The 57671-nt window shown below is 70.5% G+C and carries 49 protein-coding genes and 2 tRNA genes; 28 read left to right on the forward strand and 23 right to left on the reverse strand.

Annotation, left to right across the window (positions count from 1 at the left end; genetic code table 11):
* Window positions 1-79: 79 nt before the first annotated feature.
* The gene (locus ACWGKQ_RS17230; protein WP_453292751.1) at window positions 80-2419 is read left to right on the forward strand and encodes a glycoside hydrolase family 3 C-terminal domain-containing protein; all 2340 of its coding nucleotides are present in this window, start codon (window positions 80-82) and stop codon (window positions 2417-2419) included.
* A 28-nt stretch (window positions 2420-2447) separates the two neighbouring features.
* Entirely contained in the window at window positions 2448-2864 is a 417-nt protein-coding gene (locus ACWGKQ_RS17235; protein WP_453292752.1) for a hypothetical protein, read from the forward strand.
* Window positions 2865-2886: 22 nt separating this feature from the next.
* Here ACWGKQ_RS17235 and ACWGKQ_RS17240 read toward each other — a convergent pair whose 3' ends face one another.
* Together ACWGKQ_RS17240 and ACWGKQ_RS17245 are read right to left on the reverse strand one after the other, a co-directional pair.
* Complete coding sequence (locus ACWGKQ_RS17240; protein WP_453292753.1) at window positions 2887-3768, reverse strand: GNAT family N-acetyltransferase; 882 nt, start codon at window positions 3766-3768, stop codon at window positions 2887-2889.
* Between the two features lie 172 nt (window positions 3769-3940).
* Window positions 3941-4336, reverse strand: a complete 396-nt coding sequence (locus ACWGKQ_RS17245) for a hypothetical protein (RefSeq protein ID WP_453292754.1) — start codon at window positions 4334-4336, stop codon at window positions 3941-3943.
* 312 nt (window positions 4337-4648) lie between these two features.
* On the opposite strand from ACWGKQ_RS17245, the gene ACWGKQ_RS17250 reads away from it, so the two are divergent.
* Window positions 4649-5446: an ArsR family transcriptional regulator gene (locus ACWGKQ_RS17250; RefSeq protein WP_453292755.1), complete on the forward strand. Its 798-nt coding sequence runs from the start codon at window positions 4649-4651 to the stop codon at window positions 5444-5446.
* Between the two features lie 273 nt (window positions 5447-5719).
* Here ACWGKQ_RS17250 and ACWGKQ_RS17255 read toward each other — a convergent pair.
* Window positions 5720-5804, reverse strand: a tRNA-Ser gene (locus ACWGKQ_RS17255).
* Window positions 5805-5864: 60 nt separating this feature from the next.
* Window positions 5865-7340 (reverse strand): trypsin-like peptidase domain-containing protein, encoded by a 1476-nt coding sequence (locus ACWGKQ_RS17260; protein ID WP_453292756.1) that lies wholly within the window; start codon window positions 7338-7340, stop codon window positions 5865-5867.
* 257 nt (window positions 7341-7597) lie between these two features.
* On the opposite strand from ACWGKQ_RS17260, the gene ACWGKQ_RS17265 reads away from it, so the two are divergent.
* From ACWGKQ_RS17265 to ACWGKQ_RS17275, 3 genes are all read left to right on the forward strand, one after another.
* Window positions 7598-8425, forward strand: a complete 828-nt coding sequence (locus ACWGKQ_RS17265; protein ID WP_453292757.1) for a glycerophosphodiester phosphodiesterase — start codon at window positions 7598-7600, stop codon at window positions 8423-8425.
* A 234-nt stretch (window positions 8426-8659) separates the two neighbouring features.
* Window positions 8660-9298, forward strand: coding sequence for an ATP-binding protein (locus ACWGKQ_RS17270; RefSeq protein WP_453292758.1), 639 nt, complete (start codon window positions 8660-8662; stop codon window positions 9296-9298).
* Between the two features lie 223 nt (window positions 9299-9521).
* Window positions 9522-10487 (forward strand): DUF5926 family protein, encoded by a 966-nt coding sequence (locus tag ACWGKQ_RS17275; RefSeq protein WP_453292759.1) that lies wholly within the window; start codon window positions 9522-9524, stop codon window positions 10485-10487.
* Between the two features lie 245 nt (window positions 10488-10732).
* Here ACWGKQ_RS17275 and ACWGKQ_RS17280 read toward each other — a convergent pair whose 3' ends face one another.
* Complete coding sequence (locus ACWGKQ_RS17280) at window positions 10733-11365, reverse strand: hypothetical protein (protein ID WP_453292760.1); 633 nt, start codon at window positions 11363-11365, stop codon at window positions 10733-10735.
* A 54-nt stretch (window positions 11366-11419) separates the two neighbouring features.
* A complete protein-coding gene (locus ACWGKQ_RS17285; protein WP_453292761.1) occupies window positions 11420-12094 on the reverse strand; it encodes a bifunctional DNA primase/polymerase in 675 nt (224 codons plus the stop codon).
* Window positions 12095-12636: 542 nt separating this feature from the next.
* Between ACWGKQ_RS17285 and ACWGKQ_RS17290 the strand changes: the two genes are divergently transcribed.
* Together ACWGKQ_RS17290 and ACWGKQ_RS17295 are read left to right on the forward strand one after the other, a co-directional pair.
* The gene (locus tag ACWGKQ_RS17290) at window positions 12637-14133 is read left to right on the forward strand and encodes a PP2C family protein-serine/threonine phosphatase (protein ID WP_453292762.1); all 1497 of its coding nucleotides are present in this window, start codon (window positions 12637-12639) and stop codon (window positions 14131-14133) included.
* A gap of 133 nt (window positions 14134-14266) precedes the next feature.
* Entirely contained in the window at window positions 14267-15736 is a 1470-nt protein-coding gene (locus ACWGKQ_RS17295) for an aminopeptidase P family protein (protein ID WP_453292763.1), read from the forward strand.
* Window positions 15737-15853: 117 nt separating this feature from the next.
* Here the strand turns inward: ACWGKQ_RS17295 and ACWGKQ_RS17300 are convergent, their stop codons facing one another.
* The 4 genes from ACWGKQ_RS17300 to ACWGKQ_RS17315 form a co-directional block, all read right to left on the reverse strand.
* Window positions 15854-16675, reverse strand: a complete 822-nt coding sequence (locus ACWGKQ_RS17300; RefSeq protein ID WP_453292764.1) for a triphosphoribosyl-dephospho-CoA synthase — start codon at window positions 16673-16675, stop codon at window positions 15854-15856.
* Window positions 16676-16685: 10 nt separating this feature from the next.
* Complete coding sequence (locus ACWGKQ_RS17305; RefSeq protein WP_453292765.1) at window positions 16686-17630, reverse strand: intradiol ring-cleavage dioxygenase; 945 nt, start codon at window positions 17628-17630, stop codon at window positions 16686-16688.
* 99 nt (window positions 17631-17729) lie between these two features.
* The gene (locus ACWGKQ_RS17310; protein WP_453292766.1) at window positions 17730-18305 is read right to left on the reverse strand and encodes a GNAT family N-acetyltransferase; all 576 of its coding nucleotides are present in this window, start codon (window positions 18303-18305) and stop codon (window positions 17730-17732) included.
* A 38-nt stretch (window positions 18306-18343) separates the two neighbouring features.
* The gene (locus ACWGKQ_RS17315) at window positions 18344-18793 is read right to left on the reverse strand and encodes an ATP-binding protein (protein WP_453292767.1); all 450 of its coding nucleotides are present in this window, start codon (window positions 18791-18793) and stop codon (window positions 18344-18346) included.
* A gap of 248 nt (window positions 18794-19041) precedes the next feature.
* On the opposite strand from ACWGKQ_RS17315, the gene ACWGKQ_RS17320 reads away from it, so the two are divergent.
* The 9 genes from ACWGKQ_RS17320 to ACWGKQ_RS17360 all read left to right on the forward strand — a co-directional run bounded on the left by ACWGKQ_RS17320 (window position 19042) and on the right by ACWGKQ_RS17360 (window position 29203).
* Window positions 19042-19947: a hypothetical protein gene (locus tag ACWGKQ_RS17320; RefSeq protein WP_453292768.1), complete on the forward strand. Its 906-nt coding sequence runs from the start codon at window positions 19042-19044 to the stop codon at window positions 19945-19947.
* A gap of 237 nt (window positions 19948-20184) precedes the next feature.
* A complete protein-coding gene (locus ACWGKQ_RS17325; protein ID WP_453292769.1) occupies window positions 20185-20931 on the forward strand; it encodes a YcnI family copper-binding membrane protein in 747 nt (248 codons plus the stop codon).
* 109 nt (window positions 20932-21040) lie between these two features.
* Window positions 21041-21694 (forward strand): SCO family protein, encoded by a 654-nt coding sequence (locus tag ACWGKQ_RS17330; RefSeq protein ID WP_453292770.1) that lies wholly within the window; start codon window positions 21041-21043, stop codon window positions 21692-21694.
* Window positions 21691-22182: a copper chaperone PCu(A)C gene (locus tag ACWGKQ_RS17335; RefSeq protein ID WP_453292771.1), complete on the forward strand. Its 492-nt coding sequence runs from the start codon at window positions 21691-21693 to the stop codon at window positions 22180-22182. The genes ACWGKQ_RS17330 and ACWGKQ_RS17335 overlap by 4 nt, the downstream gene beginning before the upstream one ends.
* Window positions 22183-22196: 14 nt before the next feature.
* Window positions 22197-24242, forward strand: coding sequence for a copper resistance protein CopC (locus ACWGKQ_RS17340; RefSeq protein ID WP_453292772.1), 2046 nt, complete (start codon window positions 22197-22199; stop codon window positions 24240-24242).
* Between the two features lie 8 nt (window positions 24243-24250).
* Window positions 24251-25531 carry an iron uptake transporter deferrochelatase/peroxidase subunit gene (gene efeB, locus ACWGKQ_RS17345; protein WP_453292773.1) on the forward strand — a complete coding sequence of 427 codons (1281 nt, stop codon included), beginning with the start codon at window positions 24251-24253 and terminating at the stop codon, window positions 25529-25531.
* Window positions 25532-25665: 134 nt separating this feature from the next.
* Complete coding sequence (gene pheA / locus ACWGKQ_RS17350) at window positions 25666-26601, forward strand: prephenate dehydratase (RefSeq protein WP_453292774.1); 936 nt, start codon at window positions 25666-25668, stop codon at window positions 26599-26601.
* Between the two features lie 530 nt (window positions 26602-27131).
* On the forward strand, window positions 27132-28409 hold the full coding sequence (gene serS, locus ACWGKQ_RS17355; protein ID WP_453292775.1) for a serine--tRNA ligase: 1278 nt from the start codon (window positions 27132-27134) through the stop codon (window positions 28407-28409).
* Window positions 28406-29203 (forward strand): HAD family hydrolase, encoded by a 798-nt coding sequence (locus tag ACWGKQ_RS17360; RefSeq protein WP_453292776.1) that lies wholly within the window; start codon window positions 28406-28408, stop codon window positions 29201-29203. The genes serS and ACWGKQ_RS17360 overlap by 4 nt, the downstream gene beginning before the upstream one ends.
* A 74-nt stretch (window positions 29204-29277) precedes the next feature.
* Here the strand turns inward: ACWGKQ_RS17360 and ACWGKQ_RS17365 are convergent.
* The 6 genes from ACWGKQ_RS17365 to ACWGKQ_RS17390 form a co-directional block, all read right to left on the reverse strand.
* Window positions 29278-29365: transfer RNA gene (locus ACWGKQ_RS17365), tRNA-Ser, on the reverse strand.
* 280 nt (window positions 29366-29645) lie between these two features.
* Complete coding sequence (locus tag ACWGKQ_RS17370; protein WP_453292777.1) at window positions 29646-29858, reverse strand: SGM_3592 family protein; 213 nt, start codon at window positions 29856-29858, stop codon at window positions 29646-29648.
* Window positions 29859-29939: 81 nt separating this feature from the next.
* On the reverse strand, window positions 29940-30659 hold the full coding sequence (locus ACWGKQ_RS17375) for an ABC transporter permease (RefSeq protein ID WP_453292778.1): 720 nt from the start codon (window positions 30657-30659) through the stop codon (window positions 29940-29942).
* Between the two features lie 10 nt (window positions 30660-30669).
* Window positions 30670-31581, reverse strand: a complete 912-nt coding sequence (locus ACWGKQ_RS17380; protein ID WP_453292779.1) for an ABC transporter ATP-binding protein — start codon at window positions 31579-31581, stop codon at window positions 30670-30672.
* Window positions 31578-32486: an ABC transporter permease gene (locus tag ACWGKQ_RS17385; RefSeq protein ID WP_453292780.1), complete on the reverse strand. Its 909-nt coding sequence runs from the start codon at window positions 32484-32486 to the stop codon at window positions 31578-31580. Before ACWGKQ_RS17385 ends, ACWGKQ_RS17380 begins: the two co-directional genes overlap by 4 nt.
* A complete protein-coding gene (locus ACWGKQ_RS17390; RefSeq protein WP_453292869.1) occupies window positions 32476-33441 on the reverse strand; it encodes an ABC transporter ATP-binding protein in 966 nt (321 codons plus the stop codon). The genes ACWGKQ_RS17385 and ACWGKQ_RS17390 overlap by 11 nt, the downstream gene beginning before the upstream one ends.
* 231 nt (window positions 33442-33672) lie before the next feature.
* Between ACWGKQ_RS17390 and ACWGKQ_RS17395 the strand changes: the two genes are divergently transcribed.
* The 6 genes from ACWGKQ_RS17395 (at window position 33673) to ACWGKQ_RS17420 (ending at window position 40224) form a co-directional block, all read left to right on the forward strand.
* Window positions 33673-34515 carry a M24 family metallopeptidase gene (locus ACWGKQ_RS17395; RefSeq protein WP_453292781.1) on the forward strand — a complete coding sequence of 281 codons (843 nt, stop codon included), beginning with the start codon at window positions 33673-33675 and terminating at the stop codon, window positions 34513-34515.
* Entirely contained in the window at window positions 34512-36272 is a 1761-nt protein-coding gene (locus ACWGKQ_RS17400; RefSeq protein ID WP_453292782.1) for an SDR family oxidoreductase, read from the forward strand. Before ACWGKQ_RS17395 ends, ACWGKQ_RS17400 begins: the two co-directional genes overlap by 4 nt.
* Window positions 36273-36473: 201 nt before the next feature.
* Window positions 36474-37421: a MerR family transcriptional regulator gene (locus ACWGKQ_RS17405; RefSeq protein ID WP_453292783.1), complete on the forward strand. Its 948-nt coding sequence runs from the start codon at window positions 36474-36476 to the stop codon at window positions 37419-37421.
* Between the two features lie 121 nt (window positions 37422-37542).
* Window positions 37543-38118 carry an RNA 2'-phosphotransferase gene (locus tag ACWGKQ_RS17410; RefSeq protein WP_453292784.1) on the forward strand — a complete coding sequence of 192 codons (576 nt, stop codon included), beginning with the start codon at window positions 37543-37545 and terminating at the stop codon, window positions 38116-38118.
* A gap of 228 nt (window positions 38119-38346) precedes the next feature.
* Entirely contained in the window at window positions 38347-39249 is a 903-nt protein-coding gene (locus tag ACWGKQ_RS17415; protein WP_453292785.1) for an LLM class flavin-dependent oxidoreductase, read from the forward strand.
* Window positions 39250-39336: 87 nt separating this feature from the next.
* Window positions 39337-40224 carry an HAD-IIB family hydrolase gene (locus tag ACWGKQ_RS17420; protein WP_453292786.1) on the forward strand — a complete coding sequence of 296 codons (888 nt, stop codon included), beginning with the start codon at window positions 39337-39339 and terminating at the stop codon, window positions 40222-40224.
* Window positions 40225-40242: 18 nt separating this feature from the next.
* Here the strand turns inward: ACWGKQ_RS17420 and cydD are convergent, their stop codons facing one another.
* The 4 genes from cydD to hisC all read right to left on the reverse strand — a co-directional run bounded on the left by cydD (window position 40243) and on the right by hisC (window position 47942).
* Window positions 40243-43968: a thiol reductant ABC exporter subunit CydD gene (gene cydD, locus ACWGKQ_RS17425; protein WP_453292787.1), complete on the reverse strand. Its 3726-nt coding sequence runs from the start codon at window positions 43966-43968 to the stop codon at window positions 40243-40245.
* 82 nt (window positions 43969-44050) lie between these two features.
* Entirely contained in the window at window positions 44051-45058 is a 1008-nt protein-coding gene (gene cydB, locus ACWGKQ_RS17430; protein WP_453292788.1) for a cytochrome d ubiquinol oxidase subunit II, read from the reverse strand.
* Between the two features lie 18 nt (window positions 45059-45076).
* Entirely contained in the window at window positions 45077-46585 is a 1509-nt protein-coding gene (locus ACWGKQ_RS17435; RefSeq protein WP_453292789.1) for a cytochrome ubiquinol oxidase subunit I, read from the reverse strand.
* Window positions 46586-46862: 277 nt separating this feature from the next.
* Window positions 46863-47942 carry a histidinol-phosphate transaminase gene (hisC, locus tag ACWGKQ_RS17440; RefSeq protein ID WP_453292790.1) on the reverse strand — a complete coding sequence of 360 codons (1080 nt, stop codon included), beginning with the start codon at window positions 47940-47942 and terminating at the stop codon, window positions 46863-46865.
* Between the two features lie 483 nt (window positions 47943-48425).
* Between hisC and ACWGKQ_RS17445 the strand changes: the two genes are divergently transcribed.
* The 3 genes from ACWGKQ_RS17445 (at window position 48426) to ACWGKQ_RS17455 (ending at window position 51969) form a co-directional block, all read left to right on the forward strand.
* Window positions 48426-49538, forward strand: a complete 1113-nt coding sequence (locus ACWGKQ_RS17445; protein ID WP_189262808.1) for a LacI family DNA-binding transcriptional regulator — start codon at window positions 48426-48428, stop codon at window positions 49536-49538.
* A gap of 255 nt (window positions 49539-49793) precedes the next feature.
* Entirely contained in the window at window positions 49794-50918 is a 1125-nt protein-coding gene (locus ACWGKQ_RS17450; protein WP_453292791.1) for a metallophosphoesterase, read from the forward strand.
* Between the two features lie 181 nt (window positions 50919-51099).
* Window positions 51100-51969: a hypothetical protein gene (locus ACWGKQ_RS17455; protein ID WP_453292792.1), complete on the forward strand. Its 870-nt coding sequence runs from the start codon at window positions 51100-51102 to the stop codon at window positions 51967-51969.
* A 45-nt stretch (window positions 51970-52014) separates the two neighbouring features.
* Here the strand turns inward: ACWGKQ_RS17455 and ACWGKQ_RS17460 are convergent, their stop codons facing one another.
* Both ACWGKQ_RS17460 and ACWGKQ_RS17465 read right to left on the reverse strand, forming a co-directional pair.
* Window positions 52015-52305, reverse strand: coding sequence for a winged helix-turn-helix transcriptional regulator (locus tag ACWGKQ_RS17460; protein WP_453292793.1), 291 nt, complete (start codon window positions 52303-52305; stop codon window positions 52015-52017).
* A 60-nt stretch (window positions 52306-52365) separates the two neighbouring features.
* Complete coding sequence (locus tag ACWGKQ_RS17465; RefSeq protein WP_453292794.1) at window positions 52366-53274, reverse strand: LysR family transcriptional regulator; 909 nt, start codon at window positions 53272-53274, stop codon at window positions 52366-52368.
* A 192-nt stretch (window positions 53275-53466) separates the two neighbouring features.
* Between ACWGKQ_RS17465 and ACWGKQ_RS17470 the strand changes: the two genes are divergently transcribed.
* Entirely contained in the window at window positions 53467-53874 is a 408-nt protein-coding gene (locus tag ACWGKQ_RS17470; protein ID WP_453292795.1) for a VOC family protein, read from the forward strand.
* 60 nt (window positions 53875-53934) lie between these two features.
* Here ACWGKQ_RS17470 and thiC read toward each other — a convergent pair whose 3' ends face one another.
* Entirely contained in the window at window positions 53935-55755 is a 1821-nt protein-coding gene (gene thiC, locus ACWGKQ_RS17475) for a phosphomethylpyrimidine synthase ThiC (RefSeq protein WP_453292796.1), read from the reverse strand.
* Window positions 55756-55996: 241 nt separating this feature from the next.
* On the opposite strand from thiC, the gene ACWGKQ_RS17480 reads away from it, so the two are divergent.
* A complete protein-coding gene (locus ACWGKQ_RS17480) occupies window positions 55997-57553 on the forward strand; it encodes a YibE/F family protein (protein WP_453292797.1) in 1557 nt (518 codons plus the stop codon).
* The last annotated feature ends 118 nt before the right edge of the window (window positions 57554-57671 follow it).

Here is a 57671-nt window from a genome sequence, read left to right on the forward strand (position 1 = left end):
AAGTTTTTATTTTTTGGGAGAGCACCGTGATATAAAGCTCAAATTTCGTCGGCTGCGTCAGTTGTGTATAAGAGACTGGGTGACTGCGGGGGCGGCCCCGGCGCCGGTCGCACGGCCGGCGCCGGACCGACGGCCGGGCGGCCGCCCGGCCTCCCGACGCGTCGAAGCCCTGCTGGCCCGGATGACCACGGCCGACAAGATCGCCCAGCTGAACATCCCGGTCTGCCTCCCGCAGGAACTGCTCGGCGACTCCACGGACCCGACCGGCACGGTGGCGAAGCGGGAGGCGTACGTACGCGGCCGGACCGTGGTCGGCACGGGTGCCGGGCAGGTGCGGCTGGGCCCGGGCGGCGGTTTCTTCGGCCTGGTCAACCAGACCCTGTCCGGTTCCGTCGAGGTACCGCATCCGCTCACGCCACGCGAACAGGCCGAGCAGCACAACCGGCTCCAGCGCCTCGCCCGTGACACCCGACTCGGCATCCCGCTGCTGGAGATCAGCGAGGGCACGCACGGTTCCGTGGGCCCCGGTTCGACGATCTTCCCGGAGGGGCTGGCGCTCGGCGCGACCTTCGACCCGGAACTGATCGGCCAGGTGTACGCGGCGGTGGCCCGGGAGGCCCGCGCGGTCGGGATCCACGCGCTGAGCACCATCACCGCGGAACTGAACCGCGACCCGCGCTACGGCCGCGGGATCTGGGCGTTCAGCGAGGACCCGTACCTGACCGCCGCCATGGTCGGTGCGCTGGTGCCTGCCATGCAGGGCGCCGGCGGCGACCTCACGTCCGACGAGGCGGTGGTCACGTCCCTGGTCACCTTCCCCATGGAGTCCCCCAACGTCGGCGGTCTGGAGACCAGTTCGATCGAGATCGGGGAGCGCGCCTTCCGCCAGACCCACCTGGAGCCGTGGCGGGTGGGGTTCGCGGAGGCCGGGGCCCTGATGACCGAGGCGAGCGAGCAGACCATCGACGGACTGGTCGTGCACGGCTCGCGGAAGTACCTCACCGACCTCCTGCGGGACGAACTGCGCTTCGACGGCGTGGTGATCGGCAACGACCTGCGCAGCCTGATCCGCGAGCACGTGGCGGCCACGGCGCAGGAGGCGGCGGAGCTCGGACTGCGCGCCGGTGTCGACGTCAGCCTGGCCTGGGACGAGATCTACCTCGACCAACTGGCCGCGGCCGTACGGGAGGGAAGGATCGACGAGGCCCTGCTGGACCGAGCCGTACGACGTGTGCTGACCCTGAAGGAACGCCTGGGTCTGTTCGAGAACCCGTACGTCGATGCCGCCCGGGCGGAGCGGGTGGTGAACTGCGCACCGCACCGGGCCCTGACGCTGCGCGCGGCGCGTGAGTCGATGGTGCTGCTGAAGAACGAGGGCGAGCTGCTGCCGCTGGCCGCCGACCGGGTCCGCACGGTGGCGCTGATCGGCCCGAACGCCGACGACCAGCTCAATCTCCTCGGCGAGTACAACGCCTACCCCGCGCTGCACGAGACCCCCTCGATCCGTGAGGCGTTGACCCGGCTGCTCGGCGACCGGGTCCGGGTGCGTTACGAGCGCGGCTGTGCCGTCACCGGAACGGACACCTCCGGCTTCGCCGCCGCGCGGGCCGCCGCCCGGGACGCGGACGTCGCGGTGGTGGTCGTCGGCGAGCAGACCGGCGGCGGCTACTTCTCGCCGGACCGCACCGACGGCGAGCTCAAGGACACCGCGTCCCTCGCCCTGACCGGCGTACAGCAGCGGCTGCTCGAAGAGGTGCACGCCACCGGCACACCGACCGTCGCCGTGGTGGTCACCGGCCGGGCCCTGGCCCTGCCGTGGGCCAGGGCCCACCTGCCGGCGCTGCTGGTCGCCTGGCTGCCCGGCGAGGCGGGCGGCCGGGCGGTCGCGGAAACGCTGTTCGGCCACACCGAGCCGACCGGCCGCCTGCCCGTCACCTTCCCCCGCGATGTCGGCCAACTGCCCCTGACCTACGACCAGAAGCACGCCCGTGCCGAGGCGGACGCCTACATCGACATGCCCTCCACGCCCCTGCACGCGTTCGGATCGGGCCGCGGCTACACGACCTTCCACCACAGCGGCATCCGGCTGGACGACACGCACATCACGCGGGACGGCGGGACCCACCTCCGCGTCGACATCACGAACACCGGCAAGCGGGCCGGAACCGAGGTCGTCCAGCTGTATGTCACCGACGACCGGGCGAGCGTCTCGCTGCCGCGCATCCGGCTGCGGGGCGTGGCCAAGAGGCGGGTGGCGGCGGGCGAGCGGGTCACGGTGTCGTTCCCCGTGGTGGCCGCCCGGGACCTCACCCTCGTCGACGAACGGCTGCGCACCGTCGTGGAGCCGGGGACGTTCACCCTCAGCGTCGGCAGCGCCTCGGACCGCCTGCACCAGCGCATTTCCCTGACCGTGTCCTGACCCGACCACCCAACCATCGGAGAACCCCATGAACACCGAAGGCTCCACCCTCTACGAAGCCGACTACATCGCGGCCACCGCCGACGAACTCAGCCGCAAGCAGGGCGCCGACAAGGCCGCGGCGCTGGTCAGCCAGAAGGCCCTCTTCCAGCGCCGCGGGCGGATCGTCCTGCACCCCGACCGGCTCGTCCTCACGGACTGGTCGGACACCGGCCCCCTCGTCCTCACCCGCACGGACATCACCGCGGCCGGGACCCGCTTCACCGACCTCTACGGCCGGTTCCTCGGCGGCCTCCTCAACGCCGGCAAACCCCTCATCCTCAGCACCGCCTCCGCGTCCGCGTTCCCGGGCGACATCTACCTGCTCATCAACCGGCGCGAGTTCATGGAGACGACGGACGACAGGAAGTGGGAGAAGCGAATCAACGACTGGCGCAACGGCTGATCCCGCAGATCCTGCTGCGTTCTCAACCGGTCACCGGCGCCGCTACCGAAAAGTCGTACGCGGCCCAGTCGGCGAGCCGCTCGTATCCGAGGCGCTGGTACAGGGCGTTGCTCGTGGGGTTGGACAGGTCCGCGAACAGGACGACGTCCTGCGCACCCGCGGCCAGCGCGGCCCGGCTGACCTCCGCCGTCACGGCACCCGCGTAGCCGCGGCCGCGCAGATGGCTGGGGGTGTAGACGACGTCCACCTGGATCTGGCCGCCGATCAGCGGGTTCAGGCCCGCGACGGAGACGGGAGTGCCGTCCGGGGTCTCCCAGAGTGTGTAGCCCTTGTCGGCGTAGCGCGTGCCGGCCCAGGTGCCGGCGTCGATGGAGACGTCCTCTCCGACGGCCCTGGCGAACTCGCCGCACCAGAACATGGCCTGATCGAGGTCCCGCTCGCCCAGGACCCGGCCCCGGCCGGCCGGCATCGGGTCCGGTGGGGTGAGTGTGCCGAGGCGGTACAGGCACAGCCGTGTGCCGCGGAGTTCGGGCGTCGCGCCGGTGTGCCGCCGCCAGGCCTCGGCGAAGACGGTGGCCGTGTCGTGGTCCGATCCGGCGGAGGGCAGGGAGTGGCCGAGGGCGGCCAGGCGGGCGGCGAGGGAGTCGGCCTGCTCCGGGGTGAGCGGGGAGAGCCCGATCCCACCGGGCGGAAGCCGGTAGAAGGTGGCCCGCACCTCGCCGTCCTGCTCCAGGACCCCGAAGACGGCGGCGTCGGCACCGAACGCGCCCGCCCCCCGCACCCGCACCCTCTCGGCCCACGTCAACTGCATGACGTGCGGCCCGGGACGCGAGCGCAGGAAACCCCCGGCCCGGGCGAGGAAGTCGTCGACGTCGTCGGTCAGATACCAGTCGGCTGAGTGCATACCCGATGCTTTCCCATTCCGGGGCGCACGTCCAGGTCTCACGCGTGAGGGCCACTCCTCGATCCCTTTCCGGATCAACTTTCAGAAGCCTCCTTCCGGAACCGGAACCGGAATCGCACCGTTGCCCTCACGCCTCGAACCTCACTGCATAAATGCGGTGTAGTCCGGACCGTCAGTAGGCAACGATCCCGCTGCTCGAACGGTCGAACTGCAGGAAGAACTTGGTGCCGTCACTTACATTGGTGGCCGCCAGTCCCCATGTGCCGGCGCTGATCTTGCGGGAGGCGTTGCAGTAGCTGTCACCGCTCGTGGGATCGAAGCACGTCTTCACATTGACGTCGGTGTTGGGCTTGACGTTGATGTCGGCGCAGTTGGACGTGGTGTAGGCCCAGGCGGCGCCTGCGGGCCACCAGTTGCTGGGAGACGTGGTGTAGCTCTTGGCACTGCCGTAGCAGGACTCGGCAGCTGAGGGTGCCGCGGTCGCCGTCGCCGTGCCGGCGGCGGTCAGTCCGCCGGCGGTCAGCGCGGTGATCGCCAGAATCCTGACGGCCCGTGAATGGATGTACATGATTCCCCCTGTCTTCTTTTTCTTGCGACTGGCGTGAACTCATGTTCCCGGCCCCCTCTTTCGCTGTCATGCTCCTACGAACCTGTTGACACATCGCAGGTCGGAGCTCATGATCACAGGGGGAAAGGGATGCTCCGCTTTCATTTCACGCCGGCGGATCTGACCAGAGTCAGAATGGCGGACGGACCTCACACGCTTTGGGAAATAACCGCCAGCCTGCACCGTTTCCAGACGCGTGACGGACGTTGGGCCTACGCCGCCTGGCACCGCGCCGCCTTATCCACACTCCGCGAGACATTCCTGGGCCGCGAAGTGAAATCCGTTCTGCTGCCGCTATTCCCGCGAGCCAGCTACTTCCCCGACTTCCTCACCCCGCTGGAAGGACAGGCCGGCCTCGACGCCGGTTTCGATGCCCTCCTGTCCACCCCCGCCGCCCAGGTGGCGAGGGAGACCGCGCTGCTCGCACACTCCGTCGGCGCCCCCTCCTGGGTCCACCGGCTCACCGAGGGTGAGACCCGCGACCAGGTGGTCCGCGTCCTGCGCGCCTACCACGACGCCGTGATCTCCCCGCTTGAGCAGACCTTGCACGACCACCTGCACGCGGAGCGGGTACGCCTCGCCGGCGCCCTCTTCCGTACCGGGATCGAGGAGTTGCTCGCGAACCTGGCACCCACGGTCCGCTGGCGGCCACCGGTCCTCGAGATCGAGTCGTACCCCAACGACCGCGACGTCCACCTGGACGGCCGCGGGCTGCTTCTCATCCCCTCGTACTTCTGCTGGAAGACCCCGATCACCCTGGCCGACCCGGGACTGCCCCCGGTACTGGTGTATCCGCTCCACCACCGGCTCACGGCGCCCCCGCCCGCAGACCACGCACCCCTACAGGCCCTGCTCGGCACCACGCGAACAGCCGTGTTGCGCGCCACCGCCACCAGCGCCACGACCGGCGAGGCCGCGGCTCGCTCCGGGGTAACCGCCACCACCGCCAGCCACCACACCGCCGTACTGCGCGACGCCGGCCTCATCACCAGCCACCGGCACGCCAACACGGTCCTGCACACCCTGACCCCACTCGGCGCAGCCCTCCTCAAGCGGCACACCGGCCCCTGAGGCAGCCCCGGACGGTTCGCCCGGCAAAGCGATGCCCTTACGCAGGCGCCGAGCCAGGCTCACAACCGTCGTCCGCCATGCACACCCAACCCGAAGACCCTCGGCAAGCAGCGCGACCGGCAGAGCCGGACCGACAAGGTCCCCGTACGAGTTCCTGGCCGCAGGTCGGCTGCACGCGCTGGTCAAAGCCGGGACGACGGCGATCCAGGGTGAGACCAGGTCAGACGGAAGGGGTGTCTCTCGGGAGAGAGACACCCCTTCTGACCTGCTAAGCGGTGGGTGTGGGATTTGAACCCACGGTGGCTCGCGCCACGACGGTTTTCAAGACCGTTCCCTTAGGCCGCTCGGGCAACCCACCCCGCGCCGACGGAGATCGGCGCGGGGAACAGAGTAACCGGTTCGTGCGGGCGTGTGCGGGTCAGTTGTCGCCGACGCGGGAGCCGAGGGTGACGGTGACCGTGTGTTCCGAGCCGCCGCGCTTGTAGGTGATCTCGACCTTGTCGCCGGGCTGGTGGGTCCAGATCTCGCCGATCAGCGTCGGGCCGCTGTCGATCACCGAGTCGTCCAGCTTGGTGATGACGTCGCCGGGCTTGAGGCCGGCCTTGTCCGCGGGGCCGCCCGACTCGACCGCGTCGGCGCCGCCCGAGCCGGAGTCGGTGATCTGCGCACCGCCGGTGCTGTCGTCCAGCGACACCGACGCGCCGATCTTCGCGTAGACCGGCTTGCCGGTCTTGATCAGCTGCTGGGCCACGTACTTGGCCTGGTTGATCGGGATGGCGAAGCCGAGGCCGATCGAGCCCGACTGCCCGGTGCTGCCCAGTCCGCCGCTGGAGGCGGACTGGATCGCGGAGTTGATGCCGATCACCGCGCCGGAGGCGTCGAGCAGCGGGCCGCCGGAGTTGCCCGGGTTGATGGAGGCGTCGGTCTGCAGGGCGCTCATGTAGGACGCCTTGCTGGTGGAGCTGCCGTCACTGGAGGCGACCGGGCGGTTCTTGGCGCTGATGATGCCCGTGGTGACCGTGTTGGACAGGCCGAAGGGGGCGCCGATCGCGATCGTCTCGTCGCCGACGGCCACCTTGTCGGAGTCGCCCAGGGCGAGCGGCTTCAGATCCGACGGCGGGTTCTTGAGCTTGATCACCGCGACGTCGTAGCCCTGCGCGTGGCCGACGACCTCGGCGTCGTACTTCTTGCCGTCCGGGAACGTCGCGGTCAGCTTGCCGCCGTCGAGGGAGTCCGCCACCACGTGGTTGTTGGTGATGATGTGGCCCTGCTTGTCGAAGACGAAGCCGGTGCCGGTGCCGCCCTCGCCGCTGGTCGACTCGGACTCGATGGTGACCGTGCTGGGCAGCGAGTTCTGGGCCACCGCCGCGATGGTGCCGGCGGCACGCTTTACCTGGGTGGCTCCGCCGCTGGAGGTCGAGGAGATGGTCGTGGAGCCGCTGTCGTCGTTGTTCTTCGCCAGCGTGTAGCCGAGCCCGCCGCCGATGCCGCCCGCGACCAGCGCGGCCACCAGGACGGCGGCGATCAGACCGCCGCGTCCGCTGCTCTTCTTCGGCGCGGGCTGCGGCTGCTGGAAAGGCTGCTGCTGGTACTGCTGGTACTGCTGGTCGTACGACGAGCCCCAGCCGGCGCCGGCGCCCGCCCCGGGGTCCGCGTAGGAGGGGGTCGCGGGGGCCGGGGGCGGCCAGGAGCTGTCCGGGGCCTGCGGTGCGGTCCCGTAGGGGTCGCCCGCGGGCGTGCCGGGCGCCCCCTGGGGCGTCGGCGGGATCTGGGCGGTCGGCGCTTCCCCACCGTCGGACGCGGCTGCCTGCGGCGAGGCAGCGGGAGACGACGGCGGCACGGGAGGTGCGGACGGGGCCGGAGGTACCGGGTTGCCCTCGTTCTCGGTGCTCACAGCTTCTCTCCTCGGTCCACGGCTTTTCTTCTCGGTCGCACTCGGTCACGCTCTTTCACGCTTGCTGTCGGTCCGGCGCGATTCAGCTGTGCATGTGCTTTTGTATGCCGTCAGCTTTTCCCACAGGCCGTCAGAGCACCATAAGCGGTGGCTGTGGGTACACGGACAACCTTTATATGGGGCCTATCCGATAAAAGTTCTCTTTATCGGCATCCGGGGTGACCCCAGGCGCCCCCGCGCGGTGGCACCATGACGCGGTGACCCACGCACCACAGCATCGCATCCAGGTCGTCGCGCACCGCGGGGCCTCCGAGGACGCCCCCGAGCACACACTGGCCGCCTACAAGAAGGCCATCGAGGACGGCGCCGACGCCCTGGAGTGCGACGTACGCCTGACCGCCGACGGCCACCTGGTGTGCGTCCATGACCGACGGGTCAACCGTACGTCCAACGGGCGCGGCGCAGTATCGGCCCTGGAGCTCGCGGAGCTGGCTGCCCTGGACTTCGGCGCATGGAAGAAGGGACCGGCCTGGCGCGGGCGGGACGAGGAGCCCGACTGGGAGTTCCGGCCCGAGGACCGCGCGGACACCTCCGTACTGACCCTGGAGCGGCTGCTGGAGCTGGTCGCGGACGCCGGGCGGCGGGTGGAGCTGGCGATCGAGACCAAGCACCCCACGCGGTGGGCGGGGCAGGTCGAGGAGCGGCTGCTGGTCCTGCTCAAGCGGTTCGGACTGGACGCTCCGGCCGGCCCCGCCGACTCGCCGGTGCGGGTCATGAGCTTCTCCGCGCGGTCGCTGGCCCGGGTACGGGCGGCCTCGCCGACGCTGCCGACGGTCTACCTGCTGCAGTTCCTCTCGCCCCGGCTGCGCGACGGCCGGCTGCCTGCCGGGGTGCGGATCGCGGGCCCCTCGATCCGGATCGTGCGCAATCACCCCGGGTACGTGGAGCGGCTGAAGCGCAACGGCCACCAGGTGCACGTGTGGACGGTGAACGAGCCGGAGGACGTGGACCTGTGCGTGGAGCTCGGCATCGACGCGATCATCACCAACCGGCCGGCCGCGGTGCTGCAGCGGCTGGGACGGTGAAGGACAGCAAGGGCCCCCAGGGGCGGTGAACCGGGACCTGTCCTGATCAGGGCTCAGATAAAGAGTCAAGTAAGGACACCTCACACCTCTTGACCCGACAGCCGACCCACAGCATCCTCACTTCTCGGCCAAACCATCGAATTCAAGCCATCCAAAGCCATGTCTGGGGGGACACGGCGACGGCCCGTCACAGGGAGTGCTCCGGCGCGTTCGGCATGTGTTCGTTCGTTGCGAATGCGTCACCGGACATTCATTGGCCGGTTTCCGGTTCAGGCCGATGGGGCATCCACACCGTGGCGTGGGGCAAAGGAGGTCTCGGGGGTGGCGTTGGTGGTGGCACAGGAGGTGCCCACGTCGTCGAGCATGGCCGTACCCCATGGCCCTGCGGGCGTGGGGAAGGCGAGACACCGCATGCGCGATCAGTTGCGCACGGGTGGTCTATCGGAATCGGTCATCGACGATGCCGTACTGATCCTTTCCGAACTTTTGAGCAACGCCTGCAAGCACGGGCGCCCCTTGGGCGACGCGCTGGCCGGGGACGGCGACGTCCGGGCGGCCTGGCGGGTGGACCCGCGCGGCCGGCTGGTCGTCGAGGTGACGGACGGTGGCGGCCCGACCCGCCCGGCCCCCATGACCCCCTCGGTCACGGCGCACGGCGGTCGCGGTCTGAACATCATCACGGCCCTGGCCGACGACTGGGGCGTCCGCGACGACGCCCGGGGCGAGGTGACGGTCTGGGTCGTGGTCCACAAGGACGTGCGTGATCCCGGCCCCCGGGACCGCCGCGACGCCTTCACTACGCGTGTCATGGCACCCCAGGTCCCGGAGATGGCCGGCGTGGACTTCGCGGACGCGTTCGACGACCTGGACTGACCGCGCCCCGGACAGGCGGATACGGACCGACCGACCCGGACCGACCCGGACCGACCGATCACAACCGATCGATCCAGACCGACGGATTCGGACCGATCCGGACCGGCCGACCTGGACCGACCGGGTACGTGACCGCGGCTCCGTCCACAGGTTCCCGTGCCCCACGGCCTGAACGGCTAGGCTCCCGCCCGTACGAGACGAGCCGTAACCGGGAGACACCCAGATGGCCAAGAAGCGACCCCAGACGACGGCCACGCGGCCGCAGCTCGGCGACGGAGAGATCCCGGTTGTCGGTGCTCGTGAGCCCTGCCCCTGCGGCAGCGGCCGCCGCTACAAGGCGTGCCACGGCCGGGCGGCGGCACACGCGGCGACCGAGCTGGTGCACCGCCCGTTCGAGGGGCTGGCGGGCGAGGGCGACTGGGTGGCGCTGCGTGAGCTGGTCCCCGCCGCCACGGTCGAGCTGGCCCTGAAGGGCGGTCTGCCCGAGGGCGTCCCCTCGGTCACGCTCGCCACGGTGCTGCCGATGGCCTGGCCGGCGCTGCGCCGCGACGACGGCTCGGTCCTGCTCGGCCTGCAGAACGACACGGCGTCCGGCGACATCAGCCGCGACCTCGCCGACACCCTCCAGCGCGCCCTCGCCGCCGAGCCGGGCACCCCGGTGCAGGGCCGCCGCGCCCCCGCCGAGAGTCCCCGGCTCCAGGACCTGCTCGACCCGAAGGGCCCGTTCGAGCCAGTTGTGCACGACGGCTTCGAGTTCTGGGTGCAGGACGCGGAGAACGCCACCCCGGACGTGACCGCCTCCCTGGAGCGGGCCAACGCGGCGGCCATCCCGACGGTGAAGCTGACCGGCGTCGACTCCGCCTACTGGTGCGAGACGCCCGAGAAGAACCATCTGCGCTGGGTCATGCCGTATCCCGAGGAGCAGCTTCTGGACGCTCTCGCGCGGCTGCACGCCGCGGGCACGTCCGGCCTCGGCGAGGGCACCCGGCTGGTCGGTTCCTTCCGCGCCCACGGCCTCACCGTGCCGGTCTGGGACCTGCCGAGCGGGGTCGGCGCGGAGGACGTGGAGAAGCCGGCCGCCGAGTTCGCCGAGCGGCTCGCGACCGCTCTGGCCTCGGAGGCACCGCTCACGGCGGACGAGCGACGGGCCCGCGGCGGACTGACCAACCGGCAGGTCACGCTCAGCTGACGATCAGCGCGGACACAGGGAGGCGGCTGACCGGTCGGTCAGCCGCCCCAGGCCCGTCGGGCGGGTGACTCCTGTCACAACTTCCCTACACGGCAAGCAAATACGTGTCCGAATAGCCGAGATCGAATTTGCGAACCGCCGATCTCTTGTTACCGTCTCAGTAGCCCGGTTGCTGGTGCATCCCCCGTCGCCAGCAACCGGGCCTTTTCATGCCCGGCTCCGGCTGTACGGACCGTACCGATTCGTCAACTCCCGCTTGACCGCTGGGAGTTGCCCGCGGACGAGCCGGCAAGACCGCCGGCCGAGTCCCCGGAGCCGCCCCCGGTCCCGTCCCCTGAACCGTCCCCCGAGTTGCTCGCGGAGCGCAGCAGCAGCGGCCCGTCGCCGTCGCGCGCGGCGAACTCCGTGACGGCCGTGTAGGCGTCCAGCGTGCCCTTGGTGTGCTCCCGGGGCGTCTCACAGGTGGCGGGCTCGTCGTCGGCGTCCGCGGAGCAGTGCGTCTGCACGGTGCGGCCGTGCGGGCCCAGGAGGCTCAGCACGCCCTCCAGGGCCGCCCCGGTGGCGTTGCGGTAGTAGGTGCGCGCCCAGGTGTCCGCGCCCTGGGCCATCACACAGGTCTGCGCCTCGACGCCGTCGGGCGAGGTGAGTTCGGGACCGCAGCGGGCGGCCGTGGCCAGGCCGAGGCCGAGCACCAGCGGGGACCGGACCGGCGCCGGCAGCTTCTCGTCGTCGTGCCGGGAGGGGCGTACGGCGGAATCGCCCACCTGTCCCGCGGACGCCACGGCCAGCGGCAGCGCGACCGCGCACACGATGACGCCCGCGAGGGCGAGCAGACGTAGTCGGGGGTCTGGGGGCTGCCCCCCGGAATTACGCGGCATGCACGGAGGGTAACCAGACGGACGCGGCAAGCCGTGTTCTCGCGCCCGACACCCTTACAACTCGGGTGCGCTCACACCCGTACGGGTGAGGGCGTCGACCACGGCGTCCACCACGGCCTCCACATCGGGCACCCAGGGCGTGGCCGAGCCGGGCAGCGGGGCCCGCTCCCAGCGGATGGCGCCCTGGCCGGTCTCGGAGGGCGGCAGGGCGAGATAGCCGCCCTCGCCGTGGAAGCGGAGCGAGCCGGGGACGAAGTCCTTGGCGTAGAGCAGCTCGCCCAGCTGCTCCATGGAGTACGGCTTGACGAGCAGCGCCCAGCGGGTGGGCGCCGCGACCACCGGGCCGAGGCGCATGCCGCGGCGGTCGAGAAGGGCGAGGGCGCGGGAGGCGGCGAGGGCGGGCAGGCTGACCGCGCAGGGCGCCGTGCCGCCGGCCGCGCCGGTGGCGAGGACGATCGGGGCCGTCGGCCGGTTCCCCCACCACCAGCGGATCATGCGCTCGTCGGTGGTGGCGGCGAGCAGGCCTGGGTCGAAGGGGTGTGCACCGGGCACCGTGCACTCCGGGTCGGGGCACGCGCAGCGGGCCCGCCCCTGAGGGTCGGGAGCCACGCCCGGGAGTACGGGCCACTGCCATTCCGTAGCGAAGGTCAGGGCCGCGCCGAGAAGCTCAGGCACCTTGTCGTTCCGCTTGGACAGGAGCCTGCGTCGCCTTCCGAGGATCTCGCGCATCAGCGCTCGTTCCTTTCCGTTGCACCGCTGGCAACACCGTGGACCACATCACACCATGTGTCGATCACTTCACTGTGCGTACCTGTTGGCGCATCACACCCCTGCCCTGGGCAAGGGGAACCCCTGGGGGTCGAGCGGGGACCGCGCCCGCGTTCACAAGAACTGCGTCGTACTGCTCGTACTACGTCTCGCTACTGCGTCTATCAAAAGCACGGCCACGGCGTGGGGGTGGCGAAGTCTGGCGTTTTGCCGTTCCGAGTGTTTCTCTCCGCCTCCGCCACGGGAGGATGGGGCACGGTCGTCGGTGGTTAAGACGCCCGGGTCCGTCGCCAGGTTCCGGGTGGTCCCCAACCACCCCTGGCCTTCTCCGAGTACGTACCCATCACGACCGCTGTGACGCTCCGTGGAGCAAGGCCAGTCGACCGCAATGAACCGTTGCCCGAGTCAGTTTTAAGCCAACTTTGCTTTTGTGCAAGCCGTCCGGGAGAACACCTCGCGAAGACCTCAAGAGGCCCACGGACACCAGGAATCCCGGCAGGACAATGCTGGACATCTCCTCACGAGTGCGTGTACATGTGGAGACACTGCTAGCGGCGCAGAAAGACATGGGGGTTTGCGATGCTTTTCAGCAATACGCACAGGTCTGGAAGCCGGACGCGATGAACGCCCCGCACCCTCCGAAAGTGGCTGGAATCGATTCAACGGTTCCCACGCCCACCCACACTGTCGCGCCGGTTCCCCCCGCCCCGGCCGCACCTCCCGTCCCGAAGGCCCCCGCCGCCCCGGCCCCCGGCACCGTTCTCCAGGACCGGCTGGCCGGCTGGGTCTCCGACCTCACCACCCTCCATGAACTGACCGAACGGCTCACCCGGACCGGCACACTGGAGCCGGCCCTCCAGGAACTGCTGCGCGCCGGTGCCGCCCTCGTGGGCGCCCGGCGCGGTCTCGTGGCGCTGGAGCCGGCCGACGGACTCGGCCCGCGCAGCACGCTCGGCCTCGGCCTCGGCCGCGCGGACCTCGGCCACCTGGAGACCGTCCCGCCCGGCGCGCTGCCGTACGGCGCCGCCGCCGAGACCGTGCACCCCGACCTGTTCGCCGAGGACGGCCTCGACCCGCGCCACCGCGAGGTCGCCGCCCGCCTCGGCTACGCCGCCAGCTACGCACTCCCCCTCGTCACCGAGGCGGCCGGCCGCCTCGGCGCGGTCGCCTGGCTGTACGACGAGCCGGCCGAGCCGCACGAGCGCCAGCGCCACCTCGCCGGCCTGTACGTCCGGTTCGCGGCCGAGCACCTGGCCCGGCTGCTGGAGGTCGAGCGCACGCGCGCGTGCATGGCGACCATCGCCGAGGAGCTGCTCCCCTCCCGGCTGCCCCGGGTGGCCGGCGTCCAGCTCGCGGCCCGGCACCGCACCGGTCCGCGCGGCGGCGGCGACTGGTACGACGCACTGCCGCTGCCCGACGCGGCCCTCGGCCTCGCCGTCGGCTCGGTCACCGGCTCCGGGCCCAGCGCGGTCGCCGCGATGGGCCGGCTGCGCGCCTCCCTGCGGGCGTACGCCGTGATGGAGGGCGAGGACCCGGTCGCGGTCCTCTCCGACCTGGAACTGCTGCTGCGGCTGACCGAACCGGCCCGCTCGGCCACCGCCCTGTTCGCCTACTGCGAGCCCGCGCTGCGCAAGGTCACCCTCGCCGGGGCAGGACACAGCCCGCCGCTGCTGATCGGGGCGCACCGCACCGAGTTCGCGGAGACCTCGGTGTCCGCACCGCTGGGCATGCTCGCCTGCTGGGAGGCGCCCAGCGTGGAGATCGAGGCGGAGGCCGGCGAGACCGTGCTCCTCTACACCGACGGGCTGCTGCACCGCACCGGCGACCCCATGGACCGCGCCTTCGCCCGGCTGCACACGGCCGCCGCGAGCGTCCCGCGCGCGCTGCGCCACGACCCCGGGGCGATCGCCGACCACGTCCTGCGCACGGTGCTGCCGAACGGCCTGGACGAGGCCGACAGCGAGGAGGACGTGGTCCTGCTGGCGGCCCGCTTCGACTGACCGGTCAGTCAACAAGGCGGAACGAGACGGAAGCGGACACACCTCACACCGCCGTGGGTCCCGACTGCCTGGGACGCCGTTCGGTACGACCGTACGATGGACGGGATCCAGTGCAGTATCGAGGAGGATGACCGTGTCCGACGAGCTCACCCCGGAGACTCCGGAGACCCCGGAGACCGAGTCGGAAGAGCCGATCAAGCAGCGCAAGAACGGCCTGTACCCGGCCGTGTCCGACGAGCTCGCCGACAGCATGAAGTCCGGCTGGGCCGACACGGAGCTGCGTGATCTCCAGCCCATCGAGCAGGCCGGGCACACCGCCCGCCGCCGCGCCGAGCTGTCCGCCCGCTTCCCGGGCGAGCGCCTGGTGATCCCGGCCGGCAACCTGAAGACCCGCTCGAACGACACGGACTACCCGTTCCGGGCGTCGGTCGAGTACGTCTACCTGACCGGCAACCAGACCGAGGACGGCGTACTCGTCCTGGAGCCGAAGGACGACGGCCATGTGGCCACCGTCTACCTGCTGCCCCGCTCCGACCGCGAGAACGGCGAGTTCTGGCTCTCCGGCCAGGGCGAGCTGTGGGTCGGCCGCCGGCACTCCCTCACCGAGTCCGAGGCGCTCTACGGCATCCCCGCCGCCGACGTGCGCGAGCTGGCCGCCCAGCTGCGCGAGGCCACCGGCCCGGTGCGGGTCGTACGCGGGTACGACGCCGGCATCCAGGAGGCGCTGACCGACAAGGTCACCGCCGAGCGCGACGAGGAGCTGCGGGTCTTCCTCTCCGAGGCGCGGCTGGTCAAGGACGAGTGGGAGGTCGGCGAGCTCCAGAAGGCCGTCGACTCCACGGTCCGCGGCTTCGAGGACGTCGTGAAGGTCCTCGACAAGGCCGAGGCCACCTCCGAGCGCTACATCGAGGGCACGTTCTTCCTCCGCGCGCGCGTGGAGGGCAACGACATCGGCTACGGCTCCATCTGCGCGGCCGGCCCGCACGCCTGCACCCTGCACTGGGTCCGCAACGACGGCCCGGTGCGCTCCGGCGACCTGCTCCTGCTGGACGCCGGCGTCGAGACGCACAGCCTGTACACCGCCGACGTCACGCGCACGCTGCCGGTCAACGGCACGTACAGCGAGATCCAGAAGAAGATCTACGACGCCGTCTACGACGCCCAGGAGGCCGGGATCGCGGCTGTGCAGCCGGGTGCCAAGTACCGCGACTTCCACGATGCCGCGCAGCGGGTGCTGGCCGAGCGGATCGTCGAGTGGGGGCTCGTGGAGGGGCCGGTGGAGCGGGTGCTGGAGCTGGGCCTGCAGCGCCGGTGGACGCTGCACGGGACGGGGCACATGCTCGGGCTCGACGTCCATGACTGTGCTGCGGCGCGGACCGAGACGTATGTGGAGGGCGTCCTGGAGGCGGGGATGGTGCTGACCGTCGAGCCGGGGCTGTACTTCCAGGCCGACGACGTCACCGTGCCGGAGGAGTACCGGGGGATCGGGGTGCGGATCGAGGACGACATCCTGGTGACGGCCGACGGGAACCGGAACCTCAGCGCTGGGCTGCCTCGGCGGTCGGACGAGGTCGAGGGCTGGATGGCTTCGCTGAAGGGCTGACGGATGTGAAATGGCCGGGTACCTAGGGGGTGCCCGGCCATCGTTGCGTTCTGCGGGTAGTCGGTGGCTGGTCGCGCAGTTCCCCGCGCCCCTGACGGGGCGCTGTAGTCAGCGCATCTAACGGGGCGCTGCAGGCAGCGCATCCAAGAACAGAGCTCCGGCCAGCAGGCCCGCGCTGCCGCGTGGGCTCCAGCCCTTCTCGTGCAGGTCGGCGTCAAGGGTGCGCAGTGCCTCCGCGCCCGCCTCCGCCGCCGTGCCGCCTGCCTCCAGTACTGCGCGCGCCCCTGCCTGGACCTGGCGTAGGCCCAACGGGCCCGCCGTGTAGAGGAGTTCGGTGTCCTGGAGGGTGCACATCACCGTGAGTAAGGCGTCCAGGCGGGCCTGGTTCTCGGTGGCGCCTGCCTTGCGGGCCGTGGTGAGGGCCTCCAACGCCCTGCGTACGTGCGGGAATCCGGCCCTTGCCTCGCCCCGGGCGCCGGCCGCGCCGTACTTGACGGAGATCGACGAACCCCGGGAGGGGCGCTTGGGGGCGCCCTTGTCGTTGAACGCGGCGATCTTCCGGGCGTTCGCGGCGATCTCGCGGGCCTTGGCGCGCGGGTCCAGGGCGACCGCGGCGACCAGGAAGCCGAGGGCCCACAGGGCGCCCTTGTGGCCGCCGCCGGCCAGGCCGACCGAGTGCTCGGTGCACCGGCCGATCGCGCCCAGTTCCGCCCGCAGCACCGGCGTGGCTTCGCCGGTACGGCGGGCGGCGGCGGCCATCGCCGCGAGGCCGGGCGCCAGCGCCTTGGCCGACCAGCGCAGACTGTCGTGCTCCCGGCGCGTGCTGCGGGCGTCCAGGTCACGCGGGTCGGGCAGGCCCGGCTTGGGAGCCAGGGCCAGCTGACCGGTGAGCGCGGCCACGGCGGCCCGCGCCAGCGCGTCGTCCTCGCGGCTTGTCATGTCCCTTACCTTATGAGGAGGCGGAGGTTGAAGGGGAGGCGCTGTCACTGGGCGCATCGCTGGGCGGGGCGCCCGTGGGGCTGCCGCTCGGCGGGGTGCCTCCGCCGCCGCTGCCGGCGCCCGTGTTCTCGGCGTCCGGGTCGACGGCCAGGGCCAGGGAGCCCTTGTAGCCCTTCGAGGGGTCCTTCTTGTGCACGGCCTTCAGGGTCAGCAGGCCGCCGGCGGCGCCACCGCCGTCGTACACCATGTCGTCGGCGAGCACGGTGTAGCTGCCGGTGTGCTTCGAGTAGGGGTCGAGCGTGAAGATCTCCTCGGCGATGTCGTCGGCGAAGAACAGCTGGCCGGTGTAGTTGACCTTGCCGCCCTCGTAGGTGCCGTCCTCCTTCTCGCCGCCCGTGTGCACCTTCACGTGGATGTGGCAGGTGCGCGGGGTGTACCAGCCCGGGAAGATCGTCTCGAACTTGACGACCCCGTTGGCGCCCGCGATCTGGTAGCCGCGCAGGTAGGTGTTGTCGTCGGCGGAGTCGCCCTCCTCGCTCTCCGCGGGGGCGGAGCCGCCGGGGTTGGCGGTGGTGTAGCCGGAGTAGTAGCCCCAGGCGTCGCAGTGCCAGATCTCGACCGCCGCGCCCTTGACCGGGGTGCAGCCGTCGGTGGCGTCCACGACGGTCAGGCGGAGGGTCAGCGGAACGCCGGCCTTGCCCTCGGTGATGTCCTTGCGCACCAAGGCACCATCGAGGTAGTACGGCCCTTCCGTGACGCTGCTCATCAGCGTCATGCACTCACTGCCGGTGGAACTCGCGGAGGCGGTGGCGTCCGCGTCGGTGCTGGTGTCGGTCGTGTCGGCGAAGGCCGACTGGAAGCCGGCGACCGCGAGGCCGCCGGCCGCCACCGTGCCGCCGGAGACCGCGAGGGCACGGCGGCGGGTGATCGACGTGTTTTTGTGGTTTCCCGTCATGGCCGACGAAGCTAGGAAGGTCGTTTGTCAGGGGCATGGGCGGGAGCTGGCAACGGCCTGTGAACGCCCAGGAAGCTGAACCGGCAGGGAAGCCGCTGGTCACAGAGCCGGGGCGTGATCGTGCAGGATCCGCTGGAACAGCCGGCTGTCCCGCCATTCTCCATTGATGTGCAGATACTGCGGAGCATCGCCGATCGTCTCGAACCCGCATTTCTTCAGCACGCGTTGGGACGTCGTGTTCTCGATCAGGGTGGACGCCTCGATCCGGTGAAGTCCCACGACATCCCGGGCGATCTCGCAGACCCGCTCCAGAGCGGCGGTGGCCAGACCACGGCCCTGCTGATCACCGGCCACCCAATAGCCGACGTATGAACTGCAGAAAGGGCCCAGGGAAATTCCGGAAAGAGTGATCGCCCCGACGATCCGGCCGTCCTGCGCCGACTCCATGAGCCAGGGGGCCACGAGGCCGTCGGCGGCCTGCCCCAGCAGGCCTTCGATGCGCTCGGTCTGGCCCTCGACGGTGAAGAAGGACTCCGGTCTGACCGGTTCCCAGGGTTCGAGATGCTGTCGGTTGCCGACGTATGCGGCGCACAGCGCTTTCGCGTCGCCGACGGCAATGGGACGCAATATCACCCCGGGCAGGAGCAGGCTTTCTTTAATCTTTCTGAGAATCATGCGCGCACCCTAGCGCGGGTGTTATGCGGGGGCGAGAGTCATGCCGAAAGCAGAGAAGGATCTTTCTTCCACTTGAGGATCTTGTCGAAGCTCACCACGGTGCCGCCGCGGCCCGGCTTGTTGCCGATGTGGACGTGATCCGCGAGTTCTCTGATGAGGCAGAGGCCTCTCCCGTGCTCGGCGTCGGGACGGGCGGGTCTGAGGTCCTGGGTACGGGCGAACCCCGGACCGAGCCCCGGCCCCGAATCGGCCACCTCGATACGGCACTTCTCGCCGTCCAGGTAGGCAGTGACCCGGTACGCCTCCGAAGGACGGCCTGCCCCACCGTGCTCGACGGCGTTCGCGCAGGCCTCACTGAGGGCGACGGAGAGGTCGTAGGAGATGTCGGGGTCGACGCCCGCAGTCTCCATCGTGCCGATCAGCAGCCGGCGGGCGAGCGGCACGCTCGCGGCCTCACGCCGCAGATGGAGTGACCACCAGATGCTCATGCTCCAGCCTCCTGGCTGCGGCTCGACATACCGATACCTATTGCCACCCGTGCGCGGGTGTAAGCACTCCGTTCATGTGAGAACGCCCATCCGGGGGATGCGCGGGGGGAGGTTTCGGTGTATGAGCGGGTGGTTCGGCACAAAGATGATCTTTCGGTTCTTCCTCTCGATCACCGCTCCCGGGCGTAACGGAACCTTCTGGACCTGACGTAAAGCGGGCGTGGGTCCAGTGCGATGATGAGCGCGCCATGACTGCCCCCCAGCCGCGCGCGGCGCGCACCGGAAGCGGACTGCGGCTCCTGCGGGCCGCGGTGTTCGCCGCGCTCTGTGTCGTGCTGGCAGCGGCGGGGCACACTCTGGCCTCCTGCGCGACCGTTCCGCTGTGGACGCTCGGCGCGGGCTTTCTGGGCACCCTGGCGCTGGTCGCCCCGCTGGCCGGCCGGGCCCGCTCGCTACCGGGGATCGTGGCCCTGCTCGCGGTGCTCCAGACCGTGCTCCACACGCTGTTCGGGCTCGGTCAGCACGGTGGCTCCATGATGTCCGGCGGCTCGATGTCGATGTCCTCGATGACGTCCATGTCGTCCGTGTCGTCCGTGTCGTCCGTGTCGTCCGTGTCGTCCGTGTCGTCGACGTCCATGAGTGACGCCTCGCTGGTGGAGCGGGCCGCGCGGCTGGTGTGCGGGGCCGGGGCCGTGCAGATCAGCCCCGCCCACGCGTACAAGATCCTCGCGGACGCGCATCTCAGCACCTCCGTCCCGGCCGCCGGTACCAGCGGGGCGGCCCACGCCGCGGACGCCACCGGGGCCTCCGGCTCGCTGCTGCCCTCCGTGCCCATGCTGCTGGGACACCTCCTCGCGGCCGTCGTCGCGGGGTGGCTGCTGCGCCGGGGCGACCTGGCGCTGCTGCGGCTGATGCAGTTGTCGGCCGATTCGGCGCTCGGGGTCGCCGAGGGGGCGCTCGTCCGTTCCCTGCGCGGGGCGCTCGCGCTGGCGTGTGCCCTGTGCGCAGGGCTCGTGGCCGTACCCGGGGCACCCGCGCGTGGCCGTCGTAGCGCCTGGGACATACCGGCCGCCCCGCGCACCGTCGTACTCCAGCACTCCGTGGTCCGGCGCGGGCCGCCCATGGCCGGCGCCGTACTCGTTCTCGCCGCCTGACACGACGCGACCACAGCACTCCCCGGGACCTGCCCGGATCCGGAGGGGCCGGCCGCCGTCGTGCGGCACGCGCGCGTGCGCTTTCCGATGGCTGCTTTCGGTTCCGGCTTTCGGTTCCGGCCTTCGGTTCCGGCCTTCGGTTCCGGCCTTCGGCCTTCCGTCTTCGGGTGTGCACGCGCCCCCTCAACGACAGAACTCACTCGGAGTGGAGTGCTCCCTGCCATGAAGGCTTCCGCCATGAAGGCCTCTCGTATCGCCGCCGTCGCCGCCGTCACGGGTACCGCCGTACTGGCCGTCTCCTCGCCCGCGTTCGCGCACGTCAGCGTGCAGCCCGAGGGCACCGCCGCCAAGGGCGGTTACGCGGTCATCGACTTCAAGGTCCCCAACGAGCGCGACGACGCCTCGACCACCAAGGTCGAGGTCAACTTCCCCGCCGACCACCCGCTGGCCTCCGTGATGGCGCAGCCGATGGCCGGCTGGAAGATCGAGATCACCAAGTCCAAGCTGGCCGAGCCGCTGGAGATGCACGGCCAGAAGATCGACGAGGCGGTCACCAAGGTCACCTGGACCGCCTCCGGCGGCAAGGGCATCGAGCCGGGCTACTTCCAGAAGTTCCCGCTCTCCGTGGGCGCCCTGCCCGAGAACACCGACGAACTGGTCTTCAAGGCGATCCAGACGTACTCGAACAACGAGGTCGTCCGCTGGATCGAGGTCCAGCAGAAGGGCCAGGACGAGCCGGAGAACCCGGCCCCGGTCCTCGCGCTGTCCGCCGCCACGGACGACCACCACGGGTCCGCCACGGCCACGGACACGGCCGAGGAGACCTCGGCGAAGACCGAGACCACCGCGTCCGACGACTCCGGCTCCGCCGGCGGCAGTGACACCACCGCCCGTGTCCTCGGCGTCGTCGGCATCGTCGTCGGCGCGGCCGGGGTCGCCTACGGCGTCCTCGCCGGCCGCCGCCGGTCCACCACCGAGGCCTGAGTTCCGCGTCCGTGACGCGCACAGGGGGGCGTGCGAGGCTGTCGTACTCCCACGACCGTCGTACGGCCCCCGGTGCGTGCCGGATCTCTCACATCTGGGACATTTTCGTATGCGCAAGAAGACGTTCGCCGCGGCCGCGCTGCTCGCCGCCGCCACCCTGACCCTGTCCGCCTGCGGCAGCGGCGACGATGCCAAGTCACCCGTCACCGTGGTCTCCGGGGACACCTCGAACAAGGCCGCGACCATCCTCGACACACCGTTCGAGAAGCCGGACCTGGTGCTCACCGACACCCAGGGCAAGAAGTACGACCTGCGCGCGGAGACCAAGGGCAGGCCGACGCTGATCTACTTCGGCTACACGCACTGCCCCGACGTCTGCCCGCTGACCATGAACAACCTCGCGGTCGCCAAGAAGGCGCTGTCCAAGGCCGACCAGGCCAAGCTGCGGGTCGTCTTCGTCACCACCGACCCGGGCCGCGACACCCCGTCCGAGCTCGGCAAGTGGCTCAAGGGCATCGACCCCAGCTTCGTCGGGCTGACCGGCGACTTCGCCACCATCCAGGCCGGCGCCCGCAGCCTGGGCATCTCCATCGAGCCGACCCACAAGGACAAGAAGACCGGCAAGGTCGTCTCGGTGCACGGCACCCAGGTCATCGCGTTCTCGCCGAAGACCGACGGCGGATACCTCCTCTACGACGAGGGCGCCACCGTCGACGACTACACCAAGGATCTCCCCAAGATCATCAAGGGGGAGAACCCGTGAAGCGTTCGGCTCCGACCGGAAGGCGCCTCGCCCTGACCGGGATAGCGATCACGGGGGCGCTCGCCCTCGCGGGCTGCGGCGGCTCGGGGGCCTCGGGCTCCTCCGGCTCCTCGGCGGCCGAGCTGTCCGTCGGCGCCTCCTACATGCCCCAGCCGGTCTCCGCCGACATGGCCGCCGGATTCCTGACGATCACCAACAAGGGCGACACGAAGGACGAGCTGACCTCCGTGACCAGTAGCTCCGCCGGTGAGATCACCATGCACGAGACCAAGGGCGGGGCGATGGAGGAGGTCGACTCCTTCGAGGTGCCCGCACACGGTCAACTCGTGTTCAAAAGCGGTGGCAACCATCTGATGTTCGAGAAGCTGAAGCGCCGCCCGGAACAGGGCGACACGATCACCTTGAAACTCAAGTTCGCCGAATCCGGTCCGCTCACCGTCGAGATGCCGGTGAAGTCCGCCACGTACAACCCGTCGACCGGACACTGAGGGAGGGATCCACTGTGACACGGACCATCGCGCCCCGACTGCGCACGCTGGTGCTGCTGTTCCTCGCCGTCACCGGCGCGCTGCTCGCCGGTGCCGCACCGGCCTCCGCGCACGCCGCGCTTCTCGGGAGCGACCCCTCCCAGGGGGTGGTGGTCCCGAAGGCGCCCGACCAGATCTCGCTCACGTTCTCCGAGAACGTGTCGACGAACGACAACTCCCTGCGGGTCCTCGACCCGCAGGGCAAGCGCGTCGACCTGCGCAAACCGACGAACCTGAGCGGCACGACCTACGGCGTGCAGCTCAAGAGCGGGCTCGGCAAGGGCACGTACACCGTCGCCTGGCAGGTCGTCTCGGCGGACAGCCACCCCGTCGCCGGCGCCTTCACCTTCTCCGTGGGCACGCCCTCCAAGACCGTCGCCTCGGTCGGGGACCAGGACGTGGGCGGCGGGGTGGTCGGCTGGCTGTACGGCTTCGGGCGGTACATGTCGTACGCCGGGTACATCGTGCTCGTCGGCGGCGCCGCCTTCGTCCTCGTCTGCTGGCAGCGTGGCTCGGGAGTGCGGGCCATCCACCGCCTGGTCGTCGGCGGCTGGCTGACGCTCACCGCCGCCACCCTCTGGCTGCTGCTCCTGCGCGGTTCCTACACGACCTCGGGCAGCATCGGCGACATCTTCGATCTGAACCTGCTCGGCCAGGTCCTCCAGAGCAAGCCCGGCGCGGCCCTGGTCTCCCGGCTGCTGCTGCTCGCCGCGGCCGCTCTCTTCATCGCCGTCCTGTTCGGGGCGTACGACAAGCGGGAGGACCCCGACGAGAAGCGCGACCTGACCTTCGGACTGGCCATCGGCGGGACCGTGGTCGCCGCCGGGCTCGCGGCGAGCTGGGCCATGGCCGAGCACGCCTCCACCGGACTCCAGCCGGGCATCGCGATGCCGGTCGACATACTCCATCTGCTCGCCGTCGCCGCCTGGCTCGGCGGTCTCACCGCCCTGCTGGTCGCGCTGTACCGGGCGCCCGCCGACAACCCGGTCGACGCCGTCGCGGTACAGCGCTTCTCCCGGCTCGCCTTCGGTTCCGTCGTCACCCTGGTCGGCACCGGCATCTACCAGTCGTGGCGCCAGCTCGGCTCCTGGTCGGCGTTCACCGACACGACGTACGGCGAGCTGCTGCTGGTCAAGATCTGTCTCGTGGCGCTGCTCGTCGGCATCGCGTCCATCTCGCGCCGGTGGACGGGGCGGCTCGCGGACGCGGCGGTGACGGGGACCGGGGCGGACACGGAGGAAGCGGCCGAGGCGAGGGAAGAAGCCGAGGAAGAGGCCGAGGAAGAGAAGGAGACGGTCAAGGCGTCGGCCGCCACGAAGGAGGCGCCGGCCAAGTCCGCCAAGTCCGGCCGGTCCGGCACCGGCGTATCCGCCGCTTCCTCGGTCTCCGCCGTGTCCGGCAAGGCCGCCGCCGACGAAGCCCCCGAGCGCGCCGCCCAGCTCGCCCGGCAGCAGAGCGCCATGGACACCGCCCGGCAGAAGCGCCTCCGGGACGCCGACCCCGACCGCTTCGGCCTGCGCCGCTCGGTGCTCGCCGAGGCGGGGGTCGCCGTGGTCCTGCTCGCGGTGACGACCGTGCTGACGCAGAGCGAGCCGAGCCGCACCGAGCAGGAGGCCAAGGCCGCCACCGCCGCCGCGTCCTCCTCCTCTTCCTCCTCCTCGTCGTCGAACTCGTCCTCGGGCGCGCTGACCCTCGACATGTCCTTCGACACCGGCGGCAAGGACGGCAAGGGCGTCGTCCGCGTCGACCTCGACCCCGCGACCGTGGGCAGCAACGAGATGCACGTCTACGTCCAGCGTCCCAACGGCCGGGCCTTCGACATCCCCGAGGTGAAGGTCGCCTTCACCCTCGCCGCCAAGAAGATCGGACCGCTTCCCGTGGCCCCCGACCACATCACCACCGGGCACTGGGCCGCGAACGGAGTGCAGATCCCCATGGCCGGCGACTGGCAGGTCTCCGTCACCGTGCGGACCTCCGACATCGACCAGGTGACCGTCTCCAAGAACGCGCAGATCGGCTGAACCGCACCATGCCTGAACAGTCCCCGTCCGTCACCGAGGCCCCTGCCGCAGCCGGCGAGACGCCCCCGGCCGCGGGCGTCAGCCGCCGCGCGCTGCTCGGCACCGCCGGGGCCACCGGGCTCGTGCTCGGCGCGGCGGGTGCGGGCGTCGGCTACGCGGCCGCCCCCGCCCAGGCCACCCCGCTCAGCTCGGTGGGCTCCGACCGGGCGATGTTTCACGGGAAACATCAGCCGGGCATCACCGAGGGCCTCCAGGCGCGCGGCCATCTCGTCGCCTTCGACCTGGCGGCGGGCGCGGGCCGCGCGGAGGCCGCCGCGCTGCTGCGCCGCTGGTCGACGACGGCCGGGCGGCTGATGGCGGGCCAGCCGATGACGCAGGACGACACGGATGTGGCCCGGGACGCGGGTCCCTCCTCGCTGACGGTGACCTTCGGCTTCGGCAACAGCTTCTTCGGCCGTACCGGCCTGGAGAAGCAGCGGCCGTCCGCCCTGGACCCGCTGCCCGACTTCTCCTCCGACCACCTCGACAAGTCACGCAGCAACGGCGACCTGTGGGTACAGATCGGCGCCGACGACGCCCTGGTCGCCTTCCACGCGCTGCGCGCGATCCAGAAGGACGCGGGCGGCGCGGCGAAGGTCCGCTGGCAGATGAACGGCTTCAACCGCACCCCGGGCGCCACCGCCCACCCCATGACGGCCCGCAACCTCATGGGCCAGCTGGACGGCACCCGCAATCCCAAGCCGACGGAGTCCGACTTCGACCAGCGGATCTTCGTGCCGGCGAGCGGTTCGAGCAGCCCGGCGTGGATGACGAACGGCTCCTATGCCGTCGTACGCCGGATCCGCATGCTCCTCGACGACTGGGAGAAGCTGTCGCTCACGGTCCAGGAGAACGTGATCGGGCGGAAGAAGTCGAACGGGGCGCCGCTGTCCGGGGGCACCGAGACGACGCCGATGGACCTGGAGAAGGCCAGGGCCGACGGGGAGTACGTCGTCCCGGTCAACGCCCACGCCCGGATCACCCGGCCCGACCAGAACGGCGGCGCGGCCATCCTGCGGCGCCCGTTCTCGTACCACGACGGCATCGACGCGGACGGGACGCCGGACGCCGGGCTGCTCTTCGTCTGCTGGCAGGCGGATCCGCTGCGCGGGTTCGTGCCGCTGCAGCGGAAGCTGGACCGCGGGGACGCGCTGTCGCAGTACATCCGGCACGAGGCGAGCGGCCTGTTCGCGGTGCCGGGCGGCGCGGCCGCCGGGGAGTATGTGGGGCAGCGGCTGCTGGAGGGGTGACAGGCGGGCGATAGCTGGTTGCCAGAGTGGTTTCTGATCACTATTGGTGCGTTTCCGGTTTTCAAACCACCCGGTCGAGTGGATCCGATGGGACAAGTGAGCCGCGTCTCCCTGCGCCCATTAGGGTGAGGGACATGCCAGCGAGCTATGCGTATCTCGGTCCTGAAGGCACCTTCACCGAAGTCGCCCTGCGCACCCTCCCGGAGGCCGCCACCCGGGAGCTGATCCCCTACGTCTCCGTGCAGTCCGCGCTGGACGCCGTACGCAACGGCGAGGCCGAGGCCGCGTTCGTGCCGATCGAGAACTCCGTCGAGGGCGGGGTCACCACGACCCTCGACGAGCTGGTCGCGGGCCGGCCGCTGATGATCTACCGCGAGGTGCTGCTGTCGATCACCTTCGCGCTGCTGGTCCGCCCCGGCACCAAGCTCTCCGAGATCAAGACGGTGACCGCCCATCCGGTCGCCCAGCCGCAGGTCCGCAACTGGCTGCGGGCCCACCTCCCCGACGCCCTCTGGGAGTCCGCCGCCTCGAACGCGGACGGCGCCCGCCTGGTCCAGGAGGGCCGCTACGACGCCGCGTTCGCCGGTGAGTTCGCGGCCGAGCGGTACGGCCTGGAGGCCCTGGAGACCGGGATCCACGACGCGGAGAACGCACAGACCCGGTTCGTCCTGGTCGGCCGCCCGGCCCGGCCCGCCGCCCGCACCGGGGCGGACAAGACCTCGGTCGTGCTCTGGCAGAACGACGACCACCCCGGCGGCCTGCGCGACCTGCTCGGCGAGTTCGCCACCCGGGGCATCAACCTCATGCTGCTCCAGTCCCGGCCGACCGGTGCCGGCATCGGCAACTACTGCTTCTGCATCGACGCCGAGGGCCACGTCACCGACCGGCGGGTGGCGGAGGCCCTGATGGGGCTGAAGCGGATCTGCCGCCAGGTGCGGTTCCTGGGCTCCTATCCGCGGGCGGACGTCGAGCCGGGCGAGGTCGCGGGTCCCACCCGGCCGGGGACATCGGACGAGGAGTTCGTGGCCGCCTCGGACTGGGTGGCACGCTGCCAGGACGGCCGCTTCTAGCCAGTCGTACTCTCATATCTTCGTTATCCACAGGGGTTATCCACAGGCCACCATCTCGACCTGGGGACAAGTCGACAGCGACACATGAGTCTGTCGACAAATCGCCCTACAGCCCACCAGGGCGACCCCGCTCACCCACATCACCCTTCGTCCACCCGTTTCCCATGGTTCATCTTTTGGAGCGACGCCTTTCCACTCGAAAGGGGGTGTTGTCCCGGTTTGAAACGGGAATTCCTCTCTTCGTACGCCGCTCACGGAGTGATCAATTCCGGAGTCCACACCCCGTCCACACAGCCTGTGGATAACTCTCGCGCGAGCGTGGATTCCTGTGGACAACCGCACCCCCAAGTCCCGTTCTCCACAAGGGAATCCAGTCAACCGCAGGCCGCACGCCTGCCCCGTCTCGGGGAGTGAGACACTTTTTATTGACACGCTCGGCAATTCCCCCATAACGGAACGTAAGCCGCGATTTGGAACACGTACGAATAGTGATTCGTGGGGGGCAACCCCGCACCGGTAGCCTTGGCTCCGTGATTGACCTTCGCCTGCTCCGTGAGGACCCCGACCGTGTGCGCGCGTCCCAGCGCGCCCGTGGAGAGGACGTCGCGCTCGTCGACTCCCTCCTCTCTGCCGACGAGCGGCGCAGGTCCTCCGGCGTCCGCTTCGACGAGCTGCGCAACGAACAGAAGTCGCTGGGCAAGCTCATCCCCAAGGCCGCCGGTGACGAGAAGGCCGAGCTGCTGAAGAAGGCCGGCCAGCTCGCCGCCGACGTCAAGGCGGCCGACGCCGAGCGCGACGCGGCCGACGCCGAGACCCACGAGCTGCTGCTCAGGCTCGGCAACCTCGTCCACCCCGACGTGCCCGTCGGCGGCGAGGAGGACTTCGTCACCCTGGAGACGCACGGCACGATCCGCGACTTCGGTGCCGAGGGCTTCGAGCCCAAGGACCACCTGGAGCTGGGCCAGCTGCTCGGCGCGATCGACGTCGAGCGCGGCGCCAAGGTCTCCGGCTCCCGCTTCTACTTCCTGACCGGCGTCGGCGCCCTGCTGGAGCTGGCGCTCGTCAACGCGGCGATCGCCCAGGCCACCGAGGCCGGCTTCACGCCGATGCTGACCCCGGCGCTGGTCCGCCCGCAGTCCATGGCGGGCACCGGCTTCCTCGGCCAGGCGGCCCAGGACGTCTACCACCTCGACAAGGACGACCTCTACCTGGTCGGCACGTCCGAGGTGCCTCTCGCCGCGTACCACATGGACGAGATCATCGAAGCGGAGCGCCTCCCCCTGCGTTACGCCGGCTTCTCGCCCTGCTTCCGCCGCGAGGCCGGTTCGCACGGCAAGGACACCAAGGGCATCTTCCGCGTCCACCAGTTCGACAAGGTGGAGATGTTCTCCTATGTCGCCCCCGAGGACTCGGAGGCGGAGCACCAGCGTCTGCTGGCCTGGGAGAAGCAGTGGCTGACCTCGCTGGAGCTGCCGTTCCGGGTGATCGACGTCGCCACCGGTGACCTCGGCGCCTCGGCCGCCCGCAAGTTCGACTGCGAGGCGTGGATCCCGACGCAGGGCAAGTACCGCGAGCTGACGTCGACGTCGGACTGCACCGAGTTCCAGTCCCGCCGGCTGTCGATCCGGGTCCGCGACGGCAAGCAGGTCAAGCCGCTGGCCACGCTCAACGGCACGCTGTGCGCCGTACCGCGCACCATCGTGGCGATCCTGGAGAACCACCAGCAGGCCGACGGCTCGGTGTACGTGCCCGAGGTGCTGCGCCCGTACCTGGGCGGCCGGGAGGTCCTGGAGCCGGTGTCCCGGTGAGCTTCCCCTACGGGCTCGTCGCCACCGACCTCGACGGGACGCTGCTGCGCTCCGACGAGTCGATCTCGCAGCGCACCCGTGACGCGCTCGCCGCGGCCACCGCGGCGGGCGCCGCACACATCGTCGTCACCGGCCGCGCGGCCCCCTGGACCCGGCACATCCTCGACGACCTCGGCTACGACGGCCTCGCCGTCTGCGCCCAGGGAGCGCAGGTGTACGACGCCGGAGCGCACCGCCTCCTCACGTCCGTGACGCTGGACCGGCAGCTGGCCGGGGTCGCCCTCGCGAAGATCGAGGCCGAGATCGGCCCGCTGTACCTCGCGGCGAGCCGTGACGGCCTCGACGGCGAGGTGCTGGTGGGGCCGGGGTACGCGGTGACGGGTCACCTCCCGTCGACCCCCTTCACGGACGCGGCCGACCTGTGGGCGGCGCCGCTGAACAAGATCTACATACAGCATCCCGAGCTGACGGACGACGAGCTGGCGGAGGCCGCACAGCAGGCGGCCGGGGGATTCGTCGGCGTCGCGATGGCCGGCGAGGGCATCGTCGAGCTGCTGCCGCTGGGACTGTCGAAAGCGACGGGGCTGTCGCTGGCCGCGCGCCGGCTGGGCCTCAAGCCCGCCGACACGATCGCCTTCGGCGACATGCCGAACGACATCCCGATGTTCGCCTGGGCGGCGCGGGGCGTGGCCATGGCCAACGCTCATGAGGAACTGAAGGCTGTGGCGGACGAGGTGACGTCTTCCAACGAGGAGGACGGCATCGCGGTGGTCGTGGAGCGTCTGCTCGGCTGAGGTTGCCGGTTGGCTGCGGGTGTGTGGGGGCTGAGCGCGCAGTTCCCCGCGCCCCTTCGGGGCGCTGATGCTTGCGGAGGATGCACGGATCGAACGTGCGCGGGCTTTTCAGACCCGACCATGGCTTAGCAAGCCAGTGCCTTACCACTCGGCCAATCCTCCGGGTGGGCGGCCCACGCGAGAGCGACCATCGCGTGCTCGAAGCGGCCGCCCCGGGCAGCTACATGGCGATCCGCCGCGGGCTGCCCTGACGGGAGCGGGACGTACTGTCGTGCATGGACATCGTCCGGCTCCTCTCCCAGCTGGCGGGGTGACACAACAACTCTGCCTGCGGACCGAGTTGGCCGCCACTGATTTAACGAGCGCCCACTGAACGCGCCCCTTCAGGGGCGCGGGGAACTGCGCGACCAGCCCCCACCGGCCCCGCAGCTACCCCACAACCTCACCGGCGCCACCACTTACGCCGCCCCTTGCTGAAGAACCACCCCGCCGGCGGCTCGTCCGACCGCCACGGCTGCGGCTCGGGTTTCTCGGCCTTCCACCGCGCCGCCAGCATCCGCGCCCGCGCGGAAGGCTCCGCCGCCCCCGCGGACCGTATGAAGTCCTCGTCCAGGACGACCCCGTCCCAGTCGCCGTCTCCGAAACGCTCAGCCATCCCCGTGCCTCCCACACAGTGCATCCCCTTCGGCCCAGTCTGCCCGGACCCGGGTGAAGCCCCCGTCAATAAAGCGGGCGTCTACTCCTCGCCCGCCAGCGTCAGCGACCGCAGCTTCTGGCCGGCGTACCAGGTGGCCAGGACGGTCACCGCGACCAGCAGCACCGTGCCCGTCGTCAGGGACACGTCGGAGGTGACCAGGTCGCCGCCGGTCACCTTGTGGGCGACCGCCAGGGACCACTGCTGGACACTCAGCGTGCGCGCGCCCGGGACCAGGGAGCCGAACAGGGCCTCCCAGACCAGGGCGTAGACGAGCCCGAAGACCACCGCGTGCCGGGACACCGTGCCGAGCAGCAGGAAGAGCGCGGCGTAGGCGATGGAGGCGACCAGCGCGGCCACCGTGTAGGCGACGGCGATCTGCTGGCCGTTGCCGTTGAGGATGAAGCCCGCGACCAGGGTCGGCAGGGCGGAGAACACCATCGTCACGGCGATCGCCACGATCAGCTTGGTGAAGATGATCGTCGGCCGTTTGATCGGCTTGGACAGCAGGTACACCACCGAGCCGTCGTCGATCTCCGGGCCGATCGCGCCCGTGCCGGCGATGACGCCGATGATCGGCACCATGGTGGCGAGGGCGAGGCCGCCGAGCAGGTCGGAGGCCGTCTGGTCGTCGGCGCCGGCCAGGCCGCGGACGACGACGGAGATCGCGATCAGCAGCATCGGCAGCGCGCCCAGGATGAGAGCCCGCCGGCGGCCCAGCAGGGCACGGTAGGTGAGGCGGGCGACTGTGGGGTCGTACATCTTGGGCCTCCTACGCCGCGACCAGATAAGAGAACACGGATTCGAGGGACTCGTCGGACGGCGAGACCGTGAGCAGCCGGATGCCGTGGTCGCGGGCGACCTTGGGCAGCAGGGCGGTGAAGCGGCCGAAGTCGACGGCCTGGATGCGCAACGCGCCCTCGGCGAGGTCGACCTCGATGCCCGAGGTGGACGGGTCGGCGATGAGGGCGGCCGCGAGGGCACGGTCGTCGCTGGAGCGGACCAGGTAGCGGTGCGGGCGGTCGGTCATCAGGCGGCGGATCTTGCGGAAGTCGCCGCTGGCCGCGTGCCGGCCGGCGACCACGACCTCGATGTGCCAGGCGAGTTGCTCGACCTCTTCGAGGATGTGGGAGGAGAAGAGGACCGTGCGGCCCTCGTCGCCCATCTTCCGCAGGAGATCCATCAGCTGCATGCGCTGGCGCGGGTCCATGCCGTTGAAGGGCTCGTCGAGGAGGAGCAGGGACGGCTCGTGGACCAGGGCGGACGCCATCTTCACGCGCTGGCGCATGCCCTTGGAGTACGTCGAGATCTTGCGGTCCTGGGCGTACTCCATCTCGACCGTGGCGAGCGCCTTCTGGGCGGCCTTGGCGCCGAGGCCCTGCAACTCGGCGTTGGCGACGACGAATTCGCGGCCGGTGAGGAAGTCGTACATCGCCTCGCGCTCGGGGACGATGCCGATGTGCCTGTAGATGGCCTCGTTGCGCCAGGTCGGCTTGCCGTCGAGGGTGACCGTGCCCGTGGAGGGGGCCAGGAAGCCGCCCATCATGTTGATGAGGGTGGACTTTCCGGCTCCGTTGGGGCCGAGCAGGCCGGTGACGCCGGGGCCGATGGTCATGGTGATGTCGTTGACGGCGACCACGTTGCCGAACCAGCGGGAGACGTGGTCGATGGAGAGCGTGGTCACAGTCCCACCTTCTTGTAGCGGCGCAGCAGCAGGCCGTAGCAGGCGGCGACGAGGCCGGCGATGACGAGCAGGTACACCGCGCCCTGGGCGTGGGAGGGCCCGTCGCCGCCCGGGAAGGTGTTGGTGCCGCCGAGCAGGGCGGTGCTCAGGCCGCCGATCAGGGTGACCGGCGAGAACAGGCCGATCCACGGGATCGCGCTGGTGCTGCCCTGGGAGTCGGCGATGGCCTGGAGGGTGGAGACCGCGCCGTAGGAGACGATCAGTACGGCGATCACGGCGGCGATGCCGAAGCCGCGGCGCGGCGTGATGGACGCGATGACCAGGCCGATGCCGGCGAACAGGAGGGACAGCAGGGCCACCGAGAGCAGCCCCTGACCGAACCCCTTGGTCTGGTGGCCGAAGTCCATCTTGGAGAGCAGCGCGCCCACGTACAGCACGACCAGCGGGGCGCCGGTGAGGATGAACAGCGCCGAGGCGAGGGCGGCGAACTTGGCCTGGACGTAGTCGGCGGTCTCGATGGGCCGCGAGAAGTACAGCGGAATGGTCTTGAAGCGCAGGTCGCGGGAGACGGCCTGGGGTGCCTGTGAGGCGACGTACAGGCTGATGACGGCCTGCATGATGATCGCGTACCGCGTGTAGGGCACCGGCAGGTCGTGCGCCTTGGTGGCGACGGCGACGGCGACCATGATGGCCGCCGGCACGCAGATCACCGCGAACAGCAGCATCGGCAGCACCTTGGACTTCACCGAGCGGCCGAGGCCGTAGGAGCCGCGCAGGGTCTGCGAGTAGAGGGACAGGCGGGCGTACCCGCGGCCGAGGCGGGGGCCGTCGTAGCCGCGGTAGCCGATGTCGTGGATTCGGGACTGGTCACCCGCGGGGGTGGCCAGGGGCTGTTCAACCGCCATGGACGGTCGCCTCCTTCCGCTGCTCGTCGCTGCTGGTGAAGACCTCGGAGATGTGGTGCCTGCGCTGTTCCATGCGCACCAGGCCGAGCCCGAGGTCGGCGACGACATCGCGGACGAGGTCGTACGTCTCCTCGCCCTGGGCGGTGAGCAGCAGGATGTGGCCGGCGCCGGGGAGGCCGCCGCCCTCGTTGTCCGTCTCCACCCCGCGCGCGTGGAGCGCGTCGCGCACCGCGCGGGTGCCGTCGGGGTGCTCGTCGCTGTCGGTGACCTCGATGGCGAGGGTGGTCGTGGACTGCGTGAAGTCGGTGGTGGAGCTGGAGCGCAGCAGCTTGCCGCCGTCGACGACGACCACGTGGTCGCAGGTGCGTTCCAACTCGCCGAGCAGGTGCGAGGTGACCAGGACCGAGATGCCGAAGTCGGTGTGGATGCGGCGGATCAGGCCGAGCATGTCGTCGCGGCCGACCGGGTCAAGGCCGTTGGTCGGCTCGTCGAGGAAGACCAGCTGCGGGTCGTGCACCAAGGCCTGGGCGAGCTTCACGCGCTGCTTCATTCCGGTGGAGTAGCCGCCGATGGGGCGGTACCGCTCCTCGTAGAGCCCGACGTGGCGCAGGGTGTCGGCGGTGCGCTCGCGGGCGGCGGTGGGCGGCAGGCCGGACATGCGGGCCATGTGCACGACGAACTCGGTGGCCGAGACGTCGGGCGGCAGGCAGTCGTGCTCCGGCATGTAGCCCACGCGCTCGCGGATGGCGGCGCCCTTGGTCGCGACGTCGAGGCCGAGCACTTCGGCGCGGCCCTCGCTCGCGGGGGACAGACCCAGCAGGATCTTGATCAGGGTGGACTTGCCGGCGCCGTTGGCTCCCACGAGTCCGGTCACACCGGGTCCGATGTCCACGGACAGCCGGTCGAGCGCGGTCACCCGGGGGAACCGCTTGCTCAGGCTTTCGGTCACGATCACAGTCACGCCATAGAAGGTAGTGATACGGGCCACTGCGGTCGTCAGACCCGAGAGCCGTCTTCGCGTCAGTCTCGAGTATTACGGGGCCCTAGGGGATCCCCTGCCTAAGGGCTACGCAGAGTTGTCCACAGGCCCCGGATCCTCCTATTGACGTTCCCTCTAACAACTGTCACATTCACCAGTGTCAAGTTACGGGCACGTACCGCAGTCGACGGAGACGGGGCGGATCGGGTGACGACGGCAGTGAAGGAAGAACGTTCGGCGGAGCTCCGGGGTTTCCGGCGCGTGCAGCGGCTCGCGTACGAGTGCGCGGAGGCCGTCGCGGCCCGGCTGGAGCCGGGGATCACCGAGCGCGAGGCGGCCCGGATGCAGCGCGAGTGGCTGCGTGCGCGGGGCGTGCGGGACTGGTTCCACCTCCCCTTCGCCTGGTTCGGCGACCGCACGGCGTTCACGGACTTCCGCATACCGCTGCAGTTCTTCCCGACCGACCGCAGGCTGGCGCCCGGGATGCCGTTCATCCTGGACCTGGCCCCGGTGTACGAGGGCTGCACGGCCGACATCGGCTACTCGGGCTCCCTCGGGCCCAACCCCGTGCAGGACCGGCTGATGGCCGACCTGGAGGCGCACCGCGAGCTGATCCTGCGCGAGGTGCGCGAGCGGCGCCCGCTGCGCGAGATCTACCAGGACGTGGACCGCCTCATGGTCCGCCAGGGCTACGCCAACCGGCACCGCGCGTACCCCTTCGGCGTGATCGCCCACAAGGTGGACCGGGTGAAGCAGCGCCGCTGGTCACCGCATCTCTTCGGATTCGGCACCCAGTCCCTGAAGGGGCTCGCGGCCGACGCGCTGCACGGCCACCGCGAGGGCTGGTCACCGCTGTGGTCGCCGTACCGCTTCTCCGACCACCCGCCCAGGCCGGGCCTGTGGGCGGTCGAACCGCACCTCGGTTTCCGGGGCACGGGCGCCAAGTTCGAGGAGATCCTCGTGGTCACCGACTCCCGGGACCCCGAGCAGAGCGCCTTCTGGCTGGACGACGATCTGCCGCACGTGCGGCGCTGGGCGGAGGACAAGTGACCGACATCGAAGGCGCGCGCGAGCGCCGGGTGCGTACCGGCGGCGTCGACCTGTGCGTGGCGGAGCTGGGCGACCCGGCGGCCCCGACGGTCGTCCTCGTGCACGGCTACCCGGACACCAAGGAGGTCTGGTCCGGGGTCGCGGCCCGCCTCGCCGGCCGCTTCCACGTCGTCCTGTACGACGTCCGCGGCCACGGCCGCTCGACGGCACCGAAGCCCCTGCGGGGCGGCTTCACCCTCGCCAAGCTCACCGACGACTTCCTGGCGGTGATCGACGAGGTCAGCCCGGACCGCCCGGTGCACCTCGTCGGCCACGACTGGGGCTCGGTGCAGTCCTGGGAGTTCGTCACGGTGGGGCGTACCGAGGGCCGGATCGCCTCCTTCACCTCGATGTCCGGGCCGTCCCTGGACCACTTCGGGCACTGGATCGACGCACGCGTGCGGCGCCCGACGCCCCGCCGGGTGGGCCAGCTCCTCGGCCAGGGCGCCAAATCCTGGTACGTCTACCTGCTGCACACCCCCGCCCTGCCCGAACTGGCCTGGCGCGGCCCCCTCGGCAAGGCCTGGCCGAGGATCCTCCAGCGGGCCGAGAGGCTCCCCGCGGGGGACTACCCGACCTCCTCCCTGCCCACCGACGCGGCACACGGCGCCTGGCTGTATCGCGACAACGTACGGGCCCGGCTGCGCCGCCCGCGCGAGGACGCGTACGCCCACGCGCCCGTGCAGCTCATCACGCCCCTCGGCGACGCGTTCCTCTCCGAGCGGCTGTACGACGACCTGGAGCGCTGGGTGCCCCGGCTCACCCGCCGCACCCTGCCCGACAAGCACTGGATCCCGCGCACCCGGCCGGACCAGGTGGCTTCCTGGATCGAGGAGTTCGTGATGTCCACGGAGGACGGCCGAGCCCCGGAGCCGAAGCCCGCCGACCGCCATGCCCAGCGGTTCGGGGGCCAGTTGGTCCTGGTCACCGGCGCGGGCAGCGGCATCGGACGGGCGACGGCGTTCGCCTTCGCGGAGACGGGCGCGCGCGTGGTGGCGGTGGACCGGGACGCGGAGGCGGCCGCCCGCACCGCCGAGCTGTCCCGGCTGATCGGCGCGGCGGACGCGTGGGCCGAAACCGCCGACGTCTCCGACGAGCAGGCCATGGAGAAGCTCGCGGAGAAGGTCCACCGCGAGTACGGGGTGCTGGACGTACTGGTCAACAACGCGGGCATCGGCCTGTCGGGGTCCTTCTTCACGACGACGACGGAGGACTGGCGGCGGGTCCTGGACGTCAACCTCTGGGGCGTCATCCACGGCTGCCGCCTCTTCGGGGCCCGGATGGCGGAACGCGCCCAGGGCGGCCACATCGTCAACGTCGCGTCGGCCGCCGCGTACCAGCCCTCCCGCGCCCTGCCGGCCTACAGCACCTCCAAGGCGGCGGTCCTGATGCTGTCCGAGTGCCTGCGCGCCGAACTCGCCGCCCAGCGCATCGGGGTGACGGCGATCTGCCCCGGCTTCATCAACACCAACATCACATCGACGGCCCGCTTCACGGGCGTCGACGAGGCGGAGGAACGACGCCGACAGCAGCGCTCGGCGCGGCTGTACGGCATGCGCAACTACCCGCCGGAGAAGGTGGCTTCGGCGATCCTGGAGGCGGTGGAACACAACCGCGCGGTGGTACCGGTGACACCGGAGGCGAGGGGCGCGCGGTGGCTTTCGCGGGTGGCGCCGGGGGTTCTGCGGCGGATCGCGCGGGTGGAGCCGAGATTGTAGGGCGTCGTTGTTCGGCCGCGGCCCGGTGGGGGCTGGCCGCGCAGTTCCCCGCGCCCCTGACGGGGCGCTTCACAGCTTCACAGCTACTCAGCTGCGGGCAGGCGTGCCGCAGGGCGGCACGGGTGGGCGCAGCGGCACCCGGCCAGCGCCGGTAAGCGACACCCCCGCCCCCAACCCCGGTCACCAGCCAAGGAACCCCACATGTCCGACCCCCCGGCCACCCCCACTTACCGCATAGAGGACCTGGCCCACCACTCCCGCACCACCGTCCGAACCATCCGCGCCTACCAGGACAAGGGCCTCCTCCCCCGCCCCGAACGCCACGGCCGCGCCAACCTCTACTCCGACGTCCACCTCACCCGCCTCCACCAGATCACCGACCTCCTCGCCCGCGGCTACACCCTCGCCGCCGTCAAGGAGTTGCTCGACGCCTGGGACACCGGCCGCGGCCTCGCCGGCGTCCTCGGACTGGTCACCGAAGCAGAGGGCCCCTGGACCGACGAGGAACCGGTACGCGTGTCCCGCGCCGACCTGGACGCCCGCTTCGGCGGCACCCCCGACGACGCGGCCGTGGCCGAGGCCGTGGCACTCGGCGTACTGGAACCGGTGGACGGCGACCCCGGCTCCTTCCTCGTCCCGAGCCCCCAGGAACTCGCCGTGGCAGTGGAGTTGTACGCGGCCGGTGTCCCCCTCTCCGCGATCTCCGAGCATCTGCGGGAGTTGAGGACTCAGGTCGAACACATCGCGGCCCGTTTCCTGGAGTTCACCACCGAGCACGTCTTCGGCCGCTACCTCGAGGACCCGGGCCACCGCACCGACGCCGGCGCGGCCGAAGCGGCCTCGCTCGTCCGCCGCCTGCGCCCCCTGGCCCGTCAGACGGTCGATGCGGAACTGGCCCGCGCCATGCGCCTGTTCGCGACCCGCGAGGTGCGCCGTCGACTGAGTGCGGGGGAGCGGTCGAAGTCCCCGGACGAGACGCGTTCCGTGGCCCTCCCCACCGGCACGATCGAGGCCGTACGAGGCCTTGTTGGCGCGGACCGCGTCGCGGAGTTCATCGCGATTGCTGCCGAACGCGAGGTCCGGGCACGGCATTTGGACGCCCTCGCCACACATCACAAGCCTGTTACCGATCTTGACGAAACACCCTGAACTGCCCAGTACTTGTCCACAACTCGGCCAATTTCCTTGTGGATAACTGCACTTGGTTGTGGATCAAACCTGCGGCGAAAAATATCTGCGTGATCCGCGTCTCGCCCGGCACGCTGGTGGCATGAACGCAAGACACAACGAAGGAGCACAGGACGAGCGGCGCACCGTGAAGGTGTCGAAGTACCTCTCGAAACACCTGCGCCACCAGCCCGAACGCATCGGGCTCAGCCTGGACGAGGCGGGCTGGGTGGAGATCGACACCCTGCTCGCGGCGGCAGCGGCGCACGGTTTCCCGGTCACCCGCGAGGAACTGGACCACGTCGTCGCCGCCAACGACAAGAAGCGGTTCGCGATCGAAGGCACCCGGATCCGCGCCAGCCAGGGCCACAGCATCGACGTCGACCTCGGACTGCCCGCGGCGACTCCGCCGCCGTATCTCTACCACGGCACCGTGGCACGGAACCTGGACGCGATCCGGAGCGAAGGCCTCAGGCCGATGAACAGGCACGACGTGCATCTGTCGGCGGACCGGGAGACCGCGACGCGGGTCGGTGCCCGGCGCGGCCGCCCCGTCGTGCTGTCGGTCGACGCGGGCGCGATGCACCGGGACGGACACGTCTTCCACATCAGCGCGAACGGGGTGTGGCTGACGCAGGCCGTGCCGCCGCACTACCTGCGCTTCCCCGATCCGCACTGACCCCGGCATCACGATTGGTGTGGACCATTCGGACTCACCAGAGGCACCGGGAGCATCTGCCCACCACCGAGGCGGCGGTCGGCGCGCGGCGGGCTTCGGTGTCACCACGGACCCGGACGGTTCGCTGCCGCACGAGGCGTGCGCCGATTCCTGCTCACGCCGTGGCCGGGCAGCCGCATACGGTGACCGTTTCGTCCGTGGTCGGCGGGTCCCCTTAGTCTCGGACCCATGAGTCTGCGTCTGAGCACCGTGATCCTCCCGTACCGCCGCTGGAGCGAGGGCGGCCGGCACGCCTGGACGCGCGCGGAGGAGCTGGGCTTCCACACCGCGTACACGTACGATCACCTGTCCTGGCGCACCTTCCGGGACGGCCCGTGGTTCGGTGCGATACCGACGCTGACCGCCGCCGCCTCCGTCACCGACCGGATGCGGCTGGGCACCCTGGTCACCTCGCCGAACTTCCGGCATCCGGTGACGCTCGCCAAGGAGCTGATCTCCCTGGACGACATCTCCGGCGGCCGGGTGACGCTCGGCATCGGCGCCGGCGGTACCGGCTTCGACGCCACCGCGCTGGGCCAGGAGCCGTGGACCCCGAGGGAGCGGGCCGACCGGTTCGCGGAGTTCGTGGCGCTGCTCGACCGGCTGCTCACCGAGGACTCCGTGACGTACCAGGGCGAGTTCTACTCGGCCGACGAGGCGCGCAACATTCCGGGCTGTGTGCAGCGGCCCCGGCTGCCCTTCGCGGTGGCCGCCACCGGCCCGCGCGGGCTGAAGCTGGCCGCACGGCACGGCCAGGCGTGGGTGACCACCGGCGACCCGAAGCTCTACGAGACGGGGACGCCCGAGCAGTCCTTCGAGGCGCTGCGCGGACAGCTGGGCAAGCTCGCCGAGACCTGCGCGGCGGCCGGCCGGGACGCGTCGGAACTGGACAAGGTCCTGCTCACCGGGTTCACCCCGGACCGAAACCGGCCGCTGGAGTCCCTGGACGCCTTCGTCGACTTCGCCGGCCGCTACCAGGAGCTGGGCTTCACCGAGCTGGTGATCCACTGGCCCGTCCCCGACTCGATGTTCGCGACCGAGGAGAAGGTCTTCGAACTGATCGCCATGGAGGCCCTGGCCCAACTGGGCTGAACGGACGGCTGAACAGACCGGCGGCAGTGGCGATTTGGAGTCGTCTGTGTCTCATCTGTGCGCCCGCCCGCACGACCGTGCGGGCATATGCGCGAGAATGACCCGGTGACCTCAGCGACCCGACAGCCCGAATCCCCTGCCTTCGCGACCCCGCCCCGGCTGATCGCCACCGATCTCGACGGCACCCTGCTGCGCGACGACAAGTCGGTCTCCCCGAGGACGGTCGCCGCGCTGGCCGCCGCCGAGGAGGCGGGGATCGAGGTCTTCTTCGTCACCGGCCGCCCGGCCCGCTGGATGGACGTGGTCAGCGACCACGTCCACGGCCACGGCCTGGCCATCTGCGGCAACGGCGCGGCCGTGGTCGACCTGCACGGCGGCCCCGGCGCCCACCGCTTCGTCAAGGTGCGCGACCTGGCCCGGGAGAACGCGCTGGACGCCGTGGGCCTGCTGCGCGAGGCCGCGCCGGGCACGGTGTACGCGATCGAGCAGACGTACGGCTTCCACCAGGAGCCGGCCTATCCCAAGCTGCACATGGAGATACCGGACCATCTGCTGTCCGCCGAGGAGATCCTCGCGGTCGACGGTCCGAGCGCCGGCGAGCCCGTGCTCAAGATCCTCGCCTATCACCCCGACCTCGACCCGGACGCCTTCCTCACCCTGGCCCGCCTGGCCATCGGCGAGCGCGCCACCGTCACCCGGTCCAGCCCCAGCGCCCTGCTGGAGATCAGCGGCCCGGGCGTCTCCAAGGCCAGCACGCTCGCTCTGGAGTGCGCCGAGCGCGGTATCTCGCACGACGAGGTCGTGGCCTTCGGTGACATGCCCAACGACGTCGAGATGCTGACCTGGGCCGGCCAGTCGTTCGCCATGGGCAACGCCCACCCCGCCGCCGTCGCCGCCGCCTCCGGCCGTACGGTCGCCAACAACGAGGACGGGGTGGCCGTCGTGATCGAGCAGCTGCTGGCCGCACGCGCCTGAGCCGGCCGCCGCGCCGGACTACCGCGCTGCCACCAGCGACTCGGCCGCCGCCTCCCGCTCCGCCATCGCGCGCAGCGGTCCCGCCACGGCGGCCAGCTCCGCGTATGTCCCGCGCTGCGCCACCCGGCCCGCGTCGAGGACGATCACCTCGTCCACGGCCTCCAGGCCCGCCAGCCGGTGCGTGATGAGCAGCGTCGTACGGCCCTCGGTGGCGGCCAGCAGATCCGCGGTGAGCGCGTCGGCCGTGGGCAGGTCGAGATGCTCGGCGGGCTCGTCCAGCACCAGCACCGGGAAGTCGGCGAGCAGTGCCCGGGCGAGCGTCAGCCGCTGCCGCTGCCCGCCGGACAGCCGCGCCCCGTGCTCGCCGACCAGGGTGTCGAGCCCGTCGGGGAGCCCGTCCACCCAGTCGAGCAGCCGGGCCCGGCCCAGCGCGTCCCGCAGTTGCTCCTCGGTGGCGTCCTTCCGGGCGAGCAGCAGGTTCTCGCGCACGGAACTGTCGAAGAGATGCGCGTCCTGGGCACAGAGCCCGACCAACCGCCGTACGTCGTCGCTGTCCATGCCGTACGCGTCCACACCTGCGAGCGTGTAGGCGCCCGCGTCCGGGTCGAGGAACCGCAGCAGGACCTGGGCGAGGGTCGACTTGCCGGCGCCGGAGGCACCGACCACGGCGACCCTGCGCCCCTCGTGCAGGGTGAGGTCGATCCCGGCGAGCGCGTCCCGGCCCTGCCCCGGGTAGCGAGCCGTCAGGCCCTTCAGTACGACGGGGAAGGGCGCGGCGGGCGCCTGGCGCGGCCGCTCCGGCTCCCGCACGGGCTCGGGGGCGTCCAGCACCTCGTAGATGCGCTCGGCGCTCCTGCGCACCCGCTGCCGGTGCTGCACGGCCGACGGCAGCCCCAGTACGGCCTCGAAGGCGGCCAGCGGAGTGAGTACGACCACCGCCATCGCCACGCCGCTCAGCCGGCCGTCGGCGACCCCCTGGGCGCCCAGCAGCGCGGCGGCCGCGACGGTCAGGCCGGTCAGCAGTGCGGTCAGCCCGTCGCCGAGTGCGGTGGCCGTGGCTCCCCGAGAGGCGATCCGGGTGAGCGTGCCGTCGGCCCGCCGGGCTTCGTCGGTACGGGTGGGCAGCGCGCCGGCAACGGTCAACTCGGCAGTGCCGGTGAGCAGGTCGGTCACCCTGGTCGCCAGCAACCCGCGGGCGGGCGCCAGCCGGTGCTCGGCACGCCGCGCCACCGCCGAGGTCACCAGCGGCACACCGACACCGGCGGCCAGCAGTCCCACCGCGAGCGCGGCCCCGGCCTCGGGCAGCAACCAGGCCGTGAACCCCACGGCCCCCGCGGAGACGGCCACCGCGACCCCGGCGGGCAGCAGCCACCGCAGCCAGTAGTCCTGCAAGGTGTCCACATCGGCGACCAGGCGGCTGAGCAGATCCCCCCGCCTGGTCGTCCGGAGCCCGGCAGGCGCGAGCCGCTCCAGCCGCCGGTACACGGCGACCCGTGTGTCGGCCAGCATCCGCAGCACGGCATCGTGCGACACCAGCCGCTCGCCGTACCGGAACACCGCCCGCCCGATCCCGAACGCCCGCGTGGCCGTCACGGCGACCATCAGATACAGCACCGGCGGCTGTTGCGAGGCCCGCGAGATCAACCACCCGGAAGTAGCCATCAGCCCAACGGCACTGCCAACAGCAAGAGCCCCAAGCAGAAGCGCAAGCACCAACCGCCCCCGCCGCCCCCCGGAATCCCCCCGAACCCGCCCAAGAACCCCCAGCCGCCGCCCACCTCCCGACTCCACGCTCTCCCTTCCCAGCCATCCAAGCCGCCCCGCAGCCTGGCCTTCCGACCGCCCGAGCCGCTCCGCGCCCTGACCTTCTTGACCGAGCCGCTCCGCGCCCTCACTCCCCACCCCACCGAGCCACTCCCCGCCCCCGCCTTCCCACCGACCGAGCCGCTCCCCGCCCCTGCCTTCCCCTCGACCGAGCCGGTCCGCGACCTGCCCTTCCAATTGACCGAGCTGCTCCCCGCCCTCGCCTTCCAATTGACCGAGTCGGGTGGTGGGTGGGCAAAGGCTCTGGGGGTCCAGGGGGCGGAGCCCCCTGGGGGCCTCGCTGCCGGAGAGCCGTACCACGCGGTCCGCCGCCGAGAGCAACGCCGGCCGGTGCACCACGAGCAACACCGTGCGCCCCTCGGAGAGCCTCCGTACCGCCGTCACGACCTCCGCCTCCGTCACCCCGTCCAGCGCAGCCGTCGGCTCATCCAGCAACAGCACAGGCCGGTCCGCCAGAAACGCCCGCGCCAACGCCAGCCGCTGCCGCTGCCCGGCGGACAGACCGGCCCCGTCCTCCCCGAGCATCGTCTCCGCCCCCGCCGGCAGCGCCTCCACGAACCCCAGCGCCCCGGCGTCCCGCAACGCCCTCCGGACGGCGTCGTCGTCCGCATCGGGACGCGCGAGCCGTACGTTCTCGGCGATCGTCCCGGCGTACAGATGCGGCCGCTGCGGCACCCACGCGATCCGCGACCGCCACTCCTCCAGGTCGAGGCCGGCAAGGTCGGCTCCCCCGACCCGCACCCGCCCCGCCACCGGCCGTACGAACCCCAGCAGCACGCTCAGCAGCGTCGACTTGCCCACCCCGCTGGGTCCGACCAGCGCGACGGTCTCCCCGGGTTCGACGGTGAACGAGACGTCGGTGACCGCATCCCCCGACCGGCCCGGATACCGGACCGTCACCCCTTCGAAGGCCAGGGCAGCCCCCACCGGCACCTCGCCCGCCCCGGACACCGGCACCGGCGTCTCCAGCACCGCGAAGATCTCCTCCGCCGCCGCCAGCCCCTCCGCCGCCGCATGGAACTGGGCTCCCACCTGCCGCAACGGCAGATACGCCTCGGGCGCCAGCACCAGAATGACCAGCCCGACGTACAGGTCCATGTCGCCGTGCACGAGCCGCATGCCGATGGTCACGGCGACCAACGCCACCGACAACGTGGCCAGCAGCTCCAACGCGAAGGAGGAGAGGAAGGCGATCCGCAGCGTCCGCATGGTCGCCTGCCGGTACTCGTCGGTGATCCGGCGGATGGACTCGGCCTGCGCCTTGGCCCGGCCGAACACCTTCAGCGTGGGCAGCCCGGCGACCACGTCCAGGAAGTGGCCGGAGAGCCGGGACAGCAGCCGCCACTGACGGTCCGTCCGGGACTGGGTGGCCCAGCCGATCAGCACCATGAAGAGCGGGATCAGCGGCAGGGTCCCGACGATGATCGCCGCGGAGACCCAGTCCTCGGTGACGATGCGCGCCAGCACCGCGACCGGCACGACCACCGCCAGCCCCAACTGCGGCAGGTAGCGCGAGAAGTAGTCGTCGAGGGCGTCGACACCGCGCGTGGCGAGCGTGACCAGCGACCCGGTCCGCTGACCGCTCAGCCAGCCGGGACCGAGCGCCACCGCCTGATCGAGAAGCCGGCCCCGCAGCTCGGACTTGACCGCCGCGCTCGCCCGGTGCGCGGCCAGCTCGGTGAGCCAGGAGACCAGCGCGCGACCGCCCGCCACGGCCACCAACAGCAGCAGCGGGGTGCGGAGTTCGGAGACCGACTGACCATACTGGAAGGCGCCGACCACCACCTCGGCGACGAGCATGGCCTGAGCGATGACCAGCCCGGCACCGACGGCACCGAGACCGACAACGGCCACCAGGAAGAGGCGGGTGGCGCGGGCGTAACGCAGCAGACGGGGATCGATTGGTTTCACGTGAAACATGCCCTTCGGCCCGGAGAGGGTGTTTCACGTGAAACGTCACACACCACCGCGACCATCACCATGAGACACCCTCCCCTCGGACTCAGTGCGCGGCTTCGGTCGCTATGTGCTGCGTACCGATCCGCTTGCGGAACACCCAGTAGGTCCACCCCTGGTAGAGCAGGACAAGCGGCGTGGCGATCGCCGCCAGCCACGTCATGATCTTCAGGGTGTACGGACTCGACGAGGCGTTGGTCACCGTGAGGCTCCACTCCCCGTTGAGCGACGACGGCATGACGTTCGGGAAGAGCGACAGGAAGAGCATCGCCACAGCGGCCACGATGGTCACGCCGGACAGGGCGAACGCCCATCCCTCACGGCCCCGCAGATTGGCACCGAGGGCGGCGACCAGTGCGGCGACCGCCACGATCACGGCCACCAGACTCTTGCCGTCCCCGCTGTCCGCCTGGGTCCACAGCAGGAAGGCCAGCGCCAGCACGGCGGCGAGCAGACCGACCTTGGTCGCCAGCTTCCGTGCCCGTACCCGGATGTCGCCGACGGTCTTGAGCGCGGTGAACACCGACCCGTGGAAGGTGAACAGGGTCAGCGTCACCAGTCCGCCGAGCACGGCGTACGGGTTGAACAGGTCCCAGAGGGTGCCGACGTACTCGAAGTTCCGGTCGATCTTCACGCCGTGCACGATGTTCCCGAAGGCCACACCCCACAGGAACGCCGGGATCAGCGAGGTCCAGAAGATCGCGGTCTCCCAGTTGCGCTGCCAGTTCTCCTCGGGCCGCTTCGCCCGGTACTCGAAGGCGACGCCCCGGACGATCAGGCAGACCAGGATCACCAGCAGGGGCAGGTAGAAGCCGGAGAAGAGCGTGGCGTACCACTCGGGGAAGGCGGCGAAGGTCGCGCCGCCCGCGGTGAGCAGCCACACCTCGTTGCCGTCCCAGACCGGGCCGATCGTGTTGATCAGCACCCGCTTCTCCAGGCGGTCCCGGGCGAGCAGCTTGGTGAGGATGCCGACCCCGAAGTCGAATCCCTCCAGGAAGAAGTAGCCGGTCCACAGGACGGCGATCAGGACGAACCAGACGTCGTGAAGTTCCATGACTGCGTCTCCCTCGGCCTAGTACGAGAAGGCCATCGGCTTGTCGGCGTCACGGGGCTCGCCGCCGATCTTCGTGGGCGGGTTGAGGTCGTCCTCGGTGAGCTCGGGCGGGCCCGCCTTCACGTACTTCACGAGCAGCTTGACCTCGACGACGGCGAGGACGGCGTAGAGCGCGGTGAAGGTGATCATCGATATGAGGATCTCGGTCTGGGAGACACCGGGGGAGACCGCGTCACGGGTCTGCAGGACGCCGTAGACGACCCAGGGCTGGCGGCCCATCTCGGTGAAGATCCAGCCCCAGGAGTTGGCGATCAGCGGGAAGCCGAGCGTCCAGATCGCCACCAGCCAGTACAGCCTGCCGAGCTCGGGGCTGAGCGCCTTGCTCTTGAAGAGGACCAGGTTCGGCACCTCGTCCTCACCGACCCGCAGGTGCTGCGGCAGCATGAACTTCTTGCGGGTCAGCCAGAGCCCGGCCAGTCCGATGGCGAAGGACGCCATACCGAAGCCGATCATCCAGCGGAACGCCCAGAAGGTGACCGGGATGATGGGCCGGTAGTCGCCGGCTCCGTACTTCTGCTGCTCGGCCTTGTTGGTGTCGTTGATGCCGGGGACGTACGAGTTGAAGCTGTCGTCGGCCAGGAACGACAGCAGGCCGGGGACGGACAGTTCGACGGTGTTGTGCCCCTTGCTGACGTCGCCGTAGGCGAAGATCGAGAAGGGCGCCGGCTTCTGGCCGTCCCACAGGGCCTCGGCGGCGGCCATCTTCATCGGCTGCTGCTTGAACATGACCTTGCCGAGGGTGTCACCGCTGATCGCGGTGAGCATGCCGGCTATGACGACGGTGACCAGACCGAGCCGCAGCGAGGTCTTCATCACGGTGATGTGCTTCTTGCGGAACAGGTGGAAGGCGGCGATGCCGACCATGAACGCGCCGCCGGTCAGGAAGGACGCGGACAGCGTGTGGAAGGCCTGGGCCAGCGCGGTGTTCTGGGTGAGAACGGCCCAGAAGTCGGTGAGCTCGGCCCGCCCCTTCGCCTTGTCGATCTTGTAGCCGACGGGGTGCTGCATCCACGAGTTGGCCGCGAGGATGAAGTACGCGGACAAGATCGTGCCGATGGAGACCATCCATATGCAGGCCAGGTGGATCCTCTTGGGCAGCTTGTCCCAGCCGAAGATCCACAGCCCGATGAAGGTGGACTCGAAGAAGAAGGCGATCAGCGCCTCGAAGGCGAGCGGCGCGCCGAAGATGTCGCCGACGAAGCGCGAGTAGTCGGACCAGTTCATGCCGAACTGGAACTCCTGCACGATGCCGGTGACCACGCCCATCGCGATGTTGATCAGGAAGAGCTTGCCCCAGAACTTGGTCGCCCTGAGGTACTTCTCCTTCTCCGTGCGCACCCAGGCGGTCTGCAGACCGGCCGTGAGAGCGGCCAGCGAGATCGTCAGCGGGACGAACAGGAAGTGGTAGACGGTGGTGATGCCGAACTGCCAGCGCGCCAGTGTCTCCGGCGCCAGAGCCAGGTACACGTCGTCAGTCTCCTTACGTCGCCGTGGTACAGCGGCACATGACCCCTTTGTGACGTGCATAACGGAGCAAAAGGGTCGAGCTTGTGAATGCATTCACATTCACAAGCCATTATGACGCACTGATGGTCGACCATCGAAGGGGGGTCGCACTTGAGCCGTTCGGCACCCTCCGCAGACGCGTGCGGGGCCGCCCGGCCCCATGTCGGCCGTACGACCCCGCATCCGTGCCACCCGTGGCCGCGTGGGCCCGCGGGGAGTCCCCGGGGCCCCGCAGGCTCTACAGCTCCTTGCGGAACGCCTCCGCCACCTTCAGAAAGATGTCGTTCGCCTCGTTCTCGCCGACCGTCACCCGCACACCCTCGCCCGGGAAGGGGCGGACGACCACGCCGTGCTCCTCGCAGAGCTGGGCGAAGGCCGTCGTACGCTCCCCCAGCCGCAGCCACACGAAGTTCGCCTGGGTCTCGGGCACCGTCCAGCCCTGGCCGCGCAGCGCCTCGACCACGCGCTGCCGCTCGCACACCAGCGAGCCGACCCGGCCGAGCAGCTCGTCCTCGGCCTGCAGCGAGGCGATCGCCGCCTCCTGGGCGAGCTGGCTCACGCCGAAGGGGACCGCCGTCTTGCGCAGCGCAGCCGCCACCGGCTCATGCGCGATCGCGAAGCCGACGCGCAGCCCGGCGAGGCCGTACGCCTTGGAGAAGGTCCGCAGCACGCAGACGTTCGGCCGCTCACGGTAGATCTCGACGCCGTCGGGCACCTCGGGATCGCGGATGAACTCCCGGTAGGCCTCGTCGAGGACCACCAGCACGTCACTCGGCACCCGGTCCAGGAACCGCTCCAGCTCGGCCCGCTTCACGACCGTGCCGGTCGGGTTGTTGGGGTTGCAGACGAAGATCAGCCGGGTGCGGTCGGTGACGGCGTCCGCCATCGCGTCCAGGTCGTGCACGTCACCGGGCGTGAGCGGCACCTGGACCGACCGGGCGCCGCTGATCTGCGTGATGATCGGGTACGCCTCGAAGGAGCGCCAGGCGTAGATCACCTCGTCGCCCGGGCCGCTGGTGGCCTGGATCAACTGCTGGGCGACACCCACCGACCCGGTGCCGGTGGCCAGATGGCCGAGCGGAACGCCGAAGCGGTTCGACAACTCGTTCATCAGCCCGGTGCAGGCCATGTCCGGGTAGCGGTTGAAGGAGGCGGCGGCCGCGGTGACGGACTCCATCACACCGGGCAGCGGGGGATACGGGTTCTCGTTGGAGGAGAGCTTGTACGCGACAGGACCGTCGGCCGCCGCCGGCCTGCCCGGCTTGTAGGTGGGGATACCCTCCAGCTCGGCGCGCAGCTTGGGGCTCGTCTCGCTCACCGCAGTCCTCCTCGCGACCACCGGCGGACCGTCCGCACCGCCGGCATCCAATACTTCTCACCTTATGAGGATTCGGCGCCGCTGCGTACAGCCGAAGCGCAAGCACGGAGCCTGACCGAGGCATCGGCCGAGCCGGCGAGGAGCCGCAGCGGCGAACCTCATCCGTAACCCCATCCGCCCCACTGGCATCACGGGCATCACCGCACGAAGGCGCATTTTTCGGGGGCGCGCCCTACATATATCTACGCGCCGGTGGCTCGCGCCGTAGCGCGCATCACCCGTGCAGGTGAGTTGAGACCTCTTCGAAACATCGGGCACTTGGCAGGCCCATCCGTGCCGACAAGTCACGTCTCACTATTGGATCGTTCAACTGACTTTCTTTCTAAGGTAGTTGACCCTCTTTGACCTTGCAGAAACGTGCCTGTCAACGCGTGCATATGCGTCCGCACTACCCCACCGCATGAGCCCTACTATCGGCTCGCCATGACAGCAGCAGGGAAGCACCAGGTGAGCCGCGCGGAAACCTCTCGGCGAGGCAGCCGGCCGGGCCGGGCGGGCATCAGAGACGTGGCCGCCGCCGCCGGAGTCTCCATCACGACCGTCTCCGACGCCCTGAACGGCAAGGGCAGACTCCCGGATGCCACCCGCCGCCATGTCAGAGAGGTCGCCGACCGGCTGGGGTACCGCCCCTCGGCCGCCGCCCGCACCCTCCGTACCGGCAAGTCGGGACTCATCGGCCTGACCGTGACGACGTACGGGGATGAACCTTTCACCTTCACCGAGTTCGCGTACTTCGCGGAGATGGCGCGGGCCGCCACCTCGGCCGCGCTCGCCCGTGGCTACGCCCTGGTCATCCTGCCCGCGACCTCACGCCACGACGTGTGGTCGAACGTCGCCCTGGACGGCACGGTCGTCATCGACCCCTCCGACCAGGACCCGGTGGTCAGCGAACTGGTCCGGCAGGGCCTGCCGGTGGTCTCCGACGGCCGCCCGGCCGGCTCGCTCCCGGTCACCGCCTGGGTGGACAACGACCACGAGGCCGCCGTCCTCGGCATCCTCGACCATCTCGCCGACGCGGGCGCCCGCCGGATCGGCCTGCTCACCGGCACCACGACGGACACGTACACGCATCTGTCGACCACCGCCTACCTGCGCTGGTGCGAACGCGTCGGCCAGGACCCGGTCTACGAGGCCTACCCGGCGCACGACCCGTGCGCCGGCGCCGTCGCCGCCGACCGGCTGCTCGCCCGCCCGGACCGCCCCGACGCCGTCTACGGCCTCTTCGACCCCAACGGCACCGACCTGCTCGCCGCCGCCCGCCGCTACGGACTGCGCGTCCCGGACGACCTGCTGCTGGTGTGCTGCAGCGAGTCGACCGTGTACGCCAACACCGAGCCGCCCATCACCACGCTCTCCCTGAAGCCGCGCCGCATCGGCACGGCGGTGGTGCAGCTGCTCATCGACGCGATCGAGGGGGTCGAGTCGGACCAGCCGGTCGAGCAGGTGATACCGACCGAACTGATCGTGCGTACCTCCTCCCAGCGACGCCAGCAGCGCACCACGGTCAGCCCGCCGCGGGCACCGGAGGAGGAGTAGCACGGACGCGCGGAGAGCGGGGCGGCGCAGCTGCCGGGCGCCGTCCGACGGCGGCCGGCAGCTGAACGACGGTGGGTCGAACCCCTGCCCAACCGGGGCGAAAGCCACGCTGAACCGGAGTCCTGCCGGGATTCACCACCCCTGGGTCATCACACGGCGCGACGGGCATTCCTATGATGGGCCCACGACACCGCGGGCCGCTGCGACCAGGCAGGCCGAAGCGGTGCAGATGCGGCGCGATGGTGGAGGGGTCTGATGACTCAGGGGGCCGGTCAGGGACCCGAGGCGGAGCGGACGGCGACGTTGCGCGACTTCCGGGTGCCCGGGTACGTCAACGAGACCGGCCCGTACACCCACGGCGCGCACCCCGGAGATGTCGCCCCGCCACTCGACGAGCCGTACCCCGAGGCATACCCGGAGGGGTATCCCGAGGCATATCCGGAGGGGTACCCAGAGGGGTACACGCCGACCCAGCGCGACCTTCCCGTCATCCGCCGCGGCGACACGCTCCGGATGCCGGTCGAACCGGCCGCCGCCCCGGCCTCGCAGCTCGCGGCCGGTCCCGGCCCGCTGTACGTCGTCGGCGACGTGCACGGCTACTTCGACGAACTGCTCGCCGCGCTGCGGGAGCAGGGGCTGATCGACGCGGACGGCCAGTGGTGTGCGGGCACCGCCCGGCTCTGGTTTCTCGGTGACTTCACCGACCGGGGTCCGGACGGCATCGGCGTCATCGACCTGGTGATGCGGCTGTCCGCCGAGGCGGCCGCGGCCGGCGGCTACTGCAAGGCCCTCATGGGCAACCACGAGCTGCTGCTGCTCGGCGCCAAGCGGTTCGGCGACACCCCCGTCAACTCCGGCGCGGGCACCGCCACCTTCCAGGCGGCCTGGCTGCTCAACGGCGGCCAGAAGACCGACATGGACCGGCTCCAGGACCACCACCTCCAGTGGATGGCCCGCCTGGACGCCGTCGAGGAGGTCGACGGCTATCTGCTGGTCCACTCCGACACCACCGCCTACCTCGACTACGGCGATTCGATCGAGGCGGTCAACGACACGGTCCGCGAGACCATCACGCGTAACGACGCGGACGAGGTGTGGGACCTGTTCCGCAAGTTCACCAAGCGCTTCTCCTTCCGCGACGAGGGGGGTGCAGACGCCGTCCGTTCCCTTCTCGATACGTACGGCGGTACCCGCATCGTTCACGGACACAGCCCGATTCCCTATCTGCTCGGGGAAGTCGGCTCCGAGGAGGGCGAAGAGGCCGCCGGCCCCGTTGTGGAAGGACCGCACGTGTACGCCGACGGGCTCGCCATCGCCATGGACGGCGGCGTGACCATGGCCGGAAAGCTGCTGGTGAGGCAACTTCCGCTGGACGCCTGAGCGTTCGCCGGGCTGTTCGATCCCCCCGATGTCACACGCGGTCCACCCCCAATTTCCGGCAACCCCCTGTCACCGCGTGCCGTAACGGCTCTACCATCGGTTTATCCGTAGCAGGCTCCCCTCCGTTTCTGCCCGACGGTTCGCCGGCGTGCGAGCCACAAGCCCTACGGAGCATCGGGGGATGCACATGAACAGCGTTCCGCAGCACCTGCACAGCGAGGACCGCCAGGAATACGAGCGGATCCTCGATGAGGCGCTGCGCTCCGCCCAGTACCGTCCCGAACTGGCCGGTATAGGCCGGCGTTTGAACACCGAACAGCTGCGCACCATGGCGCTCAACGCCACCACACTGATCACGGCGGCCGCGGCGACCGAGTACCAGCACTATGTGAAGGTCCGCGAGGAACTGCGCAATCCCGCGCGGTCCACCCCGGCCGTCGTCCAGGATTCCGGCTCCACGGAGCCCGGCGTGGGCGGCGCGATGGGGCTCGCCACCACCCTCGGCGAGGCCGCCGAGACCACCGGCGCCGGAGGCTTCGCCCTCGCCCTGGTCCTGGCGCCCGTGCTCGCCGGCACCGCCGCCGCGATCTTCCTGCTCGTCGGCTACGTCCTCAAGATGCTGGACCCGGCCCCGGCGTTCGCCCAGACCATGCTCACCGCGGGCTGGGTGTTCGGCGTGGTGACCGCGGCCACCATCCTCATGGCCGGCGCGGGACTGCTGCTCACCGCACTGCGCAACAGCCCCTCGCTGGAGGCCGGAGCCTACGGCGAACCCGGCGGGGAGGTGGCCAAGGCCAGGGAGGCCTGGCGGGAGGCCCTGCTGGAGCGCGGCATCCTGCCCTTCCTGCGGGAAGCACTGGCCGCCGACACCGGCGCGGCCGGACTGCGCAGTACCGCCCCGTCGGGCCCGGCGGGCCGGATGCCGCGTCTCGGTTACGGCCGTCCCGGCTTCAGCACCGACGACGGCGCCGCACCCGCTTCCCGCCCGAGCTTCACCAGCCCGGACTACACCAGCCCGGACTTCGGAGGCCCGGAACACCAGCCGGAATAGCCCGGCTTGCGCCCCCGGCGAGGGGGCGCAGGCCGGACACCCGGTCTACGAGGCCGCGCCGGGGAGCTGACGGACGGCACGCCCGTCGAACTCCTCCCGCGCCGCCCGCATGGCGGCCATGTTCGCCTGCGACCAGTCGGTGACGCGCTGCACGAGCCCACCCGCCTCCCGACCCAGCCCGGTCAGCCGGTACTCCACCCGCGGCGGCACTGTCGGATACACCGCGCGGGTCGGGACCCCGTCGCGGTGACCGCGCTGGACCTGCACCCACCGGAACTCGCCGCATACGTCCTGGACCACGTCGAGACCTGGTGAGCCCGGCAGCCGGCCAGGCACGTGCCGGAAGCCCCTTCCCAGGGATCCGGCCGATGCCCCCGATCCCCCGTCACTCCGCGATCACAGCGGCGCGGAAGCGCTCGGTATCGGCAATACGGCACGAGCCGCCGCTCTGACGAACGCACGCACCCGTTCTGTTGTGTTCCCCTCCATCCAGACCAGCCCTCGCTCGATCGGCAGCGCATCGTGAAGCGGCACGTAGGCGATATCGGGTCGGGGGTAGTACTGCCGGGAATGCTCTCCCACTGGGAGGACACCTCTGCCCATGGCGACCAGAGTGAGCATCTCGGAGAACGACCCGCCGACGGGGCCTCTCGGCACGGGCTTGCCCGAGGGTGTGCGATCCGGTGTGCGGTCCCTCTTGAAGGCCGCGGAGGTCACGTCCGGGTACTGCACCACGGGATATCGAGCCATTGCTTCGACCGATACCGACGGTTCGCCGGCCAGTGGATGCCCGGCCGCCACAGCGAGCACCCGGTCCTCCCTCAGCAGCACCGGCCCGCAGGCCATGCCGTCGAACGGGTAGGAGGCGAGGAGGATGTCGATCGAACCGTCCAGCAGGCTCGCCCGGGAGTTGGACAGCTGCACCTCCCGTACGTGGACCCGGCAGTCGGGATGACGTGCGGTGAACGAACTGACGGCTCTGAGCAGTGCCGGCGCCGTCCACTCTCCGAGGAAGGCCACCCGCAGTTCCCCTGTGACGCCACGACTGGCGTCGGCCGCTCTGCGCAGTGCCTCCTCCATGGCGGCGGCCAGGGGCCGCAGGTCATCGGCCAGCTGCCGTCCGATCGGGGTGAGACGGACGGAACGGCTGTTTCGTTCGAACAGCGTGCCGCCGACGCGGCGTTCCAGCTTCTTGATCATCTGGCCGACCCGCCCGGTCGTGACCCCCAACGCCTCGGCGGTCCGGCCGAAGTGCAACTCGTCGGCGAGCGTCAGGAAGACCTCGGTTTCCAGCCGCTCCAGCATGATGCCCCCCAGCGTTTAATCCTGCTCAACGGTCGTACTCCGATCATGCCTTGATGGCACCCGTCCCACGGCCGATCGTGGAGGGCATCCCACCCGGTCACCCCTGACACCGCATTCGCCCCCCGAGGAAGCCTCATGAACGCCACTGCTACCCCTGCCTCCCCGACACCGCGGCAGCGCTCCGGAGACGCAGTGCCCCCTGTACGCGTAAAGGCACTCGACCACTTGGTCCTCAACGTCCAGGACATCGAACGGTCGCTGGACTTCTACGCCGGGCGCCTCGGCCTGGAGCCGGTCCGCCTCGCGGAATGGCGATCCGGCAAGGTCCCCTTCCCTTCGGTCAGAGTCACTCCGGAGACCATCATCGACCTGGTAGCCCGCCGCCGGAGCGAGTCCAACGTCGACCACATCTGTCTCACCGTGGAGCCGGTGGACTGGGACGAGATCATCGCGTCCGGGGCGTTCACCGTCGTCGAGGGCCCCGTAAGCCGCTTCGGCGCACGCTCCACCGCCACCTCGGTCTACGTCCGGGACCCGGACGGCAACACGGTGGAGCTGCGCTGGTACCCACAGGACTCCCAGCAGGACACCCAAGGGTGACCGGGCCGGCGGTGTCGGTCCAGGGTGTTCGACAACCCGGACCGGCACCTCGTCAAGAACTCAGTCCGCCAGCGGCAGATACACCCGGTTCCCGCTCGCCGCGAACTCCTTCGACTTCTGGAGCATCCCCTCCGCGACCTCCTCCGGTGACGCCCCCTCAGTCGCCGCACCACCGAACCGCTCTGTGATGCTTTGACTGATCTTCATCGAGCAGAACTTCGGCCCGCACATCGAGCAGAAGTGGGCCGTCTTCGCCGGCTCCGCCGGGAGCGTCTCGTCGTGGAACTCGCGGGCCGTGTACGGGTCCAGGGCGAGGTTGAACTGGTCCTCCCACCGGAACTCGAAGCGGGCGTCGGACAGCGCGTCATCCCACTCCTGCGCGCCCGGGTGGCCCTTGGCGAGGTCGGCCGCATGGGCGGCGATCTTGTAGGTGATGACGCCGGTCTTGACGTCGTCCCGGTTGGGCAGGCCCAGGTGCTCCTTGGGCGTCACATAGCAGAGCATCGCCGTGCCCCACCAGGCGATCATCGCGGCGCCGATGCCGGAGGTGATGTGGTCGTAGGCCGGCGCGACGTCCGTGGTCAGCGGGCCGAGCGTATAGAACGGAGCTTCATCGCAGATCTCCTGCTGAAGGTCGATGTTCTCCTTGATCTTGTGCATCGGGACATGGCCCGGGCCCTCGATCATCGTCTGTACATGGAAACGCCTGGCGATCCGGTTGAGTTCCCCGAGCGTGCGCAACTCCGCGAACTGTGCCTCGTCGTTGGCGTCCGCGATGGACCCGGGGCGCAGACCGTCGCCCAGCGAGTACGTGACGTCGTAGGCGGCGAGGATCTCGCAGAGTTCCTCGAAGTTCTCGTACAGGAACGACTCCTTGTGGTGCGCGAGGCACCAGGCCGCCATGATCGAGCCGCCGCGCGAGACGATGCCGGTCTTGCGGTTGGCGGTGAGCGGTACGTACGGCAGGCGTACGCCCGCGTGGACGGTCATGTAGTCCACGCCCTGCTCGGCCTGTTCGACGACCGTGTCCTTGTAGATCTCCCAGGTCAGCTCCTCGGCCCTGCCGTCGACCTTCTCGAGCGCCTGGTAGAGCGGCACCGTGCCGATGGGGACGGGGGAGTTGCGCAGCACCCACTCGCGGGTGGTGTGGATGTTGCGTCCGGTGGAGAGGTCCATGACCGTGTCGGCGCCCCAGCGGGTCGCCCAGGTCATCTTCTCGACCTCCTCCTCGATGGAGGAGGTGACCGCGGAGTTGCCGATGTTGGCGTTGACCTTCACCAGGAACCGCTTCCCGATGATCATCGGCTCGATCTCCGGGTGGTTGACGTTGGCGGGCAGTACGGCCCTGCCCGCCGCGATCTCCTCGCGGACCACTTCGGGAGAAACGTTCTCGCGGATGGCCACGTACTCCATCTCCGGGGTGATCTCGCCCCGGCGGGCGTACGCGAGTTGCGTCACCGCCTCGCCGTCCCGGCTGCGGCGCGGCTGGCGCGGGCGGCCCGGGAACACCGCGTCCAGGTTGCGCAGGCCGCCACGCGGCGCGGTGTGCTTGATCCCGTCGTCCTCGGGGCGGACGGGCCGGCCCGCGTACTCGGTGGTGTCACCGCGGGCGATGATCCAGTTCTCCCGCAGCGGCGGCAGCCCCCTGCGGACGTCGGTCTCGACGAGCGGATCGGTGTACGGGCCCGAAGTGTCGTAGAGCGTGACCGACTGCCCGTTGGTGAGGTGCACCTGACGGACCGGCACCCGCAGATCGGGGCGGGAGCCCTCGACATACCCCTTGTGCCAGCCGATGGACTTCCCGGCCTCCGGCGACGTTTCACCCGCAATGGGCTGTTCGTCCTGGCTGAAGGCAGGCGTGCGTGCATCCTTGTTGGTCATGAGACCTACTCCCTACGCCGGCATTACCCGGTAACAGGTTCGGCGGTCGACGCAGCGGCTTCCGTCGGGCGGCGTTTCATGTGAAACATCACTCGTTCCACGTGAAACATCGCGAATACGGAGGTCAGCGCCCTCTCAGCCCGGTGCTCCGAGCTCCCGCGTGTGCAAAGGTGCCTCCACGCTAGCGTCAATTCGGGCGCGGTGAACAGAGGGCCCCTGCCGTTCTTGCGATGATCGGGCGGTGACCTCGACACAGCAGCACCCCTATCCGCCTCCCGACCCGCGGCGCGGCAACGGCGCCACGCGGGGCGGCGGACCCGGCCACGGGGGCCCTGGTGCCGGTGACGGACACATCCACGGGCAGGGCGAGCAGTACGACCACGGACCTGCCCACCCTCACGACAACGCCCACGGCCACGCCCAAAGCCACTCGCCCGGTCCGAGCACCGGCCAGAACGGCTCCGGGCCCGGCGGCGGTCACGGCCATTCGCACGGACACAGTCACAGCCACGGACCCGCCGCACCCGTCTCCAAGCATCTGCGCAAGGTCATCGCGGCGATCCTCATCCCCTTCACCGCCGCGGTCGTGGTCGGCCTCGTGGTGTTGTGGCCGGGCGGCGCCCCGCCGCACGAGCGCACCGGCGTCGGCTTCGACCGCCAGACGCAGGCAGCGACGGTCACCAAGGTCGTCTCCGTCAGCTGCAAGTCGGTCAACGCCTCCGGAGGCGGCTCGACCGGCGACACCTCCACCGCCGACGGCACTTCCTCGACGCAGGAGGAGGGCGGCACCTGCAAGAAGGCCACGGTCCGGGTCGACGCCGGCAAGGACAAGGGCCGTACCTTCACCGAGATCGTGCAGCCCGACCAGTCGCGGCAGTTGCACGAGGGCGAGAAGGTCGTGGCCGCGTACGAACCCTCCGCGCCCAAGGACCTCCAGTACTCGGTCACCGACGTGAACCGGAAGTTCCCGATGGCGCTGCTGGCCGGGATCTTCGCACTGGCCGTCGTGGTGGTGGGCCGGCTGCGCGGTGTGATGGCGCTGGTCGCGCTGGCCGTCAGCTTCCTGGTGCTGACCCTGTTCATCCTGCCGGGGATCCTGCAGGGCTCGAATCCGCTGCTGATGGCGGTGGTCGGGTCGAGCGCCATCATGCTGATCGCCCTGTACATGTGCCACGGGCTGTCGGCCCGGACCTCGGTGGCGGTGCTCGGCACGCTGGTCTCGCTGTGCCTGATCGGCCTGCTCGGTTCGGAGTTCATCGACTGGGCCGCGCTCACCGGCAACACCGACGACAACACCGGTCTGATCCACGGCCTGTATCCGTCGATCGACATGAGCGGTCTGCTGCTGGCCGGGGTCATCATCGGTTCGCTGGGTGTCCTGGACGACGTGACGGTGACCCAGACCTCGGCCGTCTGGGAACTGCACGAGGCCAACCCGACGATGGGCTGGCGCGGGCTGTACCGGGCGGGCATCCGCATCGGCCGTGACCACATCGCCTCCGTCGTCAACACCCTGGTGCTGGCCTACGCGGGCGCCGCGCTGCCGCTGCTGCTGCTCTTCTCGATCGCGCAGAGCAGTGTGGCCACGGTCGCCAACAGCGAGCTGGTCGCCGAGGAGATCGTGCGCACGCTGGTCGGCTCGATCGGCCTGGTCGCCTCGGTGCCGGTCACCACGCTGCTCGCGGCCCTGGTGGTGTCGGCCGACCGGCCGGGCACGGAGACGGCCGCGTCCACGGAGGCCGCGCCGGCCGTGGCCGCCGTGGCGCGTGGCGGGCGGGGGCGGCGCCGGAAGCGGTGAGGTGCGGTGACGCGCAGGGGCGCGCGGGTGGGCGGCGCGTTGCGGCAGCGGTCCGGCCACGGACGGGCAGAAGCGTTCCTGCGTGCCCTCACACGGCTCGGCGGAGCGCCGCGCGCCC

It is taken from the genome of Streptomyces sp. NPDC054770 (assembly GCF_053611985.1).

What these genes read in the sequence shown, in the direction of transcription:
- ACWGKQ_RS17235 (WP_453292752.1), top strand. Translation starts at nt 2,448, where the DNA reads ATGAACACCGAAGGCTCCACCCTCTACGAAGCCGACTACATCGCGGCC.
- ACWGKQ_RS17240 (WP_453292753.1), bottom strand. Translation starts at nt 3,768, where the DNA reads ATGCACTCAGCCGACTGGTATCTGACCGACGACGTCGACGACTTCCTC.
- ACWGKQ_RS17245 (WP_453292754.1), bottom strand. Translation starts at nt 4,336, where the DNA reads ATGTACATCCATTCACGGGCCGTCAGGATTCTGGCGATCACCGCGCTG.
- ACWGKQ_RS17270 (WP_453292758.1), top strand. Translation starts at nt 8,660, where the DNA reads ATGCGTCACCGGACATTCATTGGCCGGTTTCCGGTTCAGGCCGATGGG.
- ACWGKQ_RS17275 (WP_453292759.1), top strand. Translation starts at nt 9,522, where the DNA reads ATGGCCAAGAAGCGACCCCAGACGACGGCCACGCGGCCGCAGCTCGGC.
- ACWGKQ_RS17280 (WP_453292760.1), bottom strand. Translation starts at nt 11,365, where the DNA reads ATGCCGCGTAATTCCGGGGGGCAGCCCCCAGACCCCCGACTACGTCTG.
- ACWGKQ_RS17285 (WP_453292761.1), bottom strand. Translation starts at nt 12,094, where the DNA reads ATGCGCGAGATCCTCGGAAGGCGACGCAGGCTCCTGTCCAAGCGGAAC.
- ACWGKQ_RS17290 (WP_453292762.1), top strand. Translation starts at nt 12,637, where the DNA reads ATGCTGGACATCTCCTCACGAGTGCGTGTACATGTGGAGACACTGCTA.
- ACWGKQ_RS17300 (WP_453292764.1), bottom strand. Translation starts at nt 16,675, where the DNA reads ATGACAAGCCGCGAGGACGACGCGCTGGCGCGGGCCGCCGTGGCCGCG.
- ACWGKQ_RS17305 (WP_453292765.1), bottom strand. Translation starts at nt 17,630, where the DNA reads ATGACGGGAAACCACAAAAACACGTCGATCACCCGCCGCCGTGCCCTC.
- ACWGKQ_RS17310 (WP_453292766.1), bottom strand. Translation starts at nt 18,305, where the DNA reads ATGATTCTCAGAAAGATTAAAGAAAGCCTGCTCCTGCCCGGGGTGATA.
- ACWGKQ_RS17315 (WP_453292767.1), bottom strand. Translation starts at nt 18,793, where the DNA reads ATGAGCATCTGGTGGTCACTCCATCTGCGGCGTGAGGCCGCGAGCGTG.
- ACWGKQ_RS17320 (WP_453292768.1), top strand. Translation starts at nt 19,042, where the DNA reads ATGACTGCCCCCCAGCCGCGCGCGGCGCGCACCGGAAGCGGACTGCGG.
- ACWGKQ_RS17325 (WP_453292769.1), top strand. Translation starts at nt 20,185, where the DNA reads ATGAAGGCCTCTCGTATCGCCGCCGTCGCCGCCGTCACGGGTACCGCC.
- ACWGKQ_RS17330 (WP_453292770.1), top strand. Translation starts at nt 21,041, where the DNA reads ATGCGCAAGAAGACGTTCGCCGCGGCCGCGCTGCTCGCCGCCGCCACC.
- efeB (WP_453292773.1), top strand. Translation starts at nt 24,251, where the DNA reads ATGCCTGAACAGTCCCCGTCCGTCACCGAGGCCCCTGCCGCAGCCGGC.
- pheA (WP_453292774.1), top strand. Translation starts at nt 25,666, where the DNA reads ATGCCAGCGAGCTATGCGTATCTCGGTCCTGAAGGCACCTTCACCGAA.
- ACWGKQ_RS17370 (WP_453292777.1), bottom strand. Translation starts at nt 29,858, where the DNA reads ATGGCTGAGCGTTTCGGAGACGGCGACTGGGACGGGGTCGTCCTGGAC.
- ACWGKQ_RS17375 (WP_453292778.1), bottom strand. Translation starts at nt 30,659, where the DNA reads ATGTACGACCCCACAGTCGCCCGCCTCACCTACCGTGCCCTGCTGGGC.
- ACWGKQ_RS17385 (WP_453292780.1), bottom strand. Translation starts at nt 32,486, where the DNA reads ATGGCGGTTGAACAGCCCCTGGCCACCCCCGCGGGTGACCAGTCCCGA.
- ACWGKQ_RS17405 (WP_453292783.1), top strand. Translation starts at nt 36,474, where the DNA reads ATGTCCGACCCCCCGGCCACCCCCACTTACCGCATAGAGGACCTGGCC.
- ACWGKQ_RS17410 (WP_453292784.1), top strand. Translation starts at nt 37,543, where the DNA reads ATGAACGCAAGACACAACGAAGGAGCACAGGACGAGCGGCGCACCGTG.
- ACWGKQ_RS17415 (WP_453292785.1), top strand. Translation starts at nt 38,347, where the DNA reads ATGAGTCTGCGTCTGAGCACCGTGATCCTCCCGTACCGCCGCTGGAGC.
- ACWGKQ_RS17420 (WP_453292786.1), top strand. Translation starts at nt 39,337, where the DNA reads ATGCGCGAGAATGACCCGGTGACCTCAGCGACCCGACAGCCCGAATCC.
- cydD (WP_453292787.1), bottom strand. Translation starts at nt 43,968, where the DNA reads ATGTTTCACGTGAAACCAATCGATCCCCGTCTGCTGCGTTACGCCCGC.
- cydB (WP_453292788.1), bottom strand. Translation starts at nt 45,058, where the DNA reads ATGGAACTTCACGACGTCTGGTTCGTCCTGATCGCCGTCCTGTGGACC.
- ACWGKQ_RS17445 (WP_189262808.1), top strand. Translation starts at nt 48,426, where the DNA reads ATGACAGCAGCAGGGAAGCACCAGGTGAGCCGCGCGGAAACCTCTCGG.
- ACWGKQ_RS17450 (WP_453292791.1), top strand. Translation starts at nt 49,794, where the DNA reads ATGACTCAGGGGGCCGGTCAGGGACCCGAGGCGGAGCGGACGGCGACG.
- ACWGKQ_RS17455 (WP_453292792.1), top strand. Translation starts at nt 51,100, where the DNA reads ATGCACATGAACAGCGTTCCGCAGCACCTGCACAGCGAGGACCGCCAG.
- ACWGKQ_RS17465 (WP_453292794.1), bottom strand. Translation starts at nt 53,274, where the DNA reads ATGCTGGAGCGGCTGGAAACCGAGGTCTTCCTGACGCTCGCCGACGAG.
- thiC (WP_453292796.1), bottom strand. Translation starts at nt 55,755, where the DNA reads ATGACCAACAAGGATGCACGCACGCCTGCCTTCAGCCAGGACGAACAG.